Below are 55381 nucleotides of genomic sequence, written 5' to 3'. Positions count from 1 at the left end.
AAAGTCGGCACGAACAGGACGATCACCGCCAGAATCTCCAGGCGGCCAAGCAACATGGTCGCGGAGAGTACCCATTTGGCGAAGTCGCTCATGGTCGTGAAGTTGCCGGCCGGGCCGACGATATCTCCAAGACCGGGGCCGACATTCGTCAGTGCGGTCAGGGAAGCGGTGACCGATGTCAGGAAATCAATTCCCGTTACGGCGAGAAGCAGGGTGGAGACCACCCAGGACGCCAGAAATGCGGTCAAAAACAGTACCACCGAACGCTGCATTTCATCTTCCACCTGCCGCTTTCCGTAGCGCAGGGCCTGAACTGAATGGGGGTGGATCAGAAGCTTCAGCCCGTTCAGAAGCATGCGGCCGAGGATAAGGAACCGATAGGACTTGATGCCACCGGCCGTGGAGCCTGAGCAACCGCCCAGGAAGGTCGCGAAGAAGGCAAGCGTGACCGCGAAGGGTCCCCAGAGCGTATAGTCTTCGCTGGCAAAGCCGGTGGTCGTGATGATGGAGGTGAAATTGAATGCAGTTGTTGCCAGTGCTTCGTCGAAGGGCATGCCGGTGGTGATGCGTCGCTGAACCGCAAGGGCGACCACGATTACCGCGACATAGGCCAGAAAAAGGCGGATTTGCGGGTCGCGCAACGCGTCGAGACGGCCACGCACGAAGAAGAGCACAAGGATCGAAAAGGGTAGTCCCGCCACAAGCATAAAGATCGTCCCGATCCAGAGCATTGGCAGGCCGGCCTCGGCGAAATATCCGAACGAGGCGTCATGGGTCGAGAAGCCGCCCGTCGCGATGGTGGTCATCGCATGGTTGACCGCATCGAAATTGTTCATTCCCGCAGCCGCATAGGCGATGGCACAAAGGGCGGTCAGGGTGCAGTAGATGCCGATGAGAGCGATCAGGAAACTGACGAAGCGCTCGAAGGGTCGGTTTTCGATATCCGAGGATTCGACACGGAAAAAGGAAAAGCCGCCAACCTTCAGCAAGGGCAGCAGGAAGAGGCCCAGCGCCACCACGCCGATACCGCCGATCCATTGCAACAGCGAGCGCCATAGGAGAAGGCCCGGCGGTAGCCCGTCGAGCCCGGTAATCACCGTGGAGCCGGTCGTCGTTATGGCCGAAACGGATTCGAAGACGGAGCCGGCGAGGTCGAGCTTGAGCGAGGCGGTGTAGAAGGGCAGCGCGCCCACGAGGCCGAGCGTTGCCCAAAGTATGACGACCACGAGAAAGGTGGTCTGGGTGGACCCCATCGGCAGCGGCCCCCGGGTCGCGGCAGCGATGGTCAGGGCGATAGCGCCGGTCGCGATGGAGCAGATGACGAAGACCTGCCAGTCCTTGTTGCCATAGTAGAGATCGACTGCTGCGGGAAGCAGCATGGCGATTGCTACATAAACGGCAAAGATCGCGGCTGGATAGGCGGCGGTGCGGATTGTCGAAGGTTGCACTGTGGCAGGCTCTCACAATTGACCGCACAGTGCCTACAGCAGAATCGCCCCGGAGGGAACCGTTTCGCTCAGGTGCAGCCAGCGAACGCCGGCAGCTTCATAAGCCGGTGTAATTCGGTTTGCGCTTCTCCAGAAATGCCTGCATGCCTTCGTGCTTGTCGCGGGTCGCAAACAGGAGCTGCACGGCCTTGCGCTCCAGGGCAAGTGCCGTTTGAAGCGGGGCTTCGGGACCTGCCAGGATCACTTCCTTGATCTGAGCGACGGCGATCGGGGGAAGGCGGGAGATTTTTCCCGCGAGCTCCATGGCCTTGTCCATCACGGCTTCATCGTCGGTAAGCAGGCTGACGAGCCCCATCGCATAGGCTTCATCGGCGTCGATCATGTCTCCCGTCAGGCAGAGGAGCATGGCGCGAAATTTCCCGACGGCGCGGGTCAGTCGCTGCGTGCCGCCTGCGCCGGGCATGATGCCGACCTTCACCTCGGGCTGGCCGAGTTTCGCGCCGCGCCCGGCCACGATGATGTCGGCATGCATGGCAAGCTCCAGACCGCCGCCGAGCGCAAAGCCGTTGACGGCAGCGATAACCGGCACTGGACAGTCCGACACCGCCGACCAGAGCCGTTCAGTGTGGCGATGATACATGGCGACAGCGTCGATCCGGGACATGTCCAGAATATCAGCACCTGCTGCGAATGCTTCCTCATTGCCCGTGAGGATCACGCAGCGCAGCGCCTGATCGTCCATGAAATCGCGAAAGATCGCCGCCATTTTCTGGCGCACTTCCAGATTGAGGGCGTTGCGGACCTCGGGGCGGTTGATCCGCACGACCGCAATGGCGGGGTCCGGTCTTTCCAGCAGGACGATGTCGCTCATTTCACACGCTCCAGGACCATGGCGATGCCCTGGCCCACACCGATGCACATGGTGCACAGGGCACGGTCGGCCTTGCGTTCCAACAATTCGTGCGTGGCGGTAAGCGCGAGCCTGGCGCCGGACATGCCGAGCGGGTGGCCGAGCGCAATGGCGCCGCCATTCGGATTGACGTGATCGGCATCATCGGGAAGGCCAAGGTCACGCAGGACGGCCAGGCCTTGCGCGGCAAAGGCCTCGTTGAGTTCGACGATGTCCATGTCAGCAACACCGAGGCCGAGGCGCGCGAGCAGTTTCTTGCTCGCGGGCGCGGGGCCCATGCCCATGATGCGGGGCGGGACGCCGGCCGTCGCGGCTCCCGCAACCCGCACCAGCGGCGTCAGCCCATATTTCACGGCTGCTTCCTCGGAGGCGACGATCAGGGCTGCGGCCCCATCGTTGACACCGGAAGCATTGCCGGCGGTCACGGATCCGCCCGCACGGAACGGTGTAGGGAGGCCGGCAAGCTTTTCCAGCGTCGTGCGGCGCGGGTGCTCGTCGGCGCTCACCTCGATCGGATCGCCCTTGCGTTGCGGGATCGAAACCGGAATGATTTCGCGGTCGAGCCTGCCGCTTTCCTGCGCCTTGAGAGCCTTTTCCTGGCTGCGCAGGGCGAACTTGTCCTGATCTGCACGCGAGACATTGAACTCAGCGGCAACATTTTCCGCCGTTTCAGGCATGGAATCCACGCCGAAACCCTTCTTCATCAAAGGGTTGACGAAGCGCCATCCGATCGTGGTGTCGAAAATCTCCGCCTGGCGGGAAAAGGCAGTCTCGGCCTTGCCCATCACAAAGGGCGCGCGTGACATGGATTCCACACCGCCCGCAATGACGAGTTCGGCCTCGCCGGCGCGAATGGCGCGCGCCGCCATGGCAACGGCATCGAGGCCGGAGCCGCACAGGCGGTTCACCGTCGTGCCTGAAACCTCTTCCGGCAGGCCCGCCAGAAGGGAGGCCATGCGCGCGACGTTGCGGCAATCCTCGCCGGCCTGATTGGCCGCGCCAAGGATTACATCGTCAACGGCAGCCCAATCCACCTGCTTGTGCCGCTCCATCAGGGCGCGCAGAGGAACGGTGGCCAGATCATCTGGCCGTACGGAAGCGAGCGCGCCGCCATAGCGGCCTATCGGAGTGCGTACACCGGAACAGATATAGGCTTCCCGCATGGATCAGGACCTCACAGGGGGCATTTCGGATTGAATTCGGGCTTGCGCTTTTCACGGAGCGAGGCGAGGCCTTCACGCACGTCCGGGCCATTGAAACCCATGAATTCGAGCGCCAATGAGGTGTCGAATGTGGGGCCGGCCATGCGCAGCCAGTTGTTGAGCGCGTATTTGGTCCAGCGCAGAGCAGTGGGGGACCCCACCGCAAGCTTTCTCGCCACTTCAAGCGCCTTGTCGTGCAAGTCCTCGGGTTCCGTGCACAAGGAAACGAGGCCGATGCGCTCAGCTTCCTCTCCACTGACGGGTTCGCACAGCATCAGATAATATTTCGACTTGGCCAGACCGCACAGAAGCGGCCAGACGATTGCCGCGTGATCGCCGGCTGCAACGCCGAGCCTCGTATGGCCGTCGATGATGCGGGCGGTGCGCGAGGCGATGGAGATATCCGCCAGGAGCCCGGCAACGAGACCAGCGCCGACGGCCGGTCCTTCCATTGCCGAAACCAGCGGCTTGGAGCAGTTGACGAGGTTGTAGACTAGGTCGCGCGCTTCTTTCCAAACGCGGGTGAGGGTCTCGAAATCCTCGCTCATCTCCTTGACGAGATCGAGATCGCCGCCAGCGGAGAAGGCATTGCCCGCGCCGCGAATGATCGCTGCGCTGACATTGGGGTCGCTATCGATATCGCGCCATACCTCGACCAGCTCGCCGTGCATGATCCGGTCGGCGGAGTTCAGGCGGCCTGGATTTTCCATCGTCACGCGCAGAATGCGTTCGTCCGGCCAATCGAATTTCAGGCGCTGATATTTTGCGTAGCGGTCGGTCATATCTTCTTCTCCCGGTCCTTCCAGTAGGGCTCGCGCAGGATGTTTTTCTGAATCTTGCCAATCGGCGTTTTGGGGAATTCGGTGACGAATTTCACAATGCGGGGGCGCTTGAAGCGGGCCAGCCGCTGGGCGCAATGTTCCACAAGCTCATCTTCCGAAATGGCCGCTACTGCCTTCAACTGCACATAGGCGGCCGGAACCTCGCCCCATTTGTCGTCGGGGATGCCGAAGACCGCGCATTCGGCAACGGCTTCATGTTCGTAGATCGCATTCTCGATCTCTTTCGGATAGACGTTTTCGCCGCCCGAGATGATCATGTCCTTGGAGCGGTCGACAAGCGTGATGAAGCCATCCTCGTCAATGGTGCCGACATCGCCCGTATGCGCCCAGCCATGCTTCCAGAAAGCGGCGGTCTGCTCGGGTTCGTTGTAATATTCGAGCATTACGTTTTCGCCACGCGAGACGATTTCGCCGATCTCGCCGACGGCGACGGGACGGCCCTCGCGGTCGATCACGGCAACATCCACATTGTAGGCCTGACGGCCGATGGAGCCGAGCTTCTCAGGCAGGTACCAATGGCGCAACGAGGTCAAAACGCCCATCTCGGACTGGCCGTAGATCTGCGTCATCCTGACATCCGGCAGGCGTTTCAGCATTTCCACCTGCACCCAGTCGGGCATCGGCGCGCCGGCGAAGGAAAGCTTGCGCCAGGCGGCGAAATTCTCCGCGTCGAAATTGGGCGCGCTGACCACCATGGAAACCTGTGTCGGCACCATGAAGGCGGCCGTCATACCGGTGTCTTTGGCCATTGTAGCGAAGTCGTCGACGTTCCACTTGCTGAGGAAGGTGGAGGTCGCGCCGGCCAGAACCGCCGGCTGGAACATGATGTTCAGCGCCGCGACATGGAACAACGGGGTGACGATGCCCACCACGTCCCGTTCGTCGATCGCCTCCTCGACCATCACCGTATGGGCGGTGATCATGCGGTTGCGGTGGCTTGTCAGAACACCTTTGGGGCGTCCAGTCGTGCCGCCCGTATAGGTCATGCAGAAGGGGTCGTCCTCACCGATCTCGATATCCGGATATTCGCTTGAGGCTTTTGCAAAAAAGGCACGGAAAGCATCGTCTTCGCCACCAATGCAGATGGCTTCGCGAAGTTGGGGCAGTTGATCGCGCACGGCGTCGACCTTCGGCGCGAACATCTCTTCATAGAAGAGGAGTTCGATGTCAGCCTTGTTCAGCACATAGGCCAATTCGTCGGGCGCATAGAGCACGGATACATTGACGATCACCGCACCGGAGCGGGCCACCCCGAAGAATGCAATGCCATATTCGGTGCGATTGCGGCTGATGATGCCGACCTTGGCTCCCTTTGCGATACCGTACCCGATGAGCGCATTGGCAAGCTGGTTCGCCTGGCGGTCCAGCTCGCGATAGCTCAGCGAGGTACCCTGCCAAAGAATAGCCGGCTTCTGCGGAAAGCGTTCCGCAGAGCGGCGCAGCATATCCCCCGTAAGCATCGCCACGTCCTCCCTGAATTGTCTTTCGTTCCAGCCCCTTATATGCGGCAGACCCGGGGCGGAAGCATGAATTTCCAATCATTTGGCCTGTGCAGGTTGCGGGTGACTTTCCGGGAAAAACCGGCATACTGCAAACGTATTTTGCGGAAAGGACTTCCGCTGTGCAGAAAGTTGGGTGGAGGAAATGAGCGATAAGGACCGGCAATTCGTGGAAGCGCTGGCACGGGGACTTGCCGTACTGGAATCACTGTCCCGGGCGCAGCAGCCGCTGACCAATGGTGACCTTGCGAAGATGACGGGGCTTGCGCCGTCGACCGTCAGCCGCCTGACCCACACATTGACCATGATGGGGTATGTGCGCCTCAGTCGCTCGAACAGGGCATACGAGCTGACGCCCAAAAACCTCACCCTCGGCTATCCCGTCCTTGCCGGCATGCCGCTTCTGGAACAGGCGCGCCCGCATCTGGAGCAATTGAGCCGCACCACCGGGGAAACGGCGGCACTGGCGATCCGCGACAAGCTGCACATCACCTTTGTGGCGGTGATCGAGGGAGCCAATCTTGTTGCGGTCAGGCTCGCCACTGGCGGGCGCCTGCGTATCCCGGTATCGGCGGCGGGCATCGCATTGGTGGCAGCACTTCCCGATGCGGAGCGGCGCCTCCTGGCAACCCGGGTGCGCGCAGAGATGACGCGCACGGGGCAGAACCCGGAAGCTTTCACCGAGGCCGTGGCCGAATGTCGGCGCGATGGCGTGGCAATCGTTCGCAACCTGTGGAATCCGGGCATCGGCGGTGTGTCGGTGCCTGTCTACAATCAGGGCGAATATGCCGCCCTGACCATCCCCGTGGCGACGGGATCCATCCCGGAACAGACGATGCGCACGACGCTTGCCGATGCGCTAAAGGAGGTGGCCGAAATACTGGGGCCGGCGCTTCCCGTCTGAACTCAGGCCTGACGGGCCGACAGGCCCAGCATCGCGCGACGACGAAGCCACTGGCTGGGGCGATACCGGTCGTCGCCGGTCAGTGCCTGCACGGCGGTCAGAATCCGGTGGACGATCTCGGGGCCCATGGCGTCCGCGAGTTCGAGCGGGCCTTTCGGGTAGTTGAGGCCAAGCCGCATGGCGAGGTCAATGTCTTCCACCGAGGCTAGGCCGGTCTGGGCCATTTCGCAGCCGAGATTGGCGACCATGGCGGCGACACGCTGGCCGATGAAGCCCGGAGAATCCGCTATAGCGGTGACGGCACGCGCTTCCTGAAAAATCGCAATAACGCTTTCGAGAACCGCGCGTTCGGCACCAGGTGAGGTCATGAGCGTAACGCGCTTTGCAGTGTCCGAAATCATGTCGATGCAGACCAGGCGGCGGTGATCCAAGCCGTTGCGAGCTGCATAGGCGGAGGCATCCTCGCCGAGGGGGGCGGCCAGAATGGGCGCGGTGCCGTCATCGGAGGCAAGAATGTCCGTGCCGCATTCGGCGAGGAGCGTTTCGAGACCGCGCATTTCACCGTGGATGAAAACAGCAGAAGCTGGGTTTGCACCGGTTCGGGTGTCGGCTGAAGGTTTTTCAGCACCTTCGGCATAGGAATAAAAGCCACGTCCGGTCTTGCGGCCGAGCTGGCCCGTCTCAAGCTTGTAGCGGTGCATGGGAGTGGATCGCAGGCGCGGGTCGTCGAAGAAGCTTTCGTAGATGAAGCGCGTGACGGGGAAGTTCACATCGACGCCGGTCAGGTCCATCAGTTCGAAAGGCCCCATGCGGAAGCCGTAGCAGTCACGCATCACCGCATCGATTTCCGCGGGGGAGGCGACGTTCTCATGGGCAAGCGCGAGCGCTTCCGTGTTGATGGCGCGTCCGCCGAAATTGACGAGAAAGCCTGGCGTGTCCTTGACGAGCACCGGTGTGCGCCCGAGACGCCTCGCCAGGACGAAGAGCGCTTCTGCGACGGCCTCGGTGGTATCGGGACCGCGAATGATCTCAACCAGTTTCATCACGGGTACGGGATTGAAGAAATGAAGACCGGCAACGCGGTCCTTTCGTTGCAACCCGGCAGCAATGGCGCCGATGGGCAGGGAGGATGTGTTGGAGGCGAGGATGGCGTCCGGTGCGACGAGCTTTTCCAGTTCGCTGAAAAGTTCCGTCTTGACCGTCAGGTCTTCAACGATGGCTTCGATGACGATGGCGCAGGGGGCGATATCCGTAAGGCTTGCGGCCGGATGCAGCCGCTTGGCCGCAGCGTCTGCGTCTTCGGTGGGCATCTTGCCCTCGGCGGCGCGTTTTGACAGGCGCGCTGCAATGCCTTCGCAAGCCTTGGCGGCAGCGCCGGGGCGCGTGTCGAAGACGATAACGTCGATGCCGCCTGTCGCTGCGACCTGGGCGATGCCTGTTCCCATGGCGCCGGCGCCGATCACGCCGAGCGACAGTTGCGGCGCATTCATGTCCATCATGCCGGGTAATCCTTCTGCGAAATCCAGAGCGCTCCATCGTTTCGCGGAAACGATGTTCTACTCTATCTCCTTGTTTTCCCGCACTTATGCGGGCGTCGTATGCGTTTTTCTGACTGCAAAATGCTCTAGAGAAGCGCGCGAACCAGACCGCCGTCGACGGTGATGTTCTGGCCTGTCATGTAACCGGCGTGGCGCGAGCACAGGAATGCACAGACCGGGCCGAAATCATCGGCTTCACCCAGACGTTTCATCGGAACGCTGTCGGCCATGCGGGTCTTGGCCGCTTCGGGTGTGATGTTCTCGCGCGCGGCCTGCGCGTCATAGACGCGTTTCAGCGCGCCGGTGTCCATCAGGCCGGGGAGAAGATTGTTGACCGTGATGCCTTCGGCAGCCACTTCGCGGGCAAGGCTTGCCATGGCTCCCGTCAGGCCGGCGCGCACGCCGGTTGCAAGGCCCATATTCGGATAGGGTTCGCGCACGGTGAAGGAGGTGACGTTGACGATGCGGCCGAAACCGGCATCGCGCATTCCGGGCAGAACGAGCCGGACCATGTCGATGGCCGAGAGCATGTTGCTTTCCAGCGCCTTCAGCCAGACATCGTGACCATGGGTTTCAAGAGGTCCGGGGGGCGGTCCGCCAGCATTGGTGACGAGTATGGAGATCGGGCCGGTGAGCGCGCGCGCTTCTTCCACGATACGGGCGCGGCCCTCCGGGTCGGAAACGTCGCCTGCCACCGCCGCCGCGCCATGGCCGATGGAAGTTGCGGCAGCTTCGGCCTTCTTTTGATCGCGCCCGTTGACCACCACGCGTGCGCCGGCTTCGGCAAGCGCCTTGGCGCAGGAGAAACCGAGCCCCTGCGAGCTGCCGAGCACGAGGGCGTTGAGACCGGAAATACCGAGATCCATGGGGCGTTTCCTTTCAGAGGAAGGATGGCAGGAAGAGGATGATGTCAGGGAACAGGGCCAATAGCCCGATCACCAGAATGAAAATGCCGATGAAGGGCAGGACCGAACGGAAGATCGACTGCAGCGGCACGTCTTCCGTCACGCCATGCAGTGCAAACAGCGTGTAACCGAAAGGTGGGGTGATGCCGCCGATGGACATGTTGATCAGGAAGATCGTCCAGAACCAGATCGGATCGAAGCCCATGGCCAGCACGATGGGGCCATAGAGCGGAACGAGCATGATCATCAGCGCGATCTGGTCGATGAACATGCACAGCACGAAGGGCAGGACCTGAAGCAGGATGAACATGATCGCTGGATGCAGGTCCAGGGCCGTAACGGCGGCAACCAGCTTGAAGGTCGAGCCGGTCATGTTGAGCACCTGGCTGAAGGACACGGACGACACCATGATGATGGTGATCACCGTGGTGATGCCCGCCGTCGAGCGTACGCATTCGACGAATTTGGCCCAGGTCAGGTTTCCGAAGATCGCGCAGATGATCGCCGCTGTCACGCAGCCCACGGCGGCGGCTTCCGTCGGTGTGGCGATGCCGGCCAGGATGAAGCCCAGGATGGATGCGATGATGAGCAGGAAAGGCAGTGCACGGGTGACGAGGGCGAGCCGTTCGCGGGCGGGCAATCCGCTTCTCGCGCTGACGGGCGCAAGGGCGGGATTGATGCGCCCGCGGATGACCACATAAACGAAGAAGGCGAGAGCAAGCAGAATGCCGGGCAGAATGCCGGCGATCAGAAGAGCTGCGATCGAGACCTTCGACAGAATGCCGAGCACCACGGCCATCACGCTGGGCGGGATGATCGGAGCAAGGCTGGCGCCGGCCAGCAGCGCACCGATGGACAGGTTGCGGTCATAGCCGCGCGAGCGCATCTCTGGAAGCAGGGACGAGCCCATCATGGCGGCCACGGCCATGGCCGAACCGGACAGCGCGCCGAAAATGGTCGAAAGAACGATGGCAACGGCATAAAGGCGCGCCCGGATGTTGCCGATCAAGGCGTCGACTGCGTTGAAGAGGATGTTCACCGAGCCCGAGCGGAACAGGATTTCGCCAAGCAGGATGAAGAGCGGAATGGCTGCGAGCGAGAAGCTGGTGCCCGTGTCGAACATCGAATTGATGATCAGGAGCACGCCATTGAAATTTCCCGAAAGCAGATAGAGCGCTGCAATGTTCAGGACCAGGAACGACAGGAAGATCGGCAGCCCCGTCGCAAACAAGACGAGGAGCATGACGAAGACGCCGCTGAGAAGGATCCACCAGTCCATGAAAGAGGTCCGTCGATAAGGGTTATCGGGCCGGCGACCGGAAGGTCGCCGCAAGGTGGCGCAGGAAATAGAGCGCCATGCTCATGAGGCTGTAGGCGATGACGCCCGTCACCACCCATTTGGGGATGGGGGTGACCGCAATCATCTTGACGCCCCGTGTCACCTGGCGGGCGGTCTCGGCAATGCCGTACCAGGCGCAAAGGCCGCAGGCGGCCATGCCAAGAAAGAGCACGAAACGGTTAAGCCACAGGGCTGTTTCCGGTGAAGCCTTCTCGGCGATGAAGGTCATGCGCGCATGGCCGGTGTTGCGGGTGAGCATCGGGGCTGCGAGGAAGGTGATCATCGCAAAACTGACGGCTGCGGTGTCCGGCGCCCAGTCGCTTGGCGCCTGCAATGCATAGCGGCCGAAGACTTCCCAGGCTGTCACAAGGGTGAGATAGGCCACCGCGACGGTGGCCCCCCAGAAGCTCGCATTTGTCAGCCCGTCATGCAGGCGCAACAACCAGCGCATGGCAGATGGCCTTTCCTACTGAGCCGTCAGGTTCTTTTCGAGGGCCAGCTTGTGGAAAGCCTTGCCATCTTCGCCGGCCTTGTCTTCCACCTGCTTCCACACACCTGCCGCGAAGATACCGTCGACCTTGCCGGCCACGTCGGGACCGAACTCGGTGATGGCGAGGCCGGCATCCTGCATGGCCTTGTCTTCCTTCGCCCAAAGGCCCTCGAAATGCTTGCGCCCCTCGATCTCGAGCTCCTTGGCGATGTCGGTCACCATTGTCTGCTGCTCGGCCGACAATCCATTCCAGGTGTCCAGGTTCATGAACAGTGACAGGTTGGTGATGCCGAAGGTGGGACGGGTCATGTACCCGGCAACCTCGTACCATTTGTAATCCATAGCACCAAAGACGGGCCAGGCTGCGCCATCCACCACACCGCGCTCGAGCGCGGAATAGATTTCGCTTGCCGGCAACGTCACCACCGAACCGCCCAGTTCATTGACGAGGTCGTGATAGGTGCCCGAGGCCCGGATCTTGCGACCCTTGAGGGCGCCGTCTTCCGCGATGGGGTTCTTGAGCAGGATGTGGTAGCCGGAAGCGGCGGAGAAGACGCCGATGAGTTTCAGATTGCGCTGCTGATAATGGGCGTCGATCAGGTCATAGATACCGCTTTCGCGGCGCGCCTGCGGATCATCCTTCACCGCGTCCATGCCGAAGGCCATGGTGGTTTCGCCCAGATGATAGGCGCCATGCGTGAAGAGCATGTTGAAGAGGCCTGCCGAAACCGGCTGCAGCTGCTCGAAGGGCGGCACTGTTTCGGGACCGCGCATTTCCACGCTGAGCTCGCCACCGGATTTCTCCGTCAGCCGCTTGGCGAATTCCTGCGCGAAAACCGGCACGGCATTATAGCTCTCGTCCCAGCTCGAAAGCATGGTCAGGGTTTCGGCGCGGGCCGGAACGGCCGCGGCGAGTGCCATCGCCACGGCAGCAAGAATCGAAACACGTTTCATGTGATTGACCTCCCAATCATCTAAGGATTGCTGGACGATCCGGGACGAGCCCTCCCGGCCGGTATCGCCATGGCGTGCAGCAAAGCAGCGCTGCGAAACAAGTGTCAAGCGAAGTTACGGAATTTCTTTCCGCAGTGCAGAAATAGAAGCCGGCGTTGTTTCATTCCAACGTTCAAATGGCGTTCTGCCCGAACTACGCGAAAATTATGCGGTTCTGGCATATGAGACACCGCGCGTCCGGGTTGGGATGCTATGGTCATTATTCTGCTGTGCGGAAATTACTGTAAGGTTTGTTACAATCCGTTTGGTTTGCCCTGCGTCAACTCCTAGTGTCATTTCGGCGGTGGGAGAGACCGCAACAGGCTCTGGGAGGAAACATGTTGAAGAATGGAGTGCGCCTTGCGGCGCTGGCGTTCGCCGTTGCCGGTTTCGTGGCTCCGGCGGCCGCGGAAGATGCGATCCGTATCGGTTTGATCACCACGCTTTCGGGTCCTCCCGGCTACCTGGGAGAGGATATGCGGGACGGATTCAAGCTGGCCATAGACGAGGAGGGTGGAAAGCTCGGCGGCGCGCCGGTGGAGCTTCTGGTGGAGGATGACGGGTTGAATCCCGGAAACGCCAAGCAGATTGCAGAACGCATGGTGCGGCGCGACAACGCTGCCATTCTGACAGGCGTGATCTTTTCGAATGTTCAGCCTGTCGTGGCGCCTATCGCGCTCAACAATGGCCGCTTCTATGTGGCTTCCAATGCCGGACCGTCGCCGATGGCGGGCGCGGGCTGCCATGAGAACTATTTCGTCAGCTCGTGGCAGAATGATGCCATGCATGAGACTGCGGGTATTGCGGCCAACAATGCCGGTTACAAGAAGGCCGTCGTCATGGTGCCCAACTATCAGGCGGGCAAGGATGCGGTTGCCGGGTTCAAGCGCTTCTTCAAGGGCGAAATCGTCGAGGAACTCTATACCCAGCTGAACCAGACGGATTATGCGGCGGAGATTGCGCGCATCCGTTCTGACAAGCCGGATGTCGTGTTCTATTTCCTGCCCGGCGGCCTCAGCATCAATTTCCTGAAACAGTACGGGCAGGCGGGCCTGATGGGGGAAATACCTATCATTGCGCCGATGGTTTCCATGGAAGCGCGCATTCTGGCGGGTGTCGGCGATGCGGCGGAAGGGATTCGGGCCACGGCCCATTGGAACGCCGACCTCGACAATGCCGCCAACAAGGCCTTCGTGGCTGCCTATCGCGACGCCTACAAGCGCGAACCCACGCCCTGGGCGGCGCAGGGTTATGACGCCGCCCGCCTCATCGCCAGTGCTCTGAAGCACACCGGCGGCAAGGTGCTCGACGACGCGGACGGTTTCCGTGCGGCGCTGCGCGAGGCCGATTTCGAAGCAGTGCGCGGCGCATTCAAATTCGCTGCCAATCAGCATCCGGTGCAGAACTGGTACTTGCTGGAAGCACGCAAGGGCGCAGACGGAAAGCTGTCGCTCGCGACGACGCAGACCATCGTCGAGGAACATGGCGATGTCTACGGAGCGGAGTGCAAGCTGAACTGATGCCGGGCGCGGCACCGTTTCAGGGAAACGCCATTCCGCTTTCAGACATCAGCTAATTCTGCAGGAAGGCAGGATGCTCACGGGCGGGATGGCGCTGCACAAGCCGTCCCGTTCCCAGGCAGGGAAAAATAGTCGCATCATGCTGCTTTTCATCGAACAGATTTTGAACGGGCTGCAGCTCGGCGTGTTCCTGTTCCTGGTTTCAGCCGGGCTAACGCTGATCTTCGGCATCATGGGCGTGATCAATCTGGCGCATGGCTCGCTCTACATGATCGGCGCCTATACCTGCGCCACCGTTTCCATGGCCTCGGGCTCCTATTGGCTGGGCTTTCTTGCGGCGGGGCTGGCTGCCGCCCTTGCCGGCGCATTGATGGAAGTCATCTTGATGCGCCGGCTTTATCGTAGGGATCATCTCGATCAGGTTCTGGTGACATTCGGCCTGATCCTGTTCGTTAACGAGGCGGTGACGATGATCTGGGGGCGTACTCCGCTTTTCATGGATCTTCCGCAATCGCTTTCCGGTTCGGTGGAAATCGTGCCGGGTGCGCCTTATCCGGTTTATAGGCTGGGCGTGATCCTGGCGGGCCTTGCCGGTGCCGTGGGGCTCTGGTTCCTCATCTCGAAAACCCGCATCGGCATGCTGATCCGCGCCGGGTCGACAAACCGCGAAATGGTTTCGGCGCTGGGGGTGGATATCGATCGGCTCTACACGCTCCTGTTTGCTGCCGGTGCGGTTCTGGCTGGCCTTGCCGGCGCTTTCGCGGGCCCGCTTGTTTCCGTGCAAGTGGGCATGGGGGAATCGATCCTCATCCTCGCATTCGTGGTGGTGGTGATCGGCGGTATCGGCTCCGTGCGCGGCGCGCTTGTAGGCGCCATTCTCGTCGGGCTGGTGGATACGCTCGGCCGCGCCTTCCTGCGCGACTTTCTGGGGCTTTTCCTGCCACCCGCCGAGGCTGCGGGCATGGGGGCGGCCCTCTCTTCCATGGGCATCTACATCGTTATGGCGCTCATCCTTGTCATCCGCCCGAAGGGGCTTTTTCCTGTTGTGGCAGGGCGCTGATCATGCCTGATGGTTTTCTTCGCATCGTAACGCTCGCGCTCGTCGTTCTGGCGCTCTTCTTTCCGCTTCTGGCGGAAGCCGGAGGCAGTGCCTATCTGGTTCCGAGTGCAAGCCGTATTCTGATCTATGCGCTGGCTGCGGTAAGCCTCAATCTCCTGGTGGGCTATACTGGGCTCGTGAGCCTCGGCCATGCAGCCTATCTCGGCGTAGGGGCCTATGTCGTGGGGATATTGTCCTTTCATGCGGTTGAGGGCAGCACGATTTTCGGGCTTCCCGGCACGGTGGAAGGGCTGGTGAGCATTCCGCTCGCCATTCTTTTTTCAGCGCTTGTCGCGCTCGTTCTCGGCGCGCTCTGCCTGCGCACCTCCGGCATCTATTTCATCATGATCACGCTCGCCTTTGCGCAGATGATGTTCTTCATCACCGTTTCGCTGGAGCGCTATGGCGGGGATGACGGGCTCTTCATGTATGCTGGGCCGAACAGGCTGGGGCCGCTCGACCTTTCAAGCGAATGGACCTTCTTCTATGTCTGCCTGGCCGTCCTTTTCGCTTTTCTTCTGTTTTGCCGTTATCTGGTGGGAACGCGGTTCGGTCGCGCGCTCGGCGCCATACGCCAGAACGAGGCGCGCATGATCACGCTCGGCTGCAATGTCTACCGCTACAAGCTTGCCATTTTCGTCATCGCGGGGGCAGGGGCCGGGCTTGCGGGCGCGCTGCTGGCGAACCAGGCGAGCTATGTCAGCCCTGACGTGTTGCACTGGACCCGCTCGGGCGAACTTCTTTTCATGGTCATTCTGGGCGGGAGCGGCACGCTTTTGGGGCCTGTCTTCGGCGCCGTGGCTTTCCTTCTCCTGGAGGAGTATCTGCCGGTTCTATTCGATGCGGCCGGGCTGGAACTCCTCAAGGAACATTGGCGGATCGTTTTCGGCCCGCTGCTGATCATCGTCATGCTGTTTAACAGGCGGGGTCTTTACGGCCTTCTTGCCGGGAGGCCCAGGCAATGAGCGCTGATCTTCTCCTGGCCGTCGACGGGCTTGAAAAGCGCTTCGGCGCCTTGAAGGCCACCGACGGTCTCGATCTCGAAGTGCGTACCGGTGAAATTCATGCGCTGATCGGCCCGAACGGAGCCGGTAAATCCACCTTGATGAAGCAACTCTCAGGAGAAATGAAACCGGATGCGGGGCGAATCCTGTTTCGAGGCGCCGACATCACGTATGCGACAGCGCCCCGGCGGGCGAGGCTCGGCATTGCGCGGTCCTACCAGATCACATCGATTTTTCCCGACTATACGGTGCTTGAGAACGTCGCTACCGCTGTGCAGATGCGCATGACCGGCGGGGCGGGCATCTTGCGGCGGGCCAAGGGGGATGCGGATATCGAGGAGCCGGCTCTCAAACTGATCGAACGGGTGGGGCTTTCAGGCGCGCATGACAGGCTGGCTTCGGCCCTTGCTCATGGTCAACAAAGGCAATTGGAATGCGCCATGGCGCTTGCGCTGGAGCCGTCCCTGCTTCTTCTCGATGAACCCATGGCCGGGATGGGACCACAGGAAAGCGCCATCATGGTGGAGCTTTTGCGCGGCTTGCGCGGACAGGTCACCACATTGCTCGTGGAGCATGACATGGACGCTGTTTTCAGCCTGGCCGACCGGATTACCGTTCTCGTCTACGGCAAGGCCATCGCGACCGGCTCGCCTGACGAAATCCGCAACAACCCCGCCGTCCGGGAAGCCTATCTGGGGGAGGAAGCGGATGCTTCTTGAAGTGCGAGGGCTCGAAACGTTCTACGGTCGAAGTCAGGTGCTTTTCGGCGTCGATCTTGCCGTGGGCGAGGGGGAGGTCGTCACGCTGATGGGACGCAACGGCATGGGAAAGACCACTACCGTGCGTTCGATCATGGGACTGACACCACCGGCGCGCGGTGCGATTTCATTCGCAGGTCAGCGCTGCCACGGCTTGCCGCCGCACCGGATTGCGCGCCTGGGGCTCGGATTGGCGCCCGAGGGGCGCGAAATATTTCCCACGCTGAGCGTGCGGGAAAATCTTGTGGCGACCGCCGCAAACCACCGGAATGTCGAAAATCCGTGGACGCTTGAGCGGATTTACGCACTTTTTCCCCGCTTGCATGAGCGTCAGGCACAGGCGAGCTTCTCGCTCTCGGGAGGCGAACAACAGATGCTGACCATCGGGCGCGCGCTGATGACCAATCCCCGTCTCCTGATCCTGGACGAGGCAACCGAAGGCCTGGCCCCCCTTATTCGCGAGCAGATATGGCAGGTGATCCGGCAGCTCAAGGCGGCAGGTCAGGCCATTTTGTTGATCGACAAAAACCTTTCGCATCTTCTTGATCTTGCCGACCGGCACTATGTGATGGAAAAAGGGAGGGTCTCCTGGTCTGGGACGAGCACCCAGCTGAGGGCGGAACTGGCTGAGAATCAGCGGCTCATCAGCGTGTGAGGCCCATTGTCTGCATCCCGCAAACAGGGACTTGGCAGACGGATGGAATGGGAGGGGCCATTCCCGAATGATTTTGCCGGCGTATTTCCTGCGGAATTGCAAGTAAAAATTGCTGTTGCAAAATTCGCCTACCATAGCCAAATCCGGCTGTGGTGGCGTCTTTGGCTCTGTTAGAGCCCCTAAGGCGTGCAGGGGAACTAAATTGCTGGAGCGCATCCTACTTAACGTGGCCCGCTGGCGTGAGACGAGCAGCGCCGAAAAGTTGAAGGTCATCAAAGAGGCGTCCTCGAACGAAGAGGCCATTCACCTTTTACGCGGCTTGTACGAGATAAAGCATGTTACCGTCCGACTTGCTGCTGCGCCGCTCGGATTGTTCGATATTCCTTATATCAGGACGACTTACGCGGCCGAATGGATCGCACATCAGCTGACGCGCGGCTATATCGGTGGTGATCAGGTGGTGGTTCACGGCTTTACGACGGAGCGTCCGTTTTTCTGGTCCGATCTCGAACGGACGAGAATTTGGAACCTCATCATGCGCGACGCCATGCAGCGAGGAGTGGGGCCGGAGGGGTTTTCGATTCCTATTCACGACCGGCTGGGGCGTCGCTCGCTGATCTCGCTCAATACCTTCATGTCGCCTGAGGACTGGAAACGCTACATTTCAACTATTGCCAAGGAACTGCTGGAGATTGCCTGGGTACTGCATGAGAATGCAATCAGGGAATCGGGCGTTGAGGAAGTCGTGCGGTTAGGGCCTCGCGAAATTGAATGTCTGCAATGGGTTGCACGTGGCAAGGATGCTGGCGATATTGCCGAGATTCTTGAAATCTCGGAACATACGGTCCGGTATTATCTGAAATCGGCTCGTGAGAAACTCAACAGCCGTACGCTACCACACGCAGTGAGTAAGGCTATAGCGTATCGTGTTATCAGATAACCCCCCAAATTTTGGGGGGATGAAATCGAATTCAGCTCGCGCTAGGATATGGCTCATATCCCAGCATATATGTTTTAAGCTTTGATGGAACCGGGGGTGGCTGATTCATGCTTAAAAATGAAATTCTTGAAATTGAAGCGAAAGCTGCTTTTTCTTCCTATAATTTGATTATGACTCATCTTCACGAGGCAGCTCGGCTGGCGGGGGAGATTGAGGATTTCAAAGAGCATAAGCTCTTTTCCTATCTGACCAGCATGTGTCTTGAAGTGGTGGCAGAGGCACAAGGGTTCGGTTCTTGATCTGCTGGCTGTCCGATAGATGAAATCCGCGGAAGGCTTCTGCCGCAGGTAGTCTATTGCAGAACCCCTTGAGCGAAAGCTGGGACAATGCGCGGAGCGCATTGTCCATATCTTTGCGCGCGCAAGGAATTTTCCGGTATTACCCCGCGTGCAATATTTGCCTCGGGAGCATTCCAGACATTGCCTCGACGGCGATTACGAAATCTGACCATCCGTCTTCGATGTCCGGAACATTCGAATCAGGCTACGCTCAGGCCCACGGCGTAAAAAATTTTTGGGTGATTTGCCGAATGCTACTTCCAAAGATTGAGGCGTTTCCAGTCGTCGCGGGGGATTTCGTCGCCGACCTTGTATTCGAGTGCAAGCACTTCGATGTGATCCGGAGCCGTCTTGCATGAAAAGGCGAGGCGATACCAGTGCCCCTTGCTTCGGAACGCTGCACCGTGACTGCTGATCTCATCGCCGTCGACGTTTGGTTCCTCGAACGTGTAGGCCACGACGCGGTCTGGATTGAAACGGTTCTGATCGTGCCGAATTGTCTCCATCACGGCGACGTCGCAACGCTGTTCCAGCCGGGTGACAGGGTCAAGCTTCATCAATGAAGCCTTCATGCCGGTATTGAAGGCTTGTGCGGGCGTTGAAAGGAGCATGGCTCCGAAAATTGCAGCGGCGATATTCCTCAGCATCGTCTCCGGATGTCCATTCGTTCGATTCCTGCAAAGGCGATGAAACAGACCATACAAGTGCTTTGGGGGCAAGTAAGCGGCTGATATATGGTCGGCAAAGTAAAATTCCATTGCAGAACGTTTTCGAATTTCAGGCCTTTGGTCAATATATTCCTTATGATTTCAATTGGTTGTTATTCCGGGAAAGATCTTGGGACATGGATTGGTGATTACTTGTAAAATTTGAATCTGTTTCGTTAATGCCTTCTTTTATGCTCCTGGCATAGGGTCGGCTCACTTTCGGGAGTGGGCGCATTGAGCGGGCAGCTATTCATATCGCTGTTAAATCCGGGGATTGGTATCATCCTGGCGATGGCGTTTGCCATCCTCTGGCTCAACCAGCGCAATCAGGCCTATGTGGCGCTTGCTGCTGCCGGTTATGGGGCGATGGCGCTCGGCTTCCTGTTTCAGGACATCATGCCGGGCATGCCGATGGAGCTGCAACGCATTCCATCGAATTTTTTCTTTATCGTGTCGGCGCTGTTCCTGTGGACTTCGGTTCTATGGCGGTACCGGATCAAGGCGCCGCTTTATCCAATGTTGATTGTCGCGGGCGCCAGTTTTGCCGCCCTTTGCTGGTTTCTGGTGGTTCATCCAAGCCTCACGAACCGGATCTATTCCATCAATATCGGGCTCGGCATCATCGCGGCATCGGCTGTGTTCAAACTGCGCAAAATCCGCAACCCGAAATTCATCGACAAGGTGCTGTTCTGGGTCAGCTTCCTGGCCGCTACGAATTTCATCTTTCGCCCTATCCTCATTGTTTGGTTGCAGGGCGGCTATGAAAGCTATGCGGACTATACCGGTTTCCAGCAGTCGCTTTACTGGGCGACCGTTCAATTCACGCAGGCGTTGATCTCGGTCACCATTGCGCTGATCCTACTTGTCGCGGTCGCCACGGATCTCATCGAGGAACTGACCAAAGAAGCACGTACGGATGTGCTTTCGGGCCTTGCCAACAGGCGGGGCTTTGAGGATCAGGCAAGCGCGTTGCTGCAATCGTGTAACGAGCGGGGCGAGGCAGCGGTTCTTCTGATTGTCGACATCGACCACTTCAAGCGGATCAACGATAATTTCGGCCATGCGGTCGGAGACAGTGTGATCGCGGCTTTCGGGCGGATGCTACGTGCCATGATCGAGCCCGAAATGGTCGCGGGGCGGATCGGCGGCGAGGAATTCGCCGTGTTCGTTCCCAATGTCGATCCAGGGAAAGCTCGGTGCTTTGCAGAAGAGCTACGCAAGCGTGTTTCGGAGCTGCGTGTCGAAGGGCTGCCGGATCACTTCTCGACCACCGCCAGTATCGGCCTTGCCTTTTCGACCCATCGCGGGGAGGAGTTGTTCAAGCTCCTGCGCCGCGCCGACCGGGCGCTCTACGATGCGAAGGATGCCGGCCGAGACCAGGTGCGTCTGTTCTCATCCGACAAACGTCTGGTGCGGGTCGCGCAATGATTCAGGCAACGCTTTTCCCCTGCGGCCGCTGAGAATTCAGCCGATCCGTCCTGTCTGAAACTTTTCTACAGACGGAAGGTCCAGTAGAGGCAGGCGAGCGTTGCAGCGATAAATCCGATGAAAGACAGCGTGCGCAGAAGCGCATTGCGCCGCAATGTGTCGAGCGACAGATGCACAACCACAATCGCGGCTGCAAACAGAAATTGCCAATCCAGAAGTATCGACAATGCATCGCGAACGCCGAACGCAAAGCGGGCGACCTGCACGCCGAAAATTGTGGCAAGCAGCACCACCGCCGTGGAAAAAACCGGCGAGGCGGCTCCGGAATGTATCATCCCGGCTGTTCGAAGCGGCAGGATGACGATCAGAGCGCCCGAAAGGGCATAGATCGCGGCAAGCGGAATGAAGGTCTTGGCGTTTGCCAGCCCGTCGAGCCGCGAGACGCCGAGACTGCCGAAGGGATATCCCTTGATCTGCAGGCCGAAGCTGAGGGCGACCAGCAAGCCAGTGAGGACAGCCACCAGAAGGAAAGCGGACAGAGTGCGGTTCATCAAGGCCCCCAGGCGAATCGAATGGCCTATTCCGACAGAACCGCGTGGCAGATTGCAACCAGGCGGATAAATACAGGCCTCGATAAGGGCGCGTGCTCAGGCCTTTTTCCATTCCATGATGTGGAAATAGGGAGAGCGTCTGTAACGTGCCGCGACCTCCGGATCGCCGCCGGACGGGGCCGGTTCATCGAAGAAAACGAGGCGCAGACCCGTGTCGAGAAGCAAGCGCATATAGGTGTGGAAGGGGCGGTGCCAATTTCGAATGGATATTCCACGCCAACTTACCCATTCGGCGCGTTCGGTAAGATAATTGTCGATCTCGAAGCGCCGGGTTCCATCCGGTACTGTCTTCCAGCCGCCGGCGGTGTTGAAACTGTTGAGATTGGCAATGAGAAGCGATCCTCCAGGCCTGAGAACCCGGGCCATTTCGCCAATTGCTTCTTTTATTCCATCTATGTCGATGAGGGTCAGGTAGCTCACCACCAGATCGAAACTGGCATCCTCGAACGGCAAGTTTTCGGCCATGGCATCGACATAGGTGCCGGAAGGATCGCGGGCTTGAGCCATGGCGTGTAAGCTCGGGGTCGGTTCGACGCCGATCACTTCCAGTCCTTCGGACCTCATCATTCGGCAAAAGCGACCTTCGCCGGCTCCCACATCGAGTGCGCGCGTAAAACCTTTTTCGCGGATGCGGGCGAGCATTGGGGCATCAAGTATGTGCCTGCGCGAAAAATCTCCCGCTTCACCCATGTCCGAGATCCATGCCGCAGCCGATGTTTCCCAGCCGTTCTCAAGCTTGCTCATAAGATTCACCCGGTTATGCGACACGGCGTTGTTCAACCGGCCTCGATGCAAGGCATCGCTTTTGTGCCGACGCTGTCCGCCCTGTTCCTGAAGGGGGCTTGCTAGCCGGGGTGGCCGTGTGTCGTCAATCCACCGAAGCGGTGCTCGTATAGTCGACGCTTCTTGCGTTACGGGGATTGTCGGCGTCGTGCACCAGATAGACGAAGGTCAGTATGGCAACCGCTGCTGGAGACAGCAATGCGGCGGCGCGCAGGAGACTGGTCAACAATTGCAACGGGCTCATCATGCGCAAAGGATATGCCTCAGATTTTAATCAAATCTGCATCGCGAAATTAACCATGAGCGATGTGCGCCTGCGGTCGGCCGTTGCCGGGATGTTCCGTTAACGTCCCGGCTAAACATGCCGGTTATGCTAGGTTTGCAAGTTGGGGAGATGGTTCTTTGAACCTGTCAGGGCGTTCGCGCGGTATTTCAGTCTTCAAGTCGGCTTCGGTTGCCGGCACCCTGTCCTGCGCGCTCATTCTGGGTTGTGCCGTGTTCTCCTCGTGCCTGTTCGGCATCTACACGAGGCCCGTTGATTTTCTGGCGACCGTCTGGCCGGCCAATGCCGTGATGCTTGGCCTGATGCTGCGCATGCCACGTGCGGCTGGTCCCATTGGATGGATTGCCGGCAGCGCGGCGTTTCTTGCTGCCGATTTCCTTGCCGGTGCCACTGTTTTCAAGGCCGTTATTCTGGCGAGCGCAAACCTGATCGGGATTGCGGGGACATACTTCGTCATCAGCCGTTTTTCCCGCGATGCGATTGAATTGCGCACACCGGAATCGACACTCGGGCTGGTTCTTGCCGTTGCTGTGGGATCCCTTCTTGCAGGCGGGGTGGGGGCTGTTGCAAATCCGATCTTGTTCGGCGGAACAGCTCTTGGAGGGCTGACCTTCTGGTTCGTGACGGAGTTCGCCAATTACGTGGCCATTTTGCCTGTGATCCTGACGGCATCAGCCTTGCCGCGTTGGCGTCGACCTGACCGGTTTGAAATTCTCCATTATGCTGCGCCGGTGCTGGCGTTGATCCTCGCCTGTGCAATCGCCGTTGCGATTGGCGGGGCGGGGGCGCTTGCTCTTCCTGTGCCGGCGCTATTGTGGGGCGCGCTTGTCTATCCGCGCTTCGTGACGGCTTTGCTGACACTTGCTTTCAGTTTCTGGACGCTGCTCGCGCTTTCGGCCGGCTATCTACCCAATACGGTGGATGCCTCCAACGAGCAGGCATTGATTTCAATCCGTCTGGGCGTCAGCCTTATCGCGCTCGCGCCCATCATGCTTGCGAGCGTCATGAGCCGTCAGGCGGAACTTCTGGAGCGGCTGCGTCATCTTGCGGCTCATGATCCACTTTCGGGCCTGTTCAACCGAAGAGCATTTCGCAGCGAGGCGGAAATGCGGTTGAAGGCGGTGCGCAGGGAAGAAAAGCCGGTGGCGCTTCTAATGCTCGACATCGATCATTTCAAGTCGATCAACGACAGCCATGGTCATGCGGCCGGCGATGCGGTGATCAGTATCGTGGCGGAGCGTGCGGCAGCGTTTCTGCGGCCCACCGATGTCATCGGCCGTATCGGCGGTGAAGAATTCGCCATTCTCCTGCCTCACTGCACACGTTCGGAGGCGCTTGCCGTTGCGGAGCGCATTCGCCGGGCCATCGCGGACGAACCGGTGCCGGCTTATCCGGACGGTGCGCTCGATATCACAATCAGCGTGGGGCTCGCGGCAGCAGGCAGTACCAACGCGGATCTCGATGCCATGCTGCTTGAGGCGGATGGAGCGCTTTATGCGGCCAAGAAGCTGGGGCGCAACAGGGCTGAGACTTCCGGCTCGGCCTGAATGTTGCGGGAGCGGTAAAACTATTCGCCTTGCCTTGAGCGGATTTCGTCCTGCTCCGCTTCCCGGACCCATTCACGCCAGATCGCGACAAAAAGGGCCATCAGCACGGGGCCTATGAACAGGCCCACGAACCCCATGGTTTTCACGCCGCCAATCAGGCCGAAAAACGTGGGCAGGAAGGGAAGGCTTATCGGCCCCCCCACAAGCCGCGGCCGGATTGCCTTGTCCACGATAAAGAGCTCGAGCGCGCCCCAGGCAAACAGCGCTATGCCGGCGGCAGGCGAGCCGCTTGCCACGAGATAGGTGGATACGAGTGTCATGGAAAGCGGAGCGCCGCCGGGTACAAGCGCCATCACGCCTGTAAGAACGCCCAGGGTGACATGGGAGGGGACGCCGGCAATCCAGTAGGCTGAACCGAGCACAATGCCTTCGCCGATAGCGATCAAAGTGGTGCCGACCACGGTGGACTTTATGGTGGCGGGGACCACGCGGGAAAAACGTTCCCACCGGGTTGGAAGGATGCGCTCTCCAAGTACATCCACCTGCCGGGCGAAGGCTTCCCCATCCCGGTAGACGAAAAAGAGAACGATCATCATGAAAAGCAGTGTGAGGATGATGTCGAAGGCGCTTGAGCCGGTGGCCAGGATTGCGCGGTAGATATTGCCGATATTGGCGCCGCTGACGATCTGGACCAGTTCTCCTATTGCGCCGGGGTGGCCGATATAGGTCGTCCACTGACTGTCCAGCCATTCCCCGACGGCCGGCAGGTTTGCCAGCCAGCTGGGAGTGGGAGCGCCGGTGGAGTTGGTTTCCACGGCCCAGCTGAACCATTGGCCGATTTCATCGATCGTGTAAGTGACCGCGAAGAATAGCGGCACGATCAGGAACAGAAGAATGAGCAGGATTGCCACGGTTGCGGCCGTGGCGCGATTGCCGCCGAGCTGGTTGAGCAGGGCCCGGTAAGCCGGCCAGCTTGCAAAGCCGATGACGACGGCGGCCAGAACGGGAACGAGAAAATCGTGAAAGAAGTAGATGCCGGCAACGACGATCAGAACCAGCAGCCAGCGGGCGACGGATCGCGGGGGAACGAGCGCTGAACGCTGGGAGCTCGATACGCCGAGCCATGGGGGCTCGCTGGGAATGTCTGGTCTTTGCTGCATCAACCTGCTTTCGCGATCATGATTGCTCTTGTCCCGCAGGAGAAGGTGGTTTGGCAAGGTGCCTATGGCCTATCGCTCTTTTCGAAGCCAACGGGATGAAAGCTTATCCTGAAACTGCATATGCTCTGATTATATCTCCAGCCTTTTGCGAAACGGGTGAGTTGTCCCCATGTCAGAAATACCGGAAGGACTATCTCCTGCCGAATGAGGTGCTTTCGAGACCGCACCTGGCCGGGGCATCTCTGAGCAATAACAACGGAGACGACGCGTTATGACAGGCTGCTGCGTGCGAGCGTGGCAATCAGGTCTGTTCGGGTCACCACCCCGACAATCCGCTCGTCCTCGATCACCGGTACCGCATCGACTTCGCTCTCGGCCATCAGATGGACCAGTGCAGCCAAGGGGGTCGACGGGGCTGCCCGCGGGCTGGTCGTTTCCATAATGTCCTGGGCCTTAAGGCGCCGCCGCCGTCTGCTAAAGATCGGTGCATCGGCACCCCGGTCCTGGATAAGCAAGTGAATCTGGAAGATGATGCCGACGAACCTGCGATCGGTGGTTTCGACGGGCAGCGAGGTGAATCTGTGCCGCTCGAACAATGCTGTGATTTCGGCAAGGGATGCCTGTGGATTTACAGTCACGAGGTCGCGCGACATCAGGTCTGCGGCAACGACAGGCGTCACCCGATGAGACGCGGCCTGCATCTCGGCTGCCCCGATCAGTCGCGCGAGGTCCTCGACACCCAGGTTGAACGATTGACGGTATCGCCTGAGGATATCTGTCAGCTCCTCGCTCGTCAGGCCAAGACGTTCGAATGGAGGGCGGTCTGCCGTCCCGTGCCGGTTTGGCTCGTCGAATTGGCGAAACGGATAACGCCGGCCGGTCATACGTGCGTATAGAATGGCAATCAGAACAAGGAGCGTCGTGCCGCTGGCAACCGGGGTGAGGGCGAAGCGGAATCCCAGTTCGGCAATGGTGTCCGGGTTCATTGCCGCCGTCATCGCGACGGCGCCTGCGGGTGGGTGGACGGCGCGGCAGAGGATCATCGCCATGATCGCCAGTCCGACCGAGAGTGCAATACGCAAGACCGGTTCATCTACCAGGAGACAGACTGCGACGCCAACCAACGCGGCGATTGTATTGCCGCATATCGCTGACCAGGGTTGTGCCAAAGGGCTGTTGGGCACCGCGAAGAGCAACACCGAACTCGCACCGAATGGAGCGATGAGGTAGAGGCCTAAATTCAGATTGATGGCTGGCGTTAAGGCAAACAGTCCGCAGAGCGCGAGTCCGAGAAACGCTCCCGCACCTGCCCGCAGGGCTTCGCTGGGTTTCGTTCGGGCGACGGCGGGGCCAAACGCTTTCAAAAATCTCAACACTGCAATTCCCTGGCGGCTTGGCACTTGGTGTTTTGGGCGACTGGAATCGCAGGAGCTGCATGATCAGGCAAGGAAACGTATTCCCCCGATCACAGCCAAATTGCAAAGACGGTGCTTTTGTCGGCACCCGTTGGCTGATTGCTTCACAGCTCAGGTATACGCGTTGCGGCAGCCGGCAACATCTATCGATCATGGACTTTCTGTCCGCCACGTGTGGAGGCGGGGCGGCTCAATGAATTGACGCGAGCATCAAAAGAAAGCTCACAATGGCTTGATACGCCGTGTTCTGCCGATGTTTGCCAGAGAGTTCTTGTCGGGGGAAATGTTCTTAACTTCTAAATCCATCAACAAAACCATGGGGTTGTTGGCCTGTTGATGGTGGGCGCGGTAGGGATTGAACCTACGACCCCACCCGTGTGAAGGGTGTGCTCTCCCGCTGAGCTACGCGCCCGCCCGCATCGATGATCGAGCGAGCCGCGATATACGAGGCGGCGCGGGGGAAAGTCAAGCGCGGCGAGGCGCTTTTTCAAGAAGCGGTCGCGGCAATCAGTTCTTCAGCCATTTCCACCGTCAGCTGGTCGAAATGGGAGATGATGCGCGAAGGTTCGAATTCATGCACCGGGCGGTCGGTGTAGCCGAAATCGACCGCAATGACGGGTATGCCCGCGGCCTTGGCCGTGTCGATGTCCGTGCGCGAATCGCCGACCATGACCGCCCGTTCCGGATTGCCGCCAGCCATGGTGATCGTGCCGCGCAGATGGGCCGGATCGGGCTTTCGAACGGGAAATGTGTCGCCGCCGCAGATCGCCTGAAAGTGATGGTCGATTGCAAGCGCCTTCAGGAGAGCGAGCGACATGCCTTCCAGCTTGTTTGTGCACACGGCCGCGGTGTAGCCCGCCTGCTTGAAGCGTTCGATGGCCTCCAATACGCCCGGATAGGGCTGTGAACGGCCCGGTACGTTGTTGGTGTAGTGATCGAAAAACTCAGCCTGCAAGGTATCCAGCTGGCCGGGTGCCAGGTTTTTTCGACGCACTGCAAAGGCGCGCTCGATCATGACGCGACTGCCGAACCCCACGATGCGGTTGATCTCGCTGCCATCCACCGGCTCGATATTTACACCCTTGAGGCAGTGATTGAGACTGTCGAGAAGGTCCGGCGCGGTGTCGATCAGGGTTCCATCGAGATCGAAGACGATGATTGGCGCTGTCATTGTGTCCCCTTTGCAGATTTCTTGGGATAGCCTGCCGGAGAGGGCTGCGCAAGTTTATGGGCCTCTTGTCTAAGTGGCATTTGCGGGCCACGGCAAAACGGGTTAGGAACCGCACAGAACAGGACTGGGGGCCAGATGTCGGAAGACATGCGTGAACTGAAAATCGAAGCGGCTCGGGCTGCGCTTGGCCAGGTGACCGACGGTATGCGTCTGGGAATCGGTACAGGCTCGACCGCCGAGGAATTCGTTCGCCTTCTGGCCGAGCGCGTCGAGAACGGTTTTTCCGTCATTGGCGTGCCGACTTCGGAGCGCACAGCCCGGCTTTGCCTGGAGCTTGGTGTCCCGCTTACCACGCTCGACGATACGCCCGCGCTCGACCTTACGATCGACGGGGCGGATGAGATCGGGCCGGGCTTGTCCCTCGTAAAGGGCGGTGGTGGGGCGTTGCTGCGCGAGAAGATCGTTGCGGCTGCGTCGGCGCGCATGATCGTGATTGCGGACAAGAGCAAGATGGTCGAGACGCTCGGCCAGTTTCCGCTGCCCATCGAAGTCAATGCATTCGGCTTGCGGGCAACGGTGCTTGCCATTGAGGGCGTGGCGCGCGAGCTTGGCCTGAAGGGACCTCTGGCAATCCGTGAAAAGGCTGGGGAATCTTTCGTTACCGATGGCGGTCACCTGATTGTCGATGCATCTTTTGGCCGCATTCCCGATCCAAGAGCATTGGCAAACGCTTTGAACGCCATCCCCGGTGTTGTGGAACATGGCCTGTTTCTCGATCTCGCCGACACCGCCTACATCGCAGGCGATGGCGGGGTGCGAGCTGTCGGGGCCGTATAGAATTGCAATGGAGTGAGAATAAGATGACTTTGGCAACTCGCCTCCGCCTCATGACTGCTTCGGCTGCGGTCGCGCTTACCGTAGCGCTTGCGCCGGCTTCCGCGCAGGACATTTCGGAAACTCACCTCGCTGCCGCGCGCGCCGCGATCTCCGCTATTCATGCAACCGATGATTTCGACAATGTGCTGCCGCAGGCGGCGACTGCGCTGAAGTCCGAACTCATCCGCAAGAATCCGGATCTGGTCGAGCTCATCAACACCACTGTCGATGAGCAGGCGATCGACCTTGCCAGCCGGCGTGTTGATCTCGAGCGCGAGGCCGCTCAGGCCTATGCCCGCGTCTTCAGCGAGCAGGAACTGAACGATATCCGCACATTCTACGAATCGCCCACCGGCAAGAAGTTGCTTTCCGACGGTCCTATCGTCAGCCGCGAAGTTCTCAAGGCCGGTGAAATCTGGCGCCGGGGCATTGCCCGCGACCTCGCACAGATGGTCGGGCAGAAGATTCAGAGCACGGTGGCGCCCAAGGAAGGTGCAGCACCTGCCGGCGATGGCGCCAATAACGGCGCGGCCGCCAACCAGTAGACCCTGCACACGCAGTTTTGAAAGCCCGGCCATAGCGCCGGGCTTTTATTTTTGTGTTGCGGTTTCTAAGTCTATGCGGCCGGACCGGCCGGATTCGGCGACACCACGGTGGAATTTCAGGCAGAGCGCGGATGCGCGCGCAAGCGCCCTCGGGGCCAGGGAAGCAGGATGAGCAATTTCGACTACGATCTCTTTGTGATTGGCGGCGGGTCCGGCGGCGTGCGGGCCGGGCGTCTTGCTGCGGGTCTTGGCAAGAAAGTGGCCATCGCAGAAGAGTTCCGCTTCGGCGGGACCTGCGTGATCCGGGGATGCGTTCCGAAGAAGCTCTACGTCTATGCTTCCCAGTTTCCGGAGCATTTTGAAGATGCCGCTGGATATGGCTGGGATGTGCCCAAGGCGCGTTTCGACTGGCGCAAGCTTGTGGAGAACAAGGAGCGCGAGATCACTCGGCTCGAGGGTCTTTACCGCAAGGGGCTTGAGAATGCCGGCGCCGAGATCATCGAAGCGCGGGCGACATTGGTCGACCGGCATACGCTGGATGTGGGCGGAAGGCGTGTTACGGCGGAAAAGATCCTGATCGCGGTCGGCGGGCGTCCCAACATGCATTCCGCACTGCCTGGGCATGAGCACTGCATTTCCTCCAACGAAGCCTTCGACCTTGCCGAATTGCCGCAATCCATCGTCATCGAGGGCGGTGGCTATATCGCGGTCGAGTTCGCCAATATCTTCCACGGGCTTGGCGTGGAAACCACGCTCGTCTATCGCGGCAAGGAAATCCTGTCGCGCTTCGATGCCGATCTGCGCCGCGAGCTGCATGCCGCGATGGAAGCCAAGGGGATCAGGATTCTTTGCCATGACGTGCTGACATCGGTGGAAAAGAAGGTCGACGGATCGCTTGTTGCTTATCTGAAATCAGGTGAAGCAGTGGCAGCCGGGCAGGTGATGCTTGCCATTGGACGCATACCGAATACGGCCGGCCTCGGGCTCGAGGCGGCAGGTGTGGAAACTGGCAAGGCCGGTGAAATTCTGATCGATGATTATTCGCGGACCAATGTCGACAATATCTGGGCGCTCGGCGATGTGACCAATCGCGTGCAATTAACCCCGGTCGCGATCCACGAGGCGATGTGCTTCATCGAAACCGAATATAAGGGTAATCCCACAAGCCCGGACCACGATACGATTGCCACGGCGGTGTTCTCGCAGCCCGAGATCGGAACGGTCGGTCTTTCGGAAGACGAGGCTGCCGGGCGTTTCGAAACGCTCGAAATCTATCGCGCCAGTTTCCGCCCGATGCGGCACACGCTGTCGGGGCGGCAGGAAAAGATGCTCATGAAGCTGGTCGTTGATGGCGAGAGCCGCAAGGTTCTCGGCGCGCATGTGCTTGGTCCGGATGCAGGCGAGATGGCTCAGCTTCTCGGCATTTCGCTCAAGGCGGAGCTGACCAAGGATGATTTCGACCGGACCATGGCGTTGCATCCATCGGCGGCGGAGGAATTCGTGACGATGTATCAGCCAAGCTATCGGGTCGTGAAGGGCGAACGGGTCGGTTGATCCGTTTATCTGCGCCGGGAATGGACTTTGAATGCGAGGTTGGAGAGCGGGTTTGGCTGGCGCTCCCTTGCACTGCCGGCTTCATCGTCGCCAAGTGGGCATTTCCGGGGTAGTATCGAACCCTTACATCCGTTAATAAGCGGCGTTTCGGTATCCGTTATAATGGTTGAAGCGGTCCGGAAGGATAATTCTGTAGCAACGATCGAGTAAGCAAGATGACGAAGTGGTCGCCGAATTCGTGGAGAAACAAGCCCATCCAGCAGGTTCCGGCTTATCCGGACCTGAACGCCCTGGCGGAAGTCGAGGCGCGCATGGCCACGTATCCGCCGCTCGTTTTTGCAGGTGAGGCGCGCAAGCTCAAGAAGCAGCTCGCGGCGGTTGCCGAGGGCAATGGTTTTCTGCTTCAGGGGGGCGATTGCGCCGAGAGCTTTGCCGAACATGGCGCGGACAATATCCGCGATTTCTTCCGTGCTTTCCTGCAGATGGCCGTCGTTTTGACATTTGCCGGTTCCCAGCCGGTGGTGAAGGTCGGCCGTATTGCCGGTCAGTTCGCAAAGCCGCGTTCTTCCGATACGGAAGCCAAGGGCGATCTGGTGCTGCCGAGCTACCGGGGCGACATCATCAACGGTATCGAGTTCGATGCTGCTTCGCGTGCGCCGGATCCGGCGCGCCAGGAGATGGCTTACCGCCAGTCGGCGGCAACGCTCAACCTGCTGCGTGCCTTCGCCCAGGGCGGTTTCGCCAATCTGGAAAACGTGCACCGCTGGATGCTCGGGTTCCTGTCCGACAGCCCGCAGGCCGGTCGTTACCAGGCGCTTGCCGACCGGATCACCGAGACCATCGATTTCATGCGTGCCGTCGGTATTACCGGTGAGAGCACGCACGCGCTGCGCGAGACGGATTTCTACACCAGCCACGAGGCTCTGCTTCTTGGCTATGAGGAGGCGCTGACCCGCGTCGATTCTACCTCCGGTGACTGGTATGCCACATCCGGGCACATGATCTGGATCGGCGATCGTACCCGCCAGCCGGACCATGCCCATGTGGAGTTCTGCCGTGGCATCAAGAATCCGCTCGGTCTCAAATGCGGCCCGTCTCTTTCCCCGGATGGTCTGATCGAGCTGATCGACCTCCTGAATCCGGAGAACGAGCCGGGTCGCCTGACCCTGATCGCGCGCTTCGGCGCCGACAAGGTGGGCGACCACCTGCCGAAGCTCATTCGCGCTGTCGAACGCGAGGGGCGCAAGGTGGTGTGGTCCTGCGATCCGATGCATGGCAACACGATTACCGCTGCCGGTTACAAGACGCGGCCCTTCGACCGCATCCTCAAGGAAGTGCAGAGCTTCTTCGAGGTGCACCGCGCCGAAGGCACGCATCCGGGCGGCATGCATGTGGAGATGACGGGCAAGAACGTGACCGAGTGCACGGGCGGCGCACGCGCCATCCGCGACGAGGAGCTTCAGGACCGCTACCACACGCATTGCGACCCGCGCCTCAATGCCGACCAGGCGCTGGAGCTTTCTTTCCTGGTGGCCGAACTTCTGAAGAAGGACCGCGCTTCGCATCCTGCCAGCAAGGTTGCCAGCGCCTGATCGCAATGAAGGCCGCTATTTCGGCGGTTTTTCTTCGGTTCTCCTTGCGGACCGCTTCCTTTGGGAGGCGGTCCGCTTCGCATTCAGGACCACCTGATTTTGAAGGGATTTCGTGAAGCGATGCGTGCTGATCTGCCTGAAGAGCTGAAACTGGAAATCCGCAAGGGACTGCCGCCCGATCTGCTCTATCTGCTGCGCAAATATCCCCGGGAGAGTTGGACCGCGCATCCAAATCTGGGCGGAATGGCGCAATTCTGGCTGCAGCGGCACGATATGTTTCGCGAATTGGGCGGCATGCTCAAAACCTCGATTGCCGACTATCGCGAGGGCAAGCTTGCTCCGCATGATTTCGCGGCCTGGTTCGCGCCGCGCCTGCGCTTTTTCCTGCAGCAGCTTCACGGCCATCACCAGATCGAGGACATGCATTATTTCCCGGTCTTTTCCGCTGCCGAGACCCGTCTGTCACGCGGTTTCGATCTGCTCGATGCCGATCATCACGTGATCCATGGAGCATTGGAGCGCAATGCCGAGACCGGTTCTGCCTTCCTGCAGTCGCTCGGGGCAGGACGCGATCGTCAGCTTTTTGCCGCTGATCAATATGGCCAGGAAAACGCTGCGCTTCTCGCCATGTTGCTCAGGCATCTTGAAGACGAGGAAGACCTGATCATTCCCTTGATCCTGGATCGTGGGGAAGACAAGCTCGGCGTTGGCGCATAGTCGATAACCGAAGGTGCAACGGCGTGTTGCGCATGCGGGGAGGGCGGGTTACACGCAGTGCAGGACCCGCCGCTGACGCAACAGGACGACCATGGCCCGCAATACGACTGCTCCCGACATCCTGCGTATCGCTACCGCCCAGCTCAACCCGACCGTGGGGGATGTGGCCGGAAACCTTGCCAAGGCGCGGGAGGCGCGGGCAGATGCGGCGCGGCACGGTGCTGATCTTGTTCTTTTCACCGAGCTTTTCATTGCCGGTTATCCGCCCGAGGACCTCGTTCTGAAGCCGGCCTTCGTGGAGGCTTGCGAGCGTGCTGCGGCAGAGCTTGCCGCGGATACGCAGGATGGCGGGCCGGGTGTCATCATCGGCCTGCCACTGCGCCGGGAAAGCGGTTTGCACAATTCCATCATGGTGCTCGATGACGGCGAAATCATCGCCGAGCGCTACAAGCTTGATCTGCCCAATTATGGCGAATTCGATGAGAAGCGCGTGTTTCAGCCGGGACCCAATGTTCCGGGGCCGGTCAATTTCCGCGGCATAAGGCTCGGAATCCCCATCTGCGAGGATATCTGGGGTGAGCTCGGCGTTTGCGAGACGCTCGCCGAATCGGGCGCGGAAATCCTGCTCGTTCCCAATGGTTCGCCCTATTACCGGGGCAAGGTGGATATTCGCCATCAGGTGGCCATTGCCCAGGTGATCGAGACCGGGCTGCCCATGCTCTATGCCAACCAGCTTGGTGGGCAGGACGAGCTGGTGTTCGATGGTGCGTCCTTCGCGATTGCGGCAGACAAGTCGCTTGCCTTCCAGATGAGCCAGTTCGAGGAAGCCGTTTCCGTGTCGACCTGGCGGCGGGAGGGGGACGGCTGGCGGTGCACTGACGGGCCGATGTCGAAGATTCCGGAAAAGGAAGAGGCCGATTACAGGGCCTGCATGCTCGGGCTGCGCGACTATGTGAACAAGAACGGCTTCAAGAATGTGGTGCTCGGCCTTTCGGGCGGTATCGATTCGGCAATTTGCGCCGCTCTTGCGGTCGATGCGCTTGGCGAGGAGCGGGTGCGCTGCATCATGATGCCCTATCGCTATACATCGAAAGACTCCCTGAAAGACGCCGAGGATTGCGCCCGCGCGCTTGGTTGCCGCTACGACATCGTGCCGATCTTCGAGCCGGTGGACGGTTTCTCCCATGCGCTCGCCCAGCTTTTCGAAGGCACCAAGGAAGGCGTGACGGAAGAGAACCTGCAAAGCCGCACGCGCGGAACGATCCTTATGGCGGTTTCCAACAAGTTCGGTTCCATGGTGGTGACCACGGGCAACAAATCGGAGATGTCGGTGGGGTACGCCACGCTTTACGGCGATATGAATGGCGGCTTCAATCCCATAAAGGACGTCTACAAGATGCAGGTGTATGCGCTTTCTGCCTGGCGCAACACGACTGTGCCGCCCGGCGCTCTTGGCCCCTCGGGTGAGGTCATTCCGAAAAACATCATCGATAAGGCGCCCTCGGCCGAATTGCGGCCCGATCAGACGGACCAGGATTCGCTGCCGCCCTATCCGGTGCTCGACGATATTCTGGAGTGCCTTGTGGAAGGCGAGATGAGCGTCGATGCCATCGTGGCGCGCGGTCATGACCGCGATACGGTGCATCGTATCGAGCATCTGCTCTACATTGCCGAGTACAAGCGCCGACAGGCTGCGCCAGGCGTGAAAATCACCAAGAAGAATTTCGGGCGGGATCGTCGCTATCCGATCACAAACCGATTCAGGGATCGGACATAGGTTTTTGTTTTGAAATGATTTTCGGGGATGGCTTTGCGCTGTTTTCTGCCTGTCGGGCGGATCGCAGCCATCCCCGGTAATGTTTCAGTCTGTGCTTTCCGTGGCCGTGCTGCGTCTTGAATAGACGCGGTCGACAAGGCCCCAATCGCATGCTTCCTGGGCCGTCATGAAAAAATCCCGGTCGAGCGTGCGTTCGACCTCTTCCTCCGTGCGGCTGCAATGTTGAGCGTAAAGGCCGATCAGCCGGCGCTTCAGCTTCAAGATGTCTTCGGCGTGACGCTGAATATCGGAAGCCTGCCCGCGAAAACCGCCTGAGGGCTGGTGAAGCACGACGCTCGCATTGGGCAGTGCGGCGCGATGGCCAGGTTCTCCCGCCATCAGCAGAAACGATCCCATGGAACCGGCCGTACCCATGCAAAGGGTCGATACCGGGCAGGTGATGAACTGCATCGTGTCATAGATGGCAAAGCCGCTCGAAACGACGCCGCCCGGGGAGTTGATGTAGAAGGAAATCTCCCGCTTCGGGTTTTCCGATTCCAGGAAAAGAAGCTGGGCGCAGATGAGGGCGGCGGAATCATCGTTCACCTCGCCGTTCAGAAAGACGATCCGCTCTCGAAGAAGGCGGGAATAAATGTCGAAAGAGCGTTCGCCCCTCGGTGATTGCTCGACCACCATAGGGACGAGCGCCATCGTGTCGCGCATGCGCGAACTCCTTTCATCGATTTCAGAATTTTTGGGCGGTCAGGCGGCGCGCGCTATTGGCGCTCCATTGCAGTTTGCAGCAAGCGGCGGTGTGGCACGAACGCTGTGTGTTAGGCGAAAGCGCGTGTTGCCATCGGGGGCAGGGCTGATCTCGAAGGTTACCAATGTTTCGGGCATGTCGGTCCCGGCATCGCGCCAGGCATAGCGCACGCGCGAAAAGGGCGTCGTATCGAGAAGCTCGTAGGCGGGATCGTCATTCCGGTGTTCTGGCCGGTGTTCTGGCCGATGCTCTGGCTGGTGTTCTTGTGTCCCAAGCCAGCTTGCGGCGAGTTCGGGAACCGTCAGCGCTCGCCAGACCTTTTCAGGCGGAGCGTCGAGAGTATACTCCAAGACAATGTTTTCCTTGAGGATTTCTTCTTCAGTTGTGCTCATTGGTCCATCTCCTTGAGCAGTGCCTTGAGCTTGTCGACACGGGCCGGCCAGAACGCGCGGTAGCGGGTTAGCCAGTCCACCACGGGGGACAGCCCTTCGGGCCGGATGCGGTAGCGTATCTGTCGGCCCTGCTTTTCTTCCTCGATGAGGCCCGCGCCGCGCAGGACAGCGATGTGCTGCGAGATCGCAGGCTGCGATATCGAAAGCCCGTCGCGTAGCTCCGTCGCATTGCGCTCGCTCGCGCTCAGGCGCTCAAGCAGCAACCGCCGGGTCGGGTCGGCGAGAGCGCGGAAAATTTCCGATTCCGGTGTCAGTCTGTCGTTCATGAATAAAGATAAGCAGGTACTTATCTTTTTGGCAAGTGCCAAAGCGACATGCATCGCATGCGCTTCTCCTTGCCAAGTCGGGAGCTTTTGGCTACGCCGCAAGCATGACTGTCACCGTACGCTTCGCGCCGTCTCCGACCGGCCATATCCATATCGGCAATGCGCGCACCGCGCTCTTCAACTGGCTTTTCGCCAGGAAGAACAATGGTCGGTTCGTGCTGCGTTTCGACGACACGGACGTTGAACGCTCGCGCAAGGAATATGCCGAGGGCATTGTACGTGACCTTGCGTGGCTCGGTATCGAGCCTGACGAGACCGTGGCCCAGTCGGCGCGTTTCGAGCGCTATGATGCTGCGGCGGAAAGGTTGAAGGCGGCGGGGCTTCTCTATCCCTGCTACGAAACGCCCGAAGAACTGGAGCGCCGCCGCAAGATCAGGCTGTCGCGGCGCCTGCCGCCCGTCTACGGCCGCGAGGCGCTGAAGCTGACCAAGGCCGAGACGGAAGCCTTCGAGGCGGAAGGGCGCAAACCCCACTGGCGGTTTCTGCTTCCCAATTTCTCGGAGAACCCATTTTCGACCGAACGTACGGAAGTGCACTGGAACGATGTCGTACGCGGCCCGCAGACCGTCGATCTCGCGTCCATGTCGGATCCGGTGTTGATCCGTGCGGACGGGACCTATCTCTACACGCTGCCTTCCGTGGTCGATGATATCGATCTTGGTATCTCCCATGTGATCCGCGGCGATGATCACGTCACCAACACGGGTGCCCAGATCGCGATCTTCCGGGCGCTTGGCGCCGAACCGCCGGCATTCGGGCATCACAATCTCCTGACTACCGTGTCGGGAGAAGGGCTTTCGAAGCGAACGGGCGCGCTCTCCATTGCCAGCCTGCGCGAAGCGGGCGTGGAGGCCATGGCCGTTGCCTCGCTCGCGGTTCTTATCGGGACCTCGGAGAATGTGGTGGCTGCCGCCGACATGAATGAATTGGCGGCTCTCTTCGTCCCTGAAGCCACGTCGAAGTCGGCAGCGAAATTCGATCCTGCCGAGCTCGATGTGCTGAGCCGGCATCTCTTGCAGGCAATGCCCTTCGAGCAGGCTGAACAGCGTCTGTCCGCGCTGGGCATTCAAGGTGAGAATGCGCGTGCGTTCTGGGTGGCGGTTCAGGGCAACCTCGATCGCATGTCGGACGCCGGCATCTGGTGGAACATCGTTCACGACCAGCCGGACCCTGCGGGGGAACTCTCCACGGATGATCGTGAGTTTGTTCAGCAGGCGGCTGCGCATCTGCCCGCCGAACCCTGGGACCAGGACACCTGGCGTGACTGGACGAATGCGGTGAAGGCTGCCAGCGGGCGAAAGGGCAAGGCTCTTTTCATGCCCCTTCGTATCGCGCTTACGGGGCGGGCGTCCGGGCCGGAGCTGTCAGGTCTATTGCCCCTTCTGGGTCGGGCAGAAACTCAGGCCCGACTAGCCTGACACGGCGAGGCTCAGAAACCTCCGCCGTTTCCGTCTCCTCAGAGGCAGTGTCAGTCTCAACAATGTTATCAATGGCCTTGATGGCGGCCTTGAGAGTAGGTTTTGCCTTGCCGGCGTCAAGGGATGCAGGCTCAGCAGGAACATAAAAGCTGGTGTTCGACTGGGATGCCGGCATTTCCTGGTTATGCGCTACCGTCGTTTCCTCGGCAGTTTCCGCCATGTTTTTTTCTGCTGGCTCCAGCGGCTCTTTTGAAGTGCCGGCGACGATCTTGAAGTTCTTGTTGGCCCGGCATGTGCAGCTTGCCCGGTCGATCCCCTTGCGCGAGCGGTATTTGAAGGCTGCCGGCAATTCCGAATAGGGGGTTCCGCTTGCCACCGAGACCATCGCCTCCGATTCTTCGTTCACGACATCATGCGCATAAAGCTCAACTTCGCTTCCGGGGCAGCGGGCTTCGCAGGTCTTGGCATCACGCGCGAACATGTCCTTCGAGACCGAGAAGGAAATCGGGAAATAATAGCCATCGCATGTGCGCACACACAAAGTGCGATAAACATTGGATGGGCGGCCTTCCGACCTGACAGCGCGCTTTGCCGTGTCGCGCGACGCCGAAAGGTTACGACCGGCATTTGCGGGCGCGGAGGCTGTTCTGACGGTCGCCTTTTCACCGCAGCGGTTTTGCCGCATGGCGGCAAGAATGGTTGCGCGGCTTCGTGTCTTGCGAGCGGATGCGTCGCCCGAGAGCTGCTGTTTCAGTTTCCAGAGATTGTTTTCCATGCTGCCTGCAGTGTTGCGCAACATGGAACATTGAGCATTTTGTCCGGAAAAGAGGCCAAACCCGCAGCGGGCCTGGTTCATCTGCGCCTTGACCTTGCGCAGCTCGGCGGTCTGGCGGGAAATCGCCTGCTGCACCTTGCGGACGCTGGCACTGGGAGCGCCGCGCCCTGCGGTCTTCAACTCGGCCGTCAGATTGCGGCAGATCGCGGACTGTGCCATCGCAGCCCCGGAGGGAAGGGCAATCCCGGCCATCGCTCCGGCTGCGACGCATAAGATGCGTAAGAAGAATCCCATCCGCATGGCCCCGATACCCCCAAGGAACAACACAAGCGCCGCCGGAATTCTTTTCCAGCAAAAATTTCAACGAACGTCGGAAATCCAGGTTCCCACAGAAACACATGTTTCTGAGAATTTCTACCTTAAGATGCATTTCCCACAATGCGTTTTCGCGGAATGGTAAACTAAATGTGGGGATGTCATCTTCGTGACATACCGGGTCACGCACCATTCGCAACCCGGTAAGCGGTTGAATTTGCAAGCGCCGATCAATGGCAGCCGGAAATGTCCGACATTTCTACCGGCAATTTCCAAATAAATGCCAAATCCTCGGCTCAATCTCTCTCTTCGAGCGTCTTCAATCGGTCCAGGGCGCCTTGCAGGATGAAGGCTGCGGCTGCGGAATCGATGCGCTCGGCGCGCTTCTTTCGCGATACATCCATTTCGATCAACACCCTTTCGGCGGCGACCGTGGACATACGCTCGTCCCAGAAGGCCACGGGGAGATCGCTCAGCCGCTCGAAATTGCGGATGAAAGCGCGGGTGGACTGGGCGCGGGGGCCTTCGCTGCCATCCATGTTGACGGGCAGGCCGATCACGATACCGCCCACCGTGTCGCGGGCGAAAGCGGCAAGAAGGGCCTCTGCATCCTGCGTGAACTTCTTGCGCATCACTACCGGACGAGGAGTTGCCAGCCGCAGTCCCCTGTCCGACACGGCAAGACCGATCGTCTTCGTGCCAAGATCGAGGCCTGCAAGCGTCTTGCCTTGTTCAAGCTGCGGGGGCAGTTCTGAAAGTTCCACGACGGGCAAGGTGGGCCGCTCCTTCTGGTGCCTTTCCGGCCGAAGCGATGCCGCTCAGGCGCCGGACAATACGGATTATAAATTCCAGGACAGTTTCGCTGAGCCGTGTTTTACCGGAATTGCCTGGACATGGATGATATGTTCTATCGGTGCCAAGGTCGCCGTGAAAGCGCGAACCGCCGAACGGGTGCGCATCCAAGGGACGAAACAGGAGATTTTTGATGAAACTGACCTGGTATGGCCATTCCGCTTTTCGCGTGGATGCCGGCGGAGCAAGCATCCTGATTGATCCTTTTCTGAGCGGAAATCCGTCCTGGGGAAAGGGTTGGGAGGGGCCGGCGGAAGGAATTACCCATCTGCTTCTGACCCATGGGCATGACGACCATCTGGGAGATTCCGCAGAGATTTTGAAGAAGACCGGCGCCATGCTGGTCGCCAATTTCGAGATTTGCAGCTATCTGGTCGGGCAGGGTGCTTCGGGCGAGCGCATCAATCCCGGCAATCATGGCGGTACGGTGGATTGCGGCGGCTTCACCGTCACCTTCGTCAATGCGCAGCATTCCTCCTCCACGGCCGGACCGAACGGGTCCAACACCTATCTCGGCAACCCGGCCGGTCTTATCCTGCATTTCCCGGAGGAAAAGACGCTCTATCACATGGGCGATACGGATATTTTTGGCGATATGGCGCTTATCGAGGAACTGCATCAGCCCGATATCGGCCTTGTTCCCGTGGGGGACCGCTTCACCATGGGGGGAGCGGTGGCGGCCCTTGCCTGCCAGCGCTATTTCAATTTCGAGAAGGTCGTGCCTTGCCACTTTGCGACTTTTCCGCTCCTCGATCCGACGGCGCAGAAATTCGTCGACGGGCTTGCAGGCGGCAAGACCGAGGTGCTTCTGCCCAAGGTCGGCGAAGCCTTCGAGGTGTAGCATTTCCTCTCTGGGGAAGGCGTAGGCGGTTGCGCGCCGCCTGCGCGGCGATTATAGCCGTGACACGATAATCAAGCATGTGTCCGCCGGCTTGCGCCGTGCCCTGCCAGGGCTTGCCGACGAGGTGGAAGGACACAAAGACCGAGTGCCGGAGAGCCCCATGTCCGTGGACATTGAAACCGTAAAGCGCGTTGCACGTCTTGCCCGCATCGCTGTCGATGAAGGTGAAGCCGAGCGAATGACCGGCGAGCTGAATGCCATTCTGGGCTTTGTCGAGCAGCTCGACGAGGTGAATGTTGACGGCATCGAGCCGATGACCTCCGTCATTCCGATGGAAATGCGCAAGCGTGTCGATCAGGTGACCGACGGCAACAAGGCAGCCGACATCGTGGCCAACGCGCCGGCCACGGAAGACAATTTCTTCGTGGTGCCGAAGGTGGTCGAGTAATCGCTCTCCACCGACCGCTCCTGCCCTCGGGGCCAGCGGATTTCGCCCAACGAGTTTTCGCCAAACGGATTTTCCATGACCGAGCTTACCCATCTCACCATCGCCGAAGCACGCGAGAAACTGGCCGCCAGGGAGTTCAGCGCCGTCGAATTGACGGAGGCCTATCTCGGCGCCATCGATGCGGCAAATGAAAAGCTTAATGCCTATGTCGCCGTAACGCACGATCAGGCACGGGCGATGGCCAAGGCGAGCGATGAGCGGCTGGCGAAAAACGAGGCCGGTGCGCTTGAGGGCATTCCGCTCGGCATCAAGGATCTTTTCGCGACCGAAGGCATCCACACACAGGCCGCAAGCCATATTCTCGACGGGTTCAAGCCGCGCTACGAATCCACTGTCACCGCCAACCTCTGGGCAGACGGGGCGGTGATGCTTGGCAAGCTGAACATGGACGAATTCGCCATGGGGTCGTCCAACGAGACCTCCTACTATGGCCCGGTGATCAATCCATGGCGTGCTGCAGGCTCCAACCAGGATCTGGTTCCCGGTGGCTCGTCCGGCGGCTCCGCGGCGGCGGTCGCAGCATTCCTATGCGCGGGCGCCACGGCGACCGACACGGGTGGATCTATCCGCCAGCCGGCAGCTTTCACCGGCACTGTCGGCATCAAGCCGACCTATGGCCGTTGTTCGCGCTGGGGCACGGTTGCCTTCGCCTCCTCGCTCGATCAGGCGGGGCCCATTGCCCGGGATGTGCGCGATGCGGCAATCCTCTTGAAATCCATGGCGTCCGTCGATGCAAAGGACACGACCTCGGTTGACCTGCCGGTGCCCGATTACGAGGCGGCGCTGGGCCGTTCGCTCAAGGGCATGAAGATCGGAATTCCCAAGGAATACCGCATGGATGGCATGTCCGGGGAGATCGATGCGCTCTGGCAGAAGGGTATCGACTGGTTGCGCGATGCGGGCGCGGAGATCGTCGACATCTCCCTGCCTCATACGAAATATGCGCTTCCGGCCTATTATATCGTTGCCCCGGCGGAAGCATCCTCGAACCTTGCCCGGTATGATGGCGTGCGCTACGGCCTGCGCGTGCCCGGCAAGGACATTATCGACATGTATGAGAAGACCCGCGCGGCCGGTTTCGGCCGCGAGGTCAAGCGGCGTGTGATGATCGGCACCTATGTGCTTTCGGCAGGCTATTACGACGCCTATTACCTGAAAGCGCAGAAGGTGCGCACTCTGATCAAGCGCGATTTCGAAGTGGTGTTCGATGCGGGCGTCGACGCTATCCTGACACCGGCGACGCCTTCGGCGGCTTTCGGCGTGGCTGACCAGAAAATGAATGCCGACCCCGTGCAGATGTATCTGAACGACGTCTTCACGGTGACGGTGAACATGGCGGGCCTGCCTGGCATCGCAGTTCCCGCAGGCCTCGACGCGCGCGGTCTGCCGCTTGGTCTGCAACTCATCGGCCAGCCTTTCGGCGAGGAGACCCTGTTCACGGTCGCTCATGCGATCGAGCAGGCTGCAGGCCGCTTCAAGCCTACTCCGTGGTGGTAATCCGCTAGTACGCCGCTGGGCGCGGCATTTCCCGAAAGGCGTGCCGCGTATGTTTCATCTCGTTTCGGCGATTGGGTGGCTTTTTATCCAGCCTTTCGGGCTGGCCATGCTGCTTGTCGGGCTGAGTGTGGTTTTGGCACTCCTGCGTTGGAGAAGGCTCGCCATAGCGGCCAGTTCGATGTCCTTCCTCGTTTTGTTTCTTTCCGGTTGGACGACGCTCGGTGCTCATTTGCTGATTCCCCTTGAGGATCGATTCCACAAGCCGGACCCTGTACCAGGCGAGGTCGCCGGCATTGTCGTTCTGGGCGGGGGGCTGGAAGGCTCGATCAACCTTGCACGCGGTGGCCATGAGCTTAACGCCAGCGGTGACCGTTTTGTGGAAACGGCAATCCTTGCACGGCGTTATCCCGACGCGAAGATACTCGTTTCAGGTGGGCAGGGCGCCGTTTTCCTGAGTGGCGAGGGGGATGCCGATACGGCACCACGCCTTCTCGAAGCGCTTGGCGTCGATCGCAGCCGGCTCATCCTCGAGAACCGCTCGCGGGATACCTATGAGAACGGGCTTTTTTCACGCCAGCTCGTTTCACCGGACGAGGGCGAAGTCTGGCTCCTGGTCACATCCGCCTTCCACATGCCGCGCGCCATGGGTGTCTTCCGAAAGGTCGGGTTTCCAGTCCTGCCATGGCCGGTGGATTATAAGACGGCAGGCAATGAGGGGATCGGTCTTGCGGAAGACAATTCTCTCGATTCCCTGCGCAACGTCTCCGTCGGTATCCGCGAATGGATCGGACTTGCGGCCTACCGCTATGCCGGCAGAACGGAAGCATTCCTGCCCGCGCCGGAGGCATTGGCGGACTGAGTCGTTTGCCGGTTAAAATGGCGGGAATGCTGCGTTGCAGCATGAAATATCCCCATTTCGCCGCAATTGTTGAAAAATTCTTACCGGCATTATCGCATTGATTTTAAATCGTAATTTGTTTTTATGTTAGATCACGAACAGTTACATTGCCGTCATTTTGCCGTTATTTGCTTGCGCAACGCACGCGCAAAGAGTATCACCCTGCGCCACGGCTCAGGCACCGAAACGGTGCGGACACTGGACCTGACAACAACGGGATTTAAATGGACGATATCATCGAGAGATCCTGCTGGGGCGTTGCCGTCAAAGCAGTGATCTGCCTTGCGGCGATCATCTTCATGGCATGGCTGTTCGTGGGCGCCGAAGCGGCTTCGGTCGTTGCGTCGGCCGGCTGATCGGACAAGCTGGTCGAACGAACCGCAGGAAAGATTTCATCTGATTGAAGGGGCGCGGCCTGGGGGCTGCGCCCTTTTTTATCGGGTCCCCTCGGCATTGGCCCACTTTGCTGTGACCTGCTTTGCATTGAACGGACGCTGTTTGGGATTTCATGCGCAGGCATGGTGTTTCCACCCGACGGGAAAATGCTGTATGCCTTTGGCTCGTTCTTTCGATCCATCCCGGAAGCCCGCCAATGTTTCTGTCCGTTTTCGACCTCTTCAAGATCGGTATCGGGCCATCGAGCTCGCATACGATGGGGCCGATGACGGCAGCCGAGCGTTTCCTGCGGGAAATCGACAGCGATGACTGGCCGCGCCCCGCCGGCGCGACAATCGACCGGCTTTCGGTCAGTCTGCACGGCTCCCTGGCCTTCACCGGCATTGGGCACGGAACGGATAGGGCGGTCATACTGGGGCTTGCCGGCTTTACGCCGCTGACAGTCGATCCCGACCGTTCGGACGCGATCATTGAGGCAATTCAGGCCAGCAAGAGCGTGACGCCCGAGGGGCACCCCGCTTACCGGTTCGATCCGCAGGCGGATTTGGTTCTGGACAAGAAAGTCGCACTGCCTGGCCATGCAAACGGGATGGCTTTCAATGCCTTCGATGGTGCTGGGCGGCTTCTCTTACGCCGGATCTATTATTCGGTCGGCGGCGGTTTCGTGGTTTCGGAGGAGGAGCTTCAGAAACTGAAATCCGACGATCGACCGGCGGCAGGGGCCGATGTTCCTTATCCATTTGAAAATGCCAAGACCATGCTCGCCATGGCGCTGGAAAGCGGCCTTTCCATTGCCCGGATGAAGCGAGCCAATGAGGAAACCCGTCTTTCTCGCGCTGAACTCGATCAGAGGCTGGACGACGTCTGGACGGCGATGAATGGCTGTATAGAGCGGGGGCTTTCGCAGGAAGGCATCATGCCAGGCGGGCTCAAGGTGCGCCGCCGCGCCCGCAGCCTCCATGCGCAGCTCGATGAGGAGAGCCGGCTGAACCGGCCCAATCCGCTTGCGGCAAACGACTGGTTGTCGGTCTTCGCCATGGCTGTGAACGAGGAAAATGCCAGCGGCGGACGTGTCGTCACGGCGCCGACCAATGGGGCTGCAGGCGTGATTCCGGCTGTCTTGCGCTACTGGCAGAAGTTCCACATGGAAGCCGACCGGCGCGGCATCCGCGATTTTCTCCTGACGGCGGCGGCCATCGGCGGCATCGTGAAGCATAATGCCTCGATTTCGGGAGCCGAAGTCGGGTGCCAGGGAGAAGTCGGTTCCGCATCCGCCATGGCCGCGGCAGGGCTTGCCGCGGTTATGGGAGGCTCCCCGGAACAGGTGGAAAACGCAGCCGAGATAGCGCTCGAACATCATCTGGGCATGACGTGTGATCCCGTGGCCGGGCTGGTGCAGGTGCCGTGTATCGAGCGCAACGCTCTGGGCGCGGTGAAGGCCGTGACGGCGGCCTCCCTTGCGGTCAAGGGAGACGGGCATCACTTCGTTTCCCTCGATGCGGCCATCGAGACCATGCGTCAGACAGGACATGACATGAACGAGCGCTATAAGGAGACGAGCCTTGGCGGCCTTGCCGTCAATGTCGTGGAGTGCTGATCGAGGCGGCTTGACCTTGCCGTGTCGAGGGCCGACATTCCAACCATGTCTCTCAATCTCATAAAACTGTGCGTCGGCTGCGAGAGCGTCGAGGATCTGGAAGGATGGATCACACTGCGCTTGCGTGACAAGGCGGCGCGTGGCGAGCCGGCGGAGCAATTCCACACCACCCGGATGGTGCCCAAGCGTGTTGAGGAACTGACCGACGGTGGTTCTCTCTACTGGGTCATCAAGGGAACGGTGCAATGCCGGCAGCGCATTCTAGATATCAGGCCGTTCCGGGACGGTGAGGGTATTTCGCGATGCTATCTGGTTCTTGAACCGAAGGTCGTCCGCACCCAGTATCAGCCGCGCCGCGCGTTCCAGGGCTGGCGCTATCTGGATGCGAAGGAGGCGCCCGCCGATCTCGGAACGGATTCTTCATCGGCGGAAATGCCTCCCGAACTGCGGCGGGAACTCGCTGAACTGGGACTTTTATAAAGACCGGGAATGCGGGTGCGCGCCGTGGGGCTTGCAAGCTTCCGTGCTGCGCCACATCTTCGTGTCATGAGCGATCACAAGACACCCATATCCCGGCCGGACGCCGCGCGAGGCGTGGAACGGCAGAAATCCACCTCCGATGCCATCGAGGCATTCGTCCGGCAGGCACGCGCCATGGCGCCTGCGAGCGGGGAGGGTAGCGGGCGGCTGGTGCTTGCGCTCGATGCCACAATGAGCCGGCAGCCCACATGGGACATGGCCTGCCGGTTGCAGGCAGAAATGTTCGATGCGGTCGGAAAGGCTGGCACGCTGAACGTCCAGCTCGTCTATTTTCGCGGTTACGGCGAGTGCCGGGCGTCGCGCTTCGTGCGCGATACCGATGCACTCAAGACGTTGATGACGAAGATCGATTGCAGGGGCGGGCAGACGCAGATCGGCAAGGTTCTTTCGCACGCTCTCAAGGAAACGGGGCGTGAGAAGGTGCAGGCGCTGGTCTATATCGGCGACGCCATGGAGGAAAATGTCGATCTTCTTGCCGACAAGGCAGGGCGGCTTGGCCTCGCCGGAACGCCGGTCTTCGTTTTCCAGGAAGGTCGGGACTCCTCGGCTGAAACCGCCTTTCGGGAAATCGCGCGCCTGTCGCGTGGGGCATGGTTCCGCTTTGACCGCAACTCGGCTAGCGAGCTTGGCCGGCTATTGTCAGCCATTGCCGTTTATGCCACCGGCGGCCTGAAAGCGCTGAGCGCACGTGACAGGCCAGAAGACCGGATTCTCATCGAGCACCTTGGCGGCAAGCGATGATCTATCCCTTCGTCTTCTTTGCGATCGTCCTTCTGCTGCTGATTGCGGCGATGGGGTTTCTGAAGGCGGATGCCCGCGCGCTTGCCGGGTCATTGAGGTTGATCGGGCCTTTGATCGTCGGTGCGGTCGGGGTTGTGATGATGATTGCGGGGCGGGCGGGCCTGGGCGGCATGCTTCTGTCGGCGGCAGTGGCGTGGTTTGGATCGGGCCGTATGCGCCGACATGCAGGGCGCAGCCGGGGCCAGAAATCGCAGGTTCGTTCAGCCGCGCTTGAAATGATGCTCGATCACGACAGCGGTCGTCTTTCCGGATTGGTTCTTGCCGGGAGGCATGAAGGAAAACAGCTCGGCGAAATGTCTCTCGCCGAGCTGCTCGATCTTCATGCGGAACTCGCCACGGATGAGGAAAGTCTGCGCCTACTTGAGGCTTATCTTGACGGCGAGTTTCCCGTCTGGCGCGACGGCTCGAAGGCGGATGCTGACCGGGGGCAGGGAGCTGCGGCGGGCTCTGGCCCCATGACCGAGGAGGAGGCCTATGAGATCCTTGGTCTTGAACGTGGAGCGACCGTTGCGCAGATCCGAAAGGCTCACCGCCGCCTGATGCAGCGCGTTCATCCCGACATGGGAGGAAACTCGTTTCTGGCTGCTCGCATCAACCAGGCGCGCGACGTTCTGCTCGCCAATCATCACTAATTCTCCCGGACGCATTACACTCTCAAGAGCTGAAATTGCGGATTACTGCTGCGTGGCATAGCAGGCGATGTTCTTCTTCTTCAGTGAAGCGCAGGCTCCCCAGGCTGCGGACTTGCTGGCAAATCCAACGAAACGGGCGCGGTAATAGCGCGTGCCGCCTTTGTCGAAGGTCTCCGTGATCGGTACGGCGCTGGCCAGAACCTGCGGGGCCTTCTTTTCAGTCTCTGCAAGGAAGACAATTGCTTCGTCTTCGCTTCCGAGCGAGGCGACCTGAATGCTCCAGCCGCTGCCCTTCGAGGCGCTTGCTGTGGATGCGGTGGGCATCGGATCGACGCGTGCGACGACCTCCTTTGGACGCGGGGCAGGTGCTGCCGCCGCAACGGCTGCAGCAACGGAACGAGGCTCTTCTTCCGAAGCGTAGGCGGTCAGGGTTTCGATTTCGGGACGATCTGTCGGAACCGGAACGCGGCTTCCTGGAACCATCGAAGCGAAGGCCGTGCGCGCGCCGCCGGGGGCCCTGGCGATCAGCATGCGGTCGCGACCCGTCGAGGCTTTCGGCAGATAGCGATTGATGAGCTCGACCATCTGGGCATCGCGGGTGCGGGCCGTGCGCCCACCCATCACCACGGCAACAATGCTGCGGCCATTGGCCTGCACGGAGCTGACGAGATTGAAGCCGGAAGCTCGCGTATAGCCGGTCTTGATACCGTCAACGCCCTTCACGCGGCCGAGGAGGTTGTTGTGATTGCCGTAGCGGCGCTTGTTGTAGGTGAAGGAGCGCGTAGAAAAATAGTCGTAGTATTGTGGGAAATGCTCACGCAGTGCGATACCGAGCCGTGCCATGTCGCGCGCTGTGGTCTTCTGGGCGCTGTTGGGCAGTCCATGGGCATTCTTGAAGGTGGTGCGCGACATGCCGAGCTGGCGGGCCTTGCCAGTCATCATGGATGCAAAGCGGGATTCGGAACCACCCAGGAATTCGGCCAGAGCGGTTGCTGCATCGTTTGCAGAGCGTGTCACCAGCCCCCGGATTGCCTCTTCCACGGTCAGGGTCTGGCCGGGCTTAAGGGCAAGGTTGGTCGGCGGTTCGGCAGCTGCATTGCGCGAAACAGGAACGCGGCTGTTGGTCGATATGCGACCTGCCTTGAGCGCTTCGAAGGTGAGGTAGAGCGTCATCATCTTGGTCAGCGAGGCAGGATAACGCAGATCATCTGCGCTCGATTCATAAAGAACCTCGCCGGTTTTTGCATCCATCACCAGACCAGCATATTTCGAGTTGGCCGATGAGGGGGCAATGCCGCTGGCCATCATCAGGCCACACAGGAAGAGTGTTGTCAGAATCTTGATCGAGAAGCGCTCAAGATTCGCAGTAGCAACTAAGCCGTGACGCACAACCGCACCCATTTACACCGATATTTTGCGGCGCCCGAATTTCGCCGGCGCGCCCTTTCAAGTGAACTTAGTCGGCACGGTGTTACCAATCCGTTTATGGTAAGCGCAGGACTTCGGCGTATCGTTAATTTTTATTCTAATTTTAGACAGGCGCCGGCCAGCGGGACGGATGGCGCTGCGCATTTTCATCCGTTCATCAAATTCGCGGCAAAAGCCGTGCTGCCATATTGTCAGCGGCGGAGAAGGTCTTAAAATTATAAAGTGGATCCCTACATGACAGTGGCTAGGGCTTGGCAAGGAAATGGCATTCTTGAATTCTTTGGTTAAATCCACGAGCCGGTATGGACTGCGTATGCAGGACGGCGAAGACAATGGTGACGGCTCCAATCGGGGGACCGCCGTCATCACGCGTACGAAGCCCAAGACCAAGAAGCCGAGCCTTTATCGCGTGCTGCTTCTGAATGACGACTATACGCCAATGGAATTTGTGATTCACGTTCTCGAGCGGTTCTTCCGTAAGGATCGTGAGGCGGCGACACGGATCATGTTGCATGTGCACAATCACGGCGTGGGGGAGTGCGGCGTTTTCACTTTCGAGGTGGCCGAAACCAAGGTTGCGCAAGTCATGGATTTTGCGCGCCAGCACCAACATCCGCTACAATGCGTGATGGAAAAGAAATGAGGTATTGAATGCCGGCTTTTTCGCAAGGCTTAGAGCGGGCACTGCATCAGGCGCTTACATTCGCCAATGAGCGCCATCACGAGTATGCAACGCTCGAGCATCTCCTGCTGGCGCTGATCGACGACACGGATGCGGCCGCCGTCATGCGGGCCTGCAACGTCGATCTCGATGCTCTGCGCAACACCGTTGTCAAATATATCGATAGCGAGCTCGATAATCTCGTGACCGGTTATGACGATGATTCGAAGCCAACCGCAGGCTTCCAGCGCGTCATCCAGCGCGCGGTTATCCATGTGCAATCCTCTGGCCGGGAAGAGGTGTCGGGGGCCAATGTGCTCGTGGCGATTTTCGCCGAGCGCGAGAGCCATGCCGCTTTCTTCCTGCAGGAACAGCAGATGACCCGTTACGACGCGGTCAATTATATCAGCCACGGCATTGCCAAGCGCCCCGGCAGCTCCGAAGCGCGCGCTCCGCGCGGCGCCGATGAGGACGAGCAGGGAGGTGCTTCGGGTCCCGAGGTCGAAGACACATCCAAGAAGAAGCAGGCGCAGGATGCCCTGTCCGCCTATTGCGTCAATCTCAACGAAAAGGCGCGCTCCGGCCGCATCGACCCGCTGATCGGGCGCACCGACGAGATCAACCGTACGATCCAGGTGCTCTGCCGCCGTTCGAAGAACAATCCGCTCTATGTGGGCGATCCCGGCGTTGGCAAGACGGCGATTGCCGAGGGGCTGGCCAAGCGCATTGTGGACGGCGACGTGCCGGAGGTTCTGTCAGACGCCACCATTTTTGCGCTGGACATGGGGTCGTTGCTCGCGGGCACGCGGTATCGCGGTGACTTCGAAGAGCGTCTGAAACAGGTGGTCAAGGAACTCGAGGATTATCCGGGTGCCGTACTCTTCATCGACGAAATCCACACGGTGATCGGTGCGGGAGCGACGTCCGGAGGGGCGATGGACGCCTCCAACCTCCTGAAGCCTGCCTTGTCTTCAGGGGCCATCCGCTGCATCGGCTCGACCACCTATAAGGAATTCCGCCAGTTCTTCGAAAAGGATCGGGCGCTGGTGCGCCGATTCCAGAAGATCGACGTGAACGAGCCGACCGTCGAGGACGCCATCGAAATCATGAAGGGGCTGAAGCCTTATTTCGAGGACTTCCACAAGGTTCGCTACACGAATGAAGCCGTGAAGGCGGCGGTCGAGCTTTCAGCCCGCTATATCAGCGATCGCAAACTGCCTGATAAAGCCATCGACGTGATCGACGAATCGGGCGCTTCGCAAAAGCTTTTGCCGGAAGCGCAGCGCCGCAAGACCATTGGTCTCAGGGAGATCGAAGCGACCATCGCCACCATGGCGCGCATCCCGCCAAAAACCGTCTCGGCAGACGACGAGAAGGTGCTTGCCGGCCTCGAAACCGAGCTGAAGCGGGTCGTCTACGGGCAGGAAGCGGCCATCGATGCGCTCGCCTCGGCGATCAAGCTGGCGCGGGCCGGCCTGCGCGAGCCGGAAAAGCCCATCGGTTCCTACCTCTTCTCCGGGCCGACCGGCGTCGGCAAGACCGAAGTCGCCAAGCAGCTTGCCGCCTCGCTCGGTGTCGAGCTCCTGCGCTTCGACATGTCGGAATATATGGAGCGCCACACCGTGTCGCGCCTGATCGGTGCGCCTCCGGGCTATGTGGGCTTCGACCAGGGCGGTCTTCTGACCGATGGCGTCGATCAGCATCCGCATTGCGTGCTTTTGCTCGACGAGATCGAAAAGGCGCATCCCGATCTGTTCAACATCCTGTTGCAGGTCATGGATCACGGCCAGCTGACCGACCACAACGGCAAGAAGATCGACTTCCGCAACGTGATTCTCATCATGACCACGAATGCGGGAGCCTCCGACCTTGCGAAACCCGCTATCGGCTTTGCGACCTCAAGGCGTGAGGGCGACGATATGGAGGCGATCAACCGGCTGTTCACGCCGGAGTTCCGCAACCGCCTCGATGCGATTATTCCATTCGGGGCGCTTCCGGTTCCGATCATCCATCAGGTCGTGCAGAAGTTCGTCATGCAGCTTGAGGCGCAGCTCGCCGAGCGGGGTGTCACCTTCGACCTTTCCGATCAGGCCATCGCATGGCTTGCGGACAAGGGCTATGACGAGCGCATGGGTGCGCGTCCGCTCGGCCGCGTCATTCAGGAATACATCAAGAAGCCCCTGGCTGATGAAGTGCTCTTTGGACGCCTCAAGAAAGGCGGCACGGTACGGGTAACGGTGGAAACCGGTGAAACGGGCGAGAGCAAGCTGAAACTCGAAGCGGTTCCGGACGATGCTCTCATTGCGCCACGTGACGAGGTTTCGGAGAAGAAGAAGCCGAAAGCCAAGGCGAAACCGGCCGCCAAGAAAGCCTCAAAACCGAAGACGACGGCTGCCAAGCCAAAGCCGAAGCCAAAGGAACCACCCAAGCGCAGCCTTGTGCCGCAATTGCCGCGAAAAAGCTGATCCGGATTTCAGGTTTGGCCCAATTTCGAAGGTGCAGGTGCCCCAAGGCCCTGCACCTTCGTCATATCGCGCAAGGCCCCGGGCTGTGCTAGGTCCGTGGTTCGATGAGTGATAACGCAAAATCCGAACCGCAGCGCGCCGAACATCAGCAAGGCGAAGGACGGGCCTATTGGTATCTGCGCGGCGTTCTGCGCAGTTTTTCCGTTCCCGGACTTGTGTTGACCAGCGCTTTCATAGGGTTTGCCAGCCTGGCACGCGATGCCGGGCTATCGCTTGTGCAGACTGTTTTCATGACGGGAATGATCTGGGCACTGCCGGCCAAGGTTGTTCTCGTTGGCGCCATCCTGGCAGGCAGCAGCCTGCCGGCCACAGCACTTGCGGTGGCGCTTTCCTCGGTTCGGCTTGCTCCAATGGTGGTTGCGCTGATGCCCGAGATGCGGACGCCGCGGACCAGGCCCTGGGTGCTCTATCTCCTGTCGCATTTCGTGGCGATCACTTCGTGGGTGCTTGCCATGGAGAGCCTGCGTTCGGTGCCGCGTGAGATGCGGACCACCTATTATGCGGGGCTGGGGTCGACACTTGTCCTGGCGAATATGATCGTCGTGGCGCTTGTCTTTCTTCTCGCCTCGCATCTGCCGCCGCAGGTTTCAGCGGCCCTGTTCTTCCTGACGCCGATTTACTTCCTGACCTCGCTTTGGGGCTCGGCGCGTGAGCGGGCAGGGCATGTGGCGATGATACTCGGCCTTGCCAGCGGTCCGCTCTTTCGCCTGCTGATGCCGGGCTTTGAACTGCTTGCTGCGGGATTGATCGCCGGCGGCGCGGCTTATGCCTGGCACAGGGCGCAACGCCGCAAGGAGGTCGTCGGATGAGCTTCGATGCCATCGACACATGGTGGTGGCCATTCGTGTTCATCCTGATTGCGGGCTGGGCCGCGACGGATGGGTGGCGTTTCCTCGGTGTCTATCTTGGCGGCAAACTGTCTGAGGAATCGGACCTTCTGGTCTTCGTGCGCTGTGTCGCGACGGCGCTCGTGGCGGCGGTTATCGCCAATCTGGTGGTGTTTCCGGGCGGGGCGCTTGCCGATTCGCCGCTGCTTCTCAGGATCGTGGCGGCAATCATCGCCTTTTCCGCCTACCTCCTGACCAGGAAGAACATTCTTCTTGGAATTCTGGCCGGGGAAGCCGTGCTTCTTTCGGGCCTTTTCCTGCTGTAGAGCGCCGTTCGCCGCACCGGAACACGGCGCTCCATCTTGATTTATTCAGCGTTGCCGGAGGCTACAGGGCAGCGCGGATTTTCTCGGCCTGCTGCGCGAGAACGCTCTGGTCCGCCATTTCGCCTGTGTGCGGGCGCAGCGCTATGCCCTCGAAACGGGGGATGACATGGACGTGCAGATGAAAGACCACCTGGCCGCCGGCGGCTTCGTTGAACTGCTGTACCGTCAGCCCGTCGGCATCGAAGGCTTCCTTGGCGGCACGTCCGAGTTTCTGCACGGTGCGCATGACGGCGGCCAGGCTGTCGGGCGCGACGTCGAGAATGTTGCGTGAAGGTTTCTTGGGAATCACCAGAAAATGGCCGTCGCCACGGGGCATGATATCCATGAAGGCGAAGGTCTCATCGTCCTCGTAGAGCTTGTGGGACGGCAGTTCACCGCGCAGAATCTTGGCAAAAATATTGTCGTTGTCATAGGCGGTGGTGCTCATGGAAACCTCTTGTCTCACGCAGTTGCAGCGACATAATTCTGGGATAGCTTGCCGCCGTCAATGTCATCCATATCGGCGATTCGCGCCGTTTGCATCACGAAGGGGCGGTGGTGACCTATCTTTATCTCATCATGGCTATCGCATTCGAGGTTCTTGCAACGAGCCTGTTGAAGGAGACGCAGAGTTTTACCCGTCTTCTGCCTTCGATCATGACGTTGGCGGGCTATGGGGCCGCTTTCTTTTTCCTGTCGCTCACCTTGCGGGCACTGCCTGTCGGCGTCGTCTACGCGATCTGGTCGGGGGCGGGAATCGTGTTCATATCGGCCATAGGCTGGATATGGTTCCGGCAGGCTCTGGACGCGCCGGCCGTGATCGGCATGGGGCTGATCGTTGCCGGTGTGGGCGTCATCAATCTCTTTTCGAAGGCAACGCCGCATTAGCGCAGATTCATAGATCTACGGCGTCCGATGACATGGGAGGGCATCGTCTGCCATTCGATGCGGTGGAGCCCTCAGCCTTTGCGAAAAGGTGTGTGGTCGGCGAGGATGCGGTTGAATTCCGCAACGTCCTCGCGCTCACTTTCCAGATATTCAGCGACCGCACGGCGAAGGCCGGGATGCGGAATGTGATGGGCCGAACGTGTGATCACCGGTTCATATCCCCGCGCGAGCTTGTGTTCTCCCTGCGCGCCGGCCTCCACGGTCGAAAGGCCGCGGGCGATGGCAAATTCTATGGCCTGATGATAGCACACCTCGAAATGCAGAAATGGATGGTCCTCGATACAGCCCCAGTTGCGGCCATATAGAGTGTCGGAGCCGATGAAATTGATGGCGCCCGCGATATAGCGCCCGTTGCGCCTGGCCATGACGAGCAGGATGTCATCGGGCATGCGCTCGCCGATCAGGGAGAAAAAGCGCCGGTTCAGATAGGGGCGGCCCCATTTGCGGCTGCCGGTGTCCATGTAGAAGGCGAAGAAATCGTCCCACACGGCTTCGGAGATGTCGCTACCCGTCAGCCAATCGATCTCTATTCCGTTTTCGAGCGCGGTGCGCCGCTCCTTTCTCAGCGCCTTTCGCTTGCGCGAGGCGAGCGTTCCTAAGAAATCCTCGTAGTTTTCGTAGCCACGGTTGAAGAAATGGAACTGCTGGTCCACCCGCATCAGAAAGCCGGCTTCGCGAAGAGCCGCAATATCCTTGTCGGCGGCGAATGTGACATGGGCGGAGGAAATGCCCAGACGACCCGTCAGCGTCTTGATGCCTTCGGCAAGCGCCTGCCGGACGGCATGGGGTTCCACGTCTGTGCGGACCAAGAGGCGCGGTCCACGCGCCGGCGTGAAGGGGACGGAAATCTGGAGCTTTGGATAATACCGTCCGCCGGCACGTTCGAAGGCATCGGCCCAACCGTGGTCGAAGACGTATTCGCCCTGGCTGTGGGACTTCAGATAGGCGGGAACGGCCCCGAGCAACGTTCCGTCTCCGGCCCGCAACGTCATGTGCTGGCCAAGCCAACCCGTTTCACGAATGGCGCAGCCGCTATCTTCGACAGACGACAAAAAAGCATGCGAAACAAATGGGTTATAAGGTGTTTCAGAGATATTTCGCGAAGCGCCCGACAGCGTGTCCCAATCGGCTTTTGGGGTGTCGGAGAACTGCGCCGAGACGGTCAGCGTGATGTCGCCGGAGGCGGGGGCATCGTTCCCTTCGGGCGCGTCTGAACTCATGTCAGGGGCGAAACCCTTCAAAGGTCATCTGATCGGCCTGCTCCCGGGTGAGCGTAACAGCCTCCGGGGTCCTGACGGTCCATGTGATGACGGGCATGGACAGGCGCTCGCGGACAAAGGTTACAAATGGATTGGGTAATTCCATGACGTGATAGGAGACGAAGGAGATGCCCGTGGCAAGCATTGAAAAATGTGCCTCGATGGCATCGCCTTTATGCCCCTCGGCCGTGAGACCGCGGGGCAGGCTGGGGGCAAGGCGTGCCATGT

Annotated in this window: 57 protein-coding genes and 1 tRNA gene (2 of these 58 only partly in view); 31 read left to right on the top strand and 27 right to left on the bottom strand. The window is 60.0% G+C overall.

Annotated elements, in window-relative coordinates:
• From NA8A_RS03410 to NA8A_RS03390, 5 genes are all read right to left on the bottom strand, one after another.
• On the bottom strand, positions 1–1448 hold the 5' portion of the coding sequence (locus NA8A_RS03410) for a TrkH family potassium uptake protein (protein WP_009755956.1). 13 nt of this gene lie to the left of the window's left edge; only the first 1448 of its 1461 coding nucleotides appear in the window; its start codon is at positions 1446–1448; the stop codon falls past the left edge of the window.
• Between the two features lie 97 nt (positions 1449–1545).
• Complete coding sequence (locus NA8A_RS03405; RefSeq protein WP_009755955.1) at positions 1546–2319, bottom strand: enoyl-CoA hydratase-related protein; 774 nt, start codon at positions 2317–2319, stop codon at positions 1546–1548.
• Positions 2316–3521, bottom strand: a complete 1206-nt coding sequence (gene pcaF / locus NA8A_RS03400; RefSeq protein ID WP_009755954.1) for a 3-oxoadipyl-CoA thiolase — start codon at positions 3519–3521, stop codon at positions 2316–2318. The genes NA8A_RS03405 and pcaF overlap by 4 nt, the downstream gene beginning before the upstream one ends.
• Before the next feature lie 11 nt (positions 3522–3532).
• Positions 3533–4342, bottom strand: a complete 810-nt coding sequence (locus NA8A_RS03395; protein ID WP_009755953.1) for an enoyl-CoA hydratase/isomerase family protein — start codon at positions 4340–4342, stop codon at positions 3533–3535.
• Entirely contained in the window at positions 4339–5862 is a 1524-nt protein-coding gene (locus tag NA8A_RS03390) for a class I adenylate-forming enzyme family protein (RefSeq protein WP_009755952.1), read from the bottom strand. The genes NA8A_RS03395 and NA8A_RS03390 overlap by 4 nt, the downstream gene beginning before the upstream one ends.
• 184 nt (positions 5863–6046) lie before the next feature.
• Between NA8A_RS03390 and NA8A_RS03385 the strand changes: the two genes are divergently transcribed.
• Entirely contained in the window at positions 6047–6805 is a 759-nt protein-coding gene (locus NA8A_RS03385) for an IclR family transcriptional regulator (protein ID WP_009755951.1), read from the top strand.
• 2 nt (positions 6806–6807) lie between these two features.
• Here the strand turns inward: NA8A_RS03385 and NA8A_RS03380 are convergent, their stop codons facing one another.
• From NA8A_RS03380 to dctP, 5 genes are all read right to left on the bottom strand, one after another.
• Complete coding sequence (locus tag NA8A_RS03380; protein ID WP_009755950.1) at positions 6808–8304, bottom strand: 3-hydroxyacyl-CoA dehydrogenase; 1497 nt, start codon at positions 8302–8304, stop codon at positions 6808–6810.
• 125 nt (positions 8305–8429) lie between these two features.
• The gene (locus NA8A_RS03375; RefSeq protein ID WP_009755949.1) at positions 8430–9209 is read right to left on the bottom strand and encodes an SDR family oxidoreductase; all 780 of its coding nucleotides are present in this window, start codon (positions 9207–9209) and stop codon (positions 8430–8432) included.
• Between the two features lie 13 nt (positions 9210–9222).
• The gene (locus NA8A_RS03370; RefSeq protein WP_009755948.1) at positions 9223–10527 is read right to left on the bottom strand and encodes a TRAP transporter large permease; all 1305 of its coding nucleotides are present in this window, start codon (positions 10525–10527) and stop codon (positions 9223–9225) included.
• Positions 10528–10549: 22 nt separating this feature from the next.
• Complete coding sequence (locus tag NA8A_RS03365) at positions 10550–11038, bottom strand: TRAP transporter small permease (RefSeq protein WP_009755947.1); 489 nt, start codon at positions 11036–11038, stop codon at positions 10550–10552.
• Between the two features lie 15 nt (positions 11039–11053).
• Positions 11054–12031: a TRAP transporter substrate-binding protein DctP gene (dctP, locus tag NA8A_RS03360; RefSeq protein WP_009755946.1), complete on the bottom strand. Its 978-nt coding sequence runs from the start codon at positions 12029–12031 to the stop codon at positions 11054–11056.
• 377 nt (positions 12032–12408) lie between these two features.
• Here dctP and NA8A_RS03355 point away from each other — a divergent pair, with 377 nt between their 5' ends.
• From NA8A_RS03355 to NA8A_RS03325, 7 genes are all read left to right on the top strand, one after another.
• Entirely contained in the window at positions 12409–13590 is a 1182-nt protein-coding gene (locus NA8A_RS03355; RefSeq protein WP_009755945.1) for an ABC transporter substrate-binding protein, read from the top strand.
• A gap of 139 nt (positions 13591–13729) precedes the next feature.
• A complete protein-coding gene (locus NA8A_RS03350) occupies positions 13730–14650 on the top strand; it encodes a branched-chain amino acid ABC transporter permease (RefSeq protein ID WP_040671688.1) in 921 nt (306 codons plus the stop codon).
• A 2-nt stretch (positions 14651–14652) separates the two neighbouring features.
• Entirely contained in the window at positions 14653–15654 is a 1002-nt protein-coding gene (locus NA8A_RS03345; protein ID WP_009755943.1) for a branched-chain amino acid ABC transporter permease, read from the top strand.
• Positions 15651–16412 (top strand): ABC transporter ATP-binding protein, encoded by a 762-nt coding sequence (locus NA8A_RS03340; protein WP_009755942.1) that lies wholly within the window; start codon positions 15651–15653, stop codon positions 16410–16412. Before NA8A_RS03345 ends, NA8A_RS03340 begins: the two co-directional genes overlap by 4 nt.
• A complete protein-coding gene (locus NA8A_RS03335) occupies positions 16402–17106 on the top strand; it encodes an ABC transporter ATP-binding protein (RefSeq protein WP_009755941.1) in 705 nt (234 codons plus the stop codon). Before NA8A_RS03340 ends, NA8A_RS03335 begins: the two co-directional genes overlap by 11 nt.
• Before the next feature lie 202 nt (positions 17107–17308).
• Positions 17309–18046 (top strand): LuxR family transcriptional regulator, encoded by a 738-nt coding sequence (locus NA8A_RS03330; RefSeq protein WP_009755940.1) that lies wholly within the window; start codon positions 17309–17311, stop codon positions 18044–18046.
• Positions 18047–18153: 107 nt separating this feature from the next.
• A complete protein-coding gene (locus NA8A_RS03325) occupies positions 18154–18345 on the top strand; it encodes a hypothetical protein (RefSeq protein WP_009755939.1) in 192 nt (63 codons plus the stop codon).
• Positions 18346–18638: 293 nt separating this feature from the next.
• Here the strand turns inward: NA8A_RS03325 and NA8A_RS03320 are convergent, their stop codons facing one another.
• A complete protein-coding gene (locus NA8A_RS03320) occupies positions 18639–19031 on the bottom strand; it encodes a DUF930 domain-containing protein (protein ID WP_009755938.1) in 393 nt (130 codons plus the stop codon).
• A 294-nt stretch (positions 19032–19325) separates the two neighbouring features.
• Here NA8A_RS03320 and NA8A_RS03315 point away from each other — a divergent pair, with 294 nt between their 5' ends.
• Positions 19326–20519: a GGDEF domain-containing protein gene (locus NA8A_RS03315; protein ID WP_051017945.1), complete on the top strand. Its 1194-nt coding sequence runs from the start codon at positions 19326–19328 to the stop codon at positions 20517–20519.
• Positions 20520–20584: 65 nt separating this feature from the next.
• On the opposite strand, the gene NA8A_RS03310 is transcribed toward NA8A_RS03315, so the two are convergent.
• The 3 genes from NA8A_RS03310 to NA8A_RS25005 all read right to left on the bottom strand — a co-directional run bounded on the left by NA8A_RS03310 (position 20585) and on the right by NA8A_RS25005 (position 22142).
• Positions 20585–21070, bottom strand: a complete 486-nt coding sequence (locus NA8A_RS03310; protein WP_009755936.1) for a hypothetical protein — start codon at positions 21068–21070, stop codon at positions 20585–20587.
• Positions 21071–21166: 96 nt separating this feature from the next.
• The gene (locus NA8A_RS03305; protein ID WP_009755935.1) at positions 21167–21874 is read right to left on the bottom strand and encodes a class I SAM-dependent methyltransferase; all 708 of its coding nucleotides are present in this window, start codon (positions 21872–21874) and stop codon (positions 21167–21169) included.
• A gap of 124 nt (positions 21875–21998) precedes the next feature.
• Entirely contained in the window at positions 21999–22142 is a 144-nt protein-coding gene (locus NA8A_RS25005; RefSeq protein ID WP_157174129.1) for a hypothetical protein, read from the bottom strand.
• 173 nt (positions 22143–22315) lie between these two features.
• Between NA8A_RS25005 and NA8A_RS03300 the strand changes: the two genes are divergently transcribed.
• Complete coding sequence (locus tag NA8A_RS03300) at positions 22316–23743, top strand: GGDEF domain-containing protein (protein WP_009755934.1); 1428 nt, start codon at positions 22316–22318, stop codon at positions 23741–23743.
• Between the two features lie 20 nt (positions 23744–23763).
• On the opposite strand, the gene NA8A_RS03295 is transcribed toward NA8A_RS03300, so the two are convergent.
• The 4 genes from NA8A_RS03295 to NA8A_RS03280 form a co-directional block, all read right to left on the bottom strand.
• On the bottom strand, positions 23764–24903 hold the full coding sequence (locus NA8A_RS03295; RefSeq protein ID WP_051017950.1) for an AI-2E family transporter: 1140 nt from the start codon (positions 24901–24903) through the stop codon (positions 23764–23766).
• Between the two features lie 269 nt (positions 24904–25172).
• Positions 25173–26279, bottom strand: a complete 1107-nt coding sequence (locus NA8A_RS03290; protein ID WP_143087918.1) for an HPP family protein — start codon at positions 26277–26279, stop codon at positions 25173–25175.
• 376 nt (positions 26280–26655) lie between these two features.
• Positions 26656–26730: transfer RNA gene (locus NA8A_RS03285), tRNA-Val, on the bottom strand.
• A gap of 75 nt (positions 26731–26805) precedes the next feature.
• Positions 26806–27489, bottom strand: coding sequence for an HAD family hydrolase (locus NA8A_RS03280; RefSeq protein WP_009755931.1), 684 nt, complete (start codon positions 27487–27489; stop codon positions 26806–26808).
• 135 nt (positions 27490–27624) lie between these two features.
• On the opposite strand from NA8A_RS03280, the gene rpiA reads away from it, so the two are divergent.
• The 6 genes from rpiA (at position 27625) to NA8A_RS03250 (ending at position 34550) form a co-directional block, all read left to right on the top strand.
• Positions 27625–28326: a ribose-5-phosphate isomerase RpiA gene (gene rpiA, locus NA8A_RS03275; RefSeq protein ID WP_009755930.1), complete on the top strand. Its 702-nt coding sequence runs from the start codon at positions 27625–27627 to the stop codon at positions 28324–28326.
• Between the two features lie 23 nt (positions 28327–28349).
• Positions 28350–28910, top strand: a complete 561-nt coding sequence (locus NA8A_RS03270; protein ID WP_009755929.1) for a DUF2059 domain-containing protein — start codon at positions 28350–28352, stop codon at positions 28908–28910.
• A gap of 168 nt (positions 28911–29078) precedes the next feature.
• On the top strand, positions 29079–30464 hold the full coding sequence (gor, locus tag NA8A_RS03265; protein WP_009755928.1) for a glutathione-disulfide reductase: 1386 nt from the start codon (positions 29079–29081) through the stop codon (positions 30462–30464).
• A 215-nt stretch (positions 30465–30679) separates the two neighbouring features.
• A complete protein-coding gene (locus NA8A_RS03260; protein ID WP_009755927.1) occupies positions 30680–32056 on the top strand; it encodes a class II 3-deoxy-7-phosphoheptulonate synthase in 1377 nt (458 codons plus the stop codon).
• Positions 32057–32176: 120 nt separating this feature from the next.
• Positions 32177–32773: a hemerythrin domain-containing protein gene (locus NA8A_RS03255; RefSeq protein WP_040671760.1), complete on the top strand. Its 597-nt coding sequence runs from the start codon at positions 32177–32179 to the stop codon at positions 32771–32773.
• A gap of 91 nt (positions 32774–32864) precedes the next feature.
• A complete protein-coding gene (locus NA8A_RS03250) occupies positions 32865–34550 on the top strand; it encodes an NAD+ synthase (RefSeq protein WP_009755925.1) in 1686 nt (561 codons plus the stop codon).
• 84 nt (positions 34551–34634) lie between these two features.
• Here the strand turns inward: NA8A_RS03250 and NA8A_RS03245 are convergent, their stop codons facing one another.
• The 3 genes from NA8A_RS03245 to NA8A_RS03235 are packed head-to-tail and all read right to left on the bottom strand — an operon-like array spanning position 34635 to position 36010.
• A complete protein-coding gene (locus NA8A_RS03245) occupies positions 34635–35252 on the bottom strand; it encodes an ATP-dependent Clp protease proteolytic subunit (protein ID WP_009755924.1) in 618 nt (205 codons plus the stop codon).
• A gap of 39 nt (positions 35253–35291) precedes the next feature.
• A complete protein-coding gene (locus NA8A_RS03240; RefSeq protein ID WP_009755923.1) occupies positions 35292–35684 on the bottom strand; it encodes an SRPBCC family protein in 393 nt (130 codons plus the stop codon).
• Positions 35681–36010, bottom strand: coding sequence for an ArsR/SmtB family transcription factor (locus tag NA8A_RS03235; protein ID WP_040671684.1), 330 nt, complete (start codon positions 36008–36010; stop codon positions 35681–35683). Before NA8A_RS03235 ends, NA8A_RS03240 begins: the two co-directional genes overlap by 4 nt.
• Positions 36011–36114: 104 nt before the next feature.
• On the opposite strand from NA8A_RS03235, the gene gltX reads away from it, so the two are divergent.
• Positions 36115–37488, top strand: coding sequence for a glutamate--tRNA ligase (gene gltX / locus NA8A_RS03230; RefSeq protein WP_009755921.1), 1374 nt, complete (start codon positions 36115–36117; stop codon positions 37486–37488).
• Here the strand turns inward: gltX and NA8A_RS03225 are convergent.
• The gene (locus NA8A_RS03225; protein ID WP_157174128.1) at positions 37406–38482 is read right to left on the bottom strand and encodes a DUF2865 domain-containing protein; all 1077 of its coding nucleotides are present in this window, start codon (positions 38480–38482) and stop codon (positions 37406–37408) included. The two genes, gltX and NA8A_RS03225, sit on opposite strands and share 83 nt — an antisense overlap.
• A 392-nt stretch (positions 38483–38874) precedes the next feature.
• Entirely contained in the window at positions 38875–39351 is a 477-nt protein-coding gene (gene ruvX / locus NA8A_RS03220) for a Holliday junction resolvase RuvX (RefSeq protein WP_009755918.1), read from the bottom strand.
• 212 nt (positions 39352–39563) lie between these two features.
• On the opposite strand from ruvX, the gene NA8A_RS03215 reads away from it, so the two are divergent.
• The 9 genes from NA8A_RS03215 to NA8A_RS03180 all read left to right on the top strand — a co-directional run bounded on the left by NA8A_RS03215 (position 39564) and on the right by NA8A_RS03180 (position 47140).
• Positions 39564–40271: a metal-dependent hydrolase gene (locus NA8A_RS03215; RefSeq protein ID WP_009755917.1), complete on the top strand. Its 708-nt coding sequence runs from the start codon at positions 39564–39566 to the stop codon at positions 40269–40271.
• A gap of 160 nt (positions 40272–40431) precedes the next feature.
• Entirely contained in the window at positions 40432–40719 is a 288-nt protein-coding gene (gene gatC, locus NA8A_RS03210; RefSeq protein ID WP_009755916.1) for an Asp-tRNA(Asn)/Glu-tRNA(Gln) amidotransferase subunit GatC, read from the top strand.
• 75 nt (positions 40720–40794) lie between these two features.
• Positions 40795–42276, top strand: a complete 1482-nt coding sequence (gatA, locus tag NA8A_RS03205) for an Asp-tRNA(Asn)/Glu-tRNA(Gln) amidotransferase subunit GatA (RefSeq protein ID WP_009755915.1) — start codon at positions 40795–40797, stop codon at positions 42274–42276.
• A gap of 49 nt (positions 42277–42325) precedes the next feature.
• Entirely contained in the window at positions 42326–43135 is an 810-nt protein-coding gene (locus tag NA8A_RS03200; RefSeq protein WP_009755914.1) for a YdcF family protein, read from the top strand.
• 263 nt (positions 43136–43398) lie between these two features.
• On the top strand, positions 43399–43530 hold the full coding sequence (locus NA8A_RS25635; RefSeq protein WP_276274343.1) for a hypothetical protein: 132 nt from the start codon (positions 43399–43401) through the stop codon (positions 43528–43530).
• Positions 43531–43766: 236 nt separating this feature from the next.
• Positions 43767–45167: an L-serine ammonia-lyase gene (locus NA8A_RS03195; RefSeq protein ID WP_009755913.1), complete on the top strand. Its 1401-nt coding sequence runs from the start codon at positions 43767–43769 to the stop codon at positions 45165–45167.
• Positions 45168–45212: 45 nt separating this feature from the next.
• Positions 45213–45647, top strand: a complete 435-nt coding sequence (locus NA8A_RS03190) for a DUF1489 family protein (protein WP_009755912.1) — start codon at positions 45213–45215, stop codon at positions 45645–45647.
• 66 nt (positions 45648–45713) lie between these two features.
• Positions 45714–46448, top strand: a complete 735-nt coding sequence (locus tag NA8A_RS03185) for a hypothetical protein (RefSeq protein WP_040671759.1) — start codon at positions 45714–45716, stop codon at positions 46446–46448.
• Entirely contained in the window at positions 46445–47140 is a 696-nt protein-coding gene (locus NA8A_RS03180) for a DnaJ domain-containing protein (RefSeq protein ID WP_009755910.1), read from the top strand. The genes NA8A_RS03185 and NA8A_RS03180 overlap by 4 nt, the downstream gene beginning before the upstream one ends.
• A 42-nt stretch (positions 47141–47182) precedes the next feature.
• On the opposite strand, the gene NA8A_RS03175 is transcribed toward NA8A_RS03180, so the two are convergent.
• Positions 47183–48541 carry a D-alanyl-D-alanine carboxypeptidase gene (locus NA8A_RS03175; protein WP_009755909.1) on the bottom strand — a complete coding sequence of 453 codons (1359 nt, stop codon included), beginning with the start codon at positions 48539–48541 and terminating at the stop codon, positions 47183–47185.
• Positions 48542–48881: 340 nt separating this feature from the next.
• On the opposite strand from NA8A_RS03175, the gene clpS reads away from it, so the two are divergent.
• The 4 genes from clpS to NA8A_RS03155 all read left to right on the top strand — a co-directional run bounded on the left by clpS (position 48882) and on the right by NA8A_RS03155 (position 52907).
• Positions 48882–49211, top strand: coding sequence for an ATP-dependent Clp protease adapter ClpS (clpS, locus tag NA8A_RS03170; protein ID WP_009755908.1), 330 nt, complete (start codon positions 48882–48884; stop codon positions 49209–49211).
• Positions 49212–49219: 8 nt separating this feature from the next.
• Positions 49220–51694, top strand: coding sequence for an ATP-dependent Clp protease ATP-binding subunit ClpA (gene clpA, locus NA8A_RS03165; RefSeq protein ID WP_009755907.1), 2475 nt, complete (start codon positions 49220–49222; stop codon positions 51692–51694).
• A gap of 104 nt (positions 51695–51798) precedes the next feature.
• Positions 51799–52563, top strand: a complete 765-nt coding sequence (locus NA8A_RS03160) for an AzlC family ABC transporter permease (RefSeq protein ID WP_009755906.1) — start codon at positions 51799–51801, stop codon at positions 52561–52563.
• On the top strand, positions 52560–52907 hold the full coding sequence (locus tag NA8A_RS03155) for an AzlD domain-containing protein (protein ID WP_009755905.1): 348 nt from the start codon (positions 52560–52562) through the stop codon (positions 52905–52907). Before NA8A_RS03160 ends, NA8A_RS03155 begins: the two co-directional genes overlap by 4 nt.
• Before the next feature lie 61 nt (positions 52908–52968).
• On the opposite strand, the gene NA8A_RS03150 is transcribed toward NA8A_RS03155, so the two are convergent.
• A complete protein-coding gene (locus NA8A_RS03150; protein WP_009755904.1) occupies positions 52969–53394 on the bottom strand; it encodes an HIT family protein in 426 nt (141 codons plus the stop codon).
• 107 nt (positions 53395–53501) lie between these two features.
• Between NA8A_RS03150 and NA8A_RS03145 the strand changes: the two genes are divergently transcribed.
• Positions 53502–53834 (top strand): SMR family transporter, encoded by a 333-nt coding sequence (locus tag NA8A_RS03145; RefSeq protein ID WP_143087896.1) that lies wholly within the window; start codon positions 53502–53504, stop codon positions 53832–53834.
• A gap of 71 nt (positions 53835–53905) precedes the next feature.
• On the opposite strand, the gene NA8A_RS03140 is transcribed toward NA8A_RS03145, so the two are convergent.
• Entirely contained in the window at positions 53906–55114 is a 1209-nt protein-coding gene (locus NA8A_RS03140; RefSeq protein WP_009755902.1) for a GNAT family N-acetyltransferase, read from the bottom strand.
• A gap of 1 nt (position 55115) precedes the next feature.
• On the bottom strand, positions 55116–55381 hold the end of the coding sequence (locus NA8A_RS03135; protein WP_040671756.1) for a glycerophosphodiester phosphodiesterase. The gene runs 445 nt beyond the window's last position; only the last 266 of its 711 coding nucleotides appear in the window; the start codon falls outside the window, past its right edge; the stop codon is at positions 55116–55118.

The organism is Nitratireductor indicus C115 (assembly GCF_000300515.1).
GTDB classification, from domain to species: domain Bacteria; phylum Pseudomonadota; class Alphaproteobacteria; order Rhizobiales; family Rhizobiaceae; genus Nitratireductor; species Nitratireductor indicus.
This window is presented reverse-complemented; position numbering and strand designations above follow the sequence as displayed.

What these genes read in the sequence shown, in the direction of transcription:
- NA8A_RS03405 (WP_009755955.1), bottom strand. Translation starts at nt 2,319, where the DNA reads ATGAGCGACATCGTCCTGCTGGAAAGACCGGACCCCGCCATTGCGGTC.
- pcaF (WP_009755954.1), bottom strand. Translation starts at nt 3,521, where the DNA reads ATGCGGGAAGCCTATATCTGTTCCGGTGTACGCACTCCGATAGGCCGC.
- NA8A_RS03395 (WP_009755953.1), bottom strand. Translation starts at nt 4,342, where the DNA reads ATGACCGACCGCTACGCAAAATATCAGCGCCTGAAATTCGATTGGCCG.
- NA8A_RS03390 (WP_009755952.1), bottom strand. Translation starts at nt 5,862, where the DNA reads ATGCTTACGGGGGATATGCTGCGCCGCTCTGCGGAACGCTTTCCGCAG.
- NA8A_RS03385 (WP_009755951.1), top strand. Translation starts at nt 6,047, where the DNA reads ATGAGCGATAAGGACCGGCAATTCGTGGAAGCGCTGGCACGGGGACTT.
- NA8A_RS03380 (WP_009755950.1), bottom strand. Translation starts at nt 8,304, where the DNA reads ATGATGGACATGAATGCGCCGCAACTGTCGCTCGGCGTGATCGGCGCC.
- NA8A_RS03375 (WP_009755949.1), bottom strand. Translation starts at nt 9,209, where the DNA reads ATGGATCTCGGTATTTCCGGTCTCAACGCCCTCGTGCTCGGCAGCTCG.
- NA8A_RS03370 (WP_009755948.1), bottom strand. Translation starts at nt 10,527, where the DNA reads ATGGACTGGTGGATCCTTCTCAGCGGCGTCTTCGTCATGCTCCTCGTC.
- NA8A_RS03365 (WP_009755947.1), bottom strand. Translation starts at nt 11,038, where the DNA reads ATGCGCTGGTTGTTGCGCCTGCATGACGGGCTGACAAATGCGAGCTTC.
- dctP (WP_009755946.1), bottom strand. Translation starts at nt 12,031, where the DNA reads ATGAAACGTGTTTCGATTCTTGCTGCCGTGGCGATGGCACTCGCCGCG.
- NA8A_RS03355 (WP_009755945.1), top strand. Translation starts at nt 12,409, where the DNA reads ATGTTGAAGAATGGAGTGCGCCTTGCGGCGCTGGCGTTCGCCGTTGCC.
- NA8A_RS03350 (WP_040671688.1), top strand. Translation starts at nt 13,730, where the DNA reads ATGCTGCTTTTCATCGAACAGATTTTGAACGGGCTGCAGCTCGGCGTG.
- NA8A_RS03345 (WP_009755943.1), top strand. Translation starts at nt 14,653, where the DNA reads ATGCCTGATGGTTTTCTTCGCATCGTAACGCTCGCGCTCGTCGTTCTG.
- NA8A_RS03340 (WP_009755942.1), top strand. Translation starts at nt 15,651, where the DNA reads ATGAGCGCTGATCTTCTCCTGGCCGTCGACGGGCTTGAAAAGCGCTTC.
- NA8A_RS03335 (WP_009755941.1), top strand. Translation starts at nt 16,402, where the DNA reads ATGCTTCTTGAAGTGCGAGGGCTCGAAACGTTCTACGGTCGAAGTCAG.
- NA8A_RS03325 (WP_009755939.1), top strand. Translation starts at nt 18,154, where the DNA reads ATGCTTAAAAATGAAATTCTTGAAATTGAAGCGAAAGCTGCTTTTTCT.
- NA8A_RS03320 (WP_009755938.1), bottom strand. Translation starts at nt 19,031, where the DNA reads ATGCTGAGGAATATCGCCGCTGCAATTTTCGGAGCCATGCTCCTTTCA.
- NA8A_RS03310 (WP_009755936.1), bottom strand. Translation starts at nt 21,070, where the DNA reads ATGAACCGCACTCTGTCCGCTTTCCTTCTGGTGGCTGTCCTCACTGGC.
- NA8A_RS03305 (WP_009755935.1), bottom strand. Translation starts at nt 21,874, where the DNA reads ATGAGCAAGCTTGAGAACGGCTGGGAAACATCGGCTGCGGCATGGATC.
- NA8A_RS03295 (WP_051017950.1), bottom strand. Translation starts at nt 24,903, where the DNA reads ATGCAGCAAAGACCAGACATTCCCAGCGAGCCCCCATGGCTCGGCGTA.
- NA8A_RS03280 (WP_009755931.1), bottom strand. Translation starts at nt 27,489, where the DNA reads ATGACAGCGCCAATCATCGTCTTCGATCTCGATGGAACCCTGATCGAC.
- rpiA (WP_009755930.1), top strand. Translation starts at nt 27,625, where the DNA reads ATGTCGGAAGACATGCGTGAACTGAAAATCGAAGCGGCTCGGGCTGCG.
- NA8A_RS03270 (WP_009755929.1), top strand. Translation starts at nt 28,350, where the DNA reads ATGACTTTGGCAACTCGCCTCCGCCTCATGACTGCTTCGGCTGCGGTC.
- gor (WP_009755928.1), top strand. Translation starts at nt 29,079, where the DNA reads ATGAGCAATTTCGACTACGATCTCTTTGTGATTGGCGGCGGGTCCGGC.
- NA8A_RS03260 (WP_009755927.1), top strand. Translation starts at nt 30,680, where the DNA reads ATGACGAAGTGGTCGCCGAATTCGTGGAGAAACAAGCCCATCCAGCAG.
- NA8A_RS03255 (WP_040671760.1), top strand. Translation starts at nt 32,177, where the DNA reads ATGCGTGCTGATCTGCCTGAAGAGCTGAAACTGGAAATCCGCAAGGGA.
- NA8A_RS03250 (WP_009755925.1), top strand. Translation starts at nt 32,865, where the DNA reads ATGGCCCGCAATACGACTGCTCCCGACATCCTGCGTATCGCTACCGCC.
- NA8A_RS03245 (WP_009755924.1), bottom strand. Translation starts at nt 35,252, where the DNA reads ATGCGCGACACGATGGCGCTCGTCCCTATGGTGGTCGAGCAATCACCG.
- NA8A_RS03240 (WP_009755923.1), bottom strand. Translation starts at nt 35,684, where the DNA reads ATGAGCACAACTGAAGAAGAAATCCTCAAGGAAAACATTGTCTTGGAG.
- NA8A_RS03235 (WP_040671684.1), bottom strand. Translation starts at nt 36,010, where the DNA reads ATGAACGACAGACTGACACCGGAATCGGAAATTTTCCGCGCTCTCGCC.
- gltX (WP_009755921.1), top strand. Translation starts at nt 36,115, where the DNA reads ATGACTGTCACCGTACGCTTCGCGCCGTCTCCGACCGGCCATATCCAT.
- NA8A_RS03225 (WP_157174128.1), bottom strand. Translation starts at nt 38,482, where the DNA reads ATGGCACAGTCCGCGATCTGCCGCAATCTGACGGCCGAGTTGAAGACC.
- NA8A_RS03215 (WP_009755917.1), top strand. Translation starts at nt 39,564, where the DNA reads ATGAAACTGACCTGGTATGGCCATTCCGCTTTTCGCGTGGATGCCGGC.
- gatC (WP_009755916.1), top strand. Translation starts at nt 40,432, where the DNA reads ATGTCCGTGGACATTGAAACCGTAAAGCGCGTTGCACGTCTTGCCCGC.
- gatA (WP_009755915.1), top strand. Translation starts at nt 40,795, where the DNA reads ATGACCGAGCTTACCCATCTCACCATCGCCGAAGCACGCGAGAAACTG.
- NA8A_RS03200 (WP_009755914.1), top strand. Translation starts at nt 42,326, where the DNA reads ATGTTTCATCTCGTTTCGGCGATTGGGTGGCTTTTTATCCAGCCTTTC.
- NA8A_RS25635 (WP_276274343.1), top strand. Translation starts at nt 43,399, where the DNA reads ATGGACGATATCATCGAGAGATCCTGCTGGGGCGTTGCCGTCAAAGCA.
- NA8A_RS03195 (WP_009755913.1), top strand. Translation starts at nt 43,767, where the DNA reads ATGTTTCTGTCCGTTTTCGACCTCTTCAAGATCGGTATCGGGCCATCG.
- NA8A_RS03190 (WP_009755912.1), top strand. Translation starts at nt 45,213, where the DNA reads ATGTCTCTCAATCTCATAAAACTGTGCGTCGGCTGCGAGAGCGTCGAG.
- NA8A_RS03185 (WP_040671759.1), top strand. Translation starts at nt 45,714, where the DNA reads ATGAGCGATCACAAGACACCCATATCCCGGCCGGACGCCGCGCGAGGC.
- NA8A_RS03180 (WP_009755910.1), top strand. Translation starts at nt 46,445, where the DNA reads ATGATCTATCCCTTCGTCTTCTTTGCGATCGTCCTTCTGCTGCTGATT.
- NA8A_RS03175 (WP_009755909.1), bottom strand. Translation starts at nt 48,541, where the DNA reads ATGGGTGCGGTTGTGCGTCACGGCTTAGTTGCTACTGCGAATCTTGAG.
- clpS (WP_009755908.1), top strand. Translation starts at nt 48,882, where the DNA reads ATGCAGGACGGCGAAGACAATGGTGACGGCTCCAATCGGGGGACCGCC.
- clpA (WP_009755907.1), top strand. Translation starts at nt 49,220, where the DNA reads ATGCCGGCTTTTTCGCAAGGCTTAGAGCGGGCACTGCATCAGGCGCTT.
- NA8A_RS03160 (WP_009755906.1), top strand. Translation starts at nt 51,799, where the DNA reads ATGAGTGATAACGCAAAATCCGAACCGCAGCGCGCCGAACATCAGCAA.
- NA8A_RS03155 (WP_009755905.1), top strand. Translation starts at nt 52,560, where the DNA reads ATGAGCTTCGATGCCATCGACACATGGTGGTGGCCATTCGTGTTCATC.
- NA8A_RS03150 (WP_009755904.1), bottom strand. Translation starts at nt 53,394, where the DNA reads ATGAGCACCACCGCCTATGACAACGACAATATTTTTGCCAAGATTCTG.
- NA8A_RS03140 (WP_009755902.1), bottom strand. Translation starts at nt 55,114, where the DNA reads ATGAGTTCAGACGCGCCCGAAGGGAACGATGCCCCCGCCTCCGGCGAC.